Origin of the sequence: Undibacterium sp. Xuan67W (assembly GCF_049340165.1) — a bacterium.
Classification (GTDB): domain Bacteria; phylum Pseudomonadota; class Gammaproteobacteria; order Burkholderiales; family Burkholderiaceae_D; genus Undibacterium.
The window spans coordinates 287,243-340,482 of the sequence record NZ_JBMPPN010000002.1 but is presented as its reverse complement, the minus strand read 5'-3'; the positions used below and the strand labels follow the sequence as shown (position 1 = coordinate 340,482).

Annotated in this window: 29 protein-coding genes (1 of these 29 cut by a window edge); 15 read left to right on the top strand and 14 right to left on the bottom strand. The window is 49.8% G+C overall.

All coding sequences use genetic code 11. The annotated features are described in order from the left end of the window. Positions 1–141: 141 nt before the first annotated feature. The 3 genes from ACO0LE_RS03190 to ACO0LE_RS03180 all read right to left on the bottom strand — a co-directional run bounded on the left by ACO0LE_RS03190 (position 142) and on the right by ACO0LE_RS03180 (position 7,268). Positions 142–1,605, bottom strand: coding sequence for a glutamate synthase subunit beta (locus tag ACO0LE_RS03190; RefSeq protein ID WP_422958958.1), 1,464 nt, complete (start codon positions 1,603–1,605; stop codon positions 142–144). 105 nt (positions 1,606–1,710) lie between these two features. After that, positions 1,711–6,399, bottom strand: a complete 4,689-nt coding sequence (locus ACO0LE_RS03185; RefSeq protein ID WP_422958972.1) for a glutamate synthase-related protein — start codon at positions 6,397–6,399, stop codon at positions 1,711–1,713. Between the two features lie 167 nt (positions 6,400–6,566). Continuing rightward, positions 6,567–7,268, bottom strand: a complete 702-nt coding sequence (locus ACO0LE_RS03180; protein WP_422958957.1) for a transposase — start codon at positions 7,266–7,268, stop codon at positions 6,567–6,569. A 273-nt stretch (positions 7,269–7,541) separates the two neighbouring features. Here ACO0LE_RS03180 and ACO0LE_RS03175 point away from each other — a divergent pair, with 273 nt between their 5' ends. Then, complete coding sequence (locus tag ACO0LE_RS03175) at positions 7,542–9,698, top strand: carboxy terminal-processing peptidase (protein WP_422958956.1); 2,157 nt, start codon at positions 7,542–7,544, stop codon at positions 9,696–9,698. 541 nt (positions 9,699–10,239) lie between these two features. Beyond that, positions 10,240–11,043, top strand: a complete 804-nt coding sequence (locus ACO0LE_RS03170; RefSeq protein WP_422958955.1) for a hypothetical protein — start codon at positions 10,240–10,242, stop codon at positions 11,041–11,043. Positions 11,044–11,147: 104 nt separating this feature from the next. On the opposite strand, the gene ACO0LE_RS03165 is transcribed toward ACO0LE_RS03170, so the two are convergent. Further along, positions 11,148–12,590 carry a GAF domain-containing sensor histidine kinase gene (locus ACO0LE_RS03165; RefSeq protein ID WP_422958954.1) on the bottom strand — a complete coding sequence of 481 codons (1,443 nt, stop codon included), beginning with the start codon at positions 12,588–12,590 and terminating at the stop codon, positions 11,148–11,150. Positions 12,591–13,182: 592 nt separating this feature from the next. Here ACO0LE_RS03165 and ACO0LE_RS03160 point away from each other — a divergent pair. The 6 genes from ACO0LE_RS03160 (at position 13,183) to ACO0LE_RS03135 (ending at position 20,306) form a co-directional block, all read left to right on the top strand. Continuing rightward, complete coding sequence (locus ACO0LE_RS03160) at positions 13,183–14,493, top strand: ABC transporter substrate-binding protein (protein WP_422958953.1); 1,311 nt, start codon at positions 13,183–13,185, stop codon at positions 14,491–14,493. Positions 14,494–14,564: 71 nt separating this feature from the next. Then, positions 14,565–15,491 (top strand): carbohydrate ABC transporter permease, encoded by a 927-nt coding sequence (locus ACO0LE_RS03155; RefSeq protein ID WP_422958952.1) that lies wholly within the window; start codon positions 14,565–14,567, stop codon positions 15,489–15,491. Positions 15,492–15,506: 15 nt separating this feature from the next. Next, positions 15,507–16,331: a carbohydrate ABC transporter permease gene (locus ACO0LE_RS03150; protein WP_422958951.1), complete on the top strand. Its 825-nt coding sequence runs from the start codon at positions 15,507–15,509 to the stop codon at positions 16,329–16,331. Positions 16,332–16,457: 126 nt separating this feature from the next. Next, complete coding sequence (locus ACO0LE_RS03145; RefSeq protein WP_422958950.1) at positions 16,458–17,813, top strand: GH1 family beta-glucosidase; 1,356 nt, start codon at positions 16,458–16,460, stop codon at positions 17,811–17,813. Between the two features lie 43 nt (positions 17,814–17,856). After that, on the top strand, positions 17,857–18,936 hold the full coding sequence (locus ACO0LE_RS03140) for an ABC transporter ATP-binding protein (protein WP_422958949.1): 1,080 nt from the start codon (positions 17,857–17,859) through the stop codon (positions 18,934–18,936). After that, positions 18,933–20,306, top strand: a complete 1,374-nt coding sequence (locus ACO0LE_RS03135; RefSeq protein ID WP_422958948.1) for a glycoside hydrolase family 30 protein — start codon at positions 18,933–18,935, stop codon at positions 20,304–20,306. The genes ACO0LE_RS03140 and ACO0LE_RS03135 overlap by 4 nt, the downstream gene beginning before the upstream one ends. 241 nt (positions 20,307–20,547) lie before the next feature. Here the strand turns inward: ACO0LE_RS03135 and ACO0LE_RS03130 are convergent, their stop codons facing one another. The 7 genes from ACO0LE_RS03130 to ACO0LE_RS03100 all read right to left on the bottom strand — a co-directional run bounded on the left by ACO0LE_RS03130 (position 20,548) and on the right by ACO0LE_RS03100 (position 40,097). After that, a complete protein-coding gene (locus ACO0LE_RS03130; RefSeq protein WP_422958947.1) occupies positions 20,548–21,438 on the bottom strand; it encodes a glycoside hydrolase family 16 protein in 891 nt (296 codons plus the stop codon). Positions 21,439–21,465: 27 nt separating this feature from the next. Next, the gene (locus tag ACO0LE_RS03125) at positions 21,466–22,977 is read right to left on the bottom strand and encodes a tryptophan halogenase family protein (RefSeq protein ID WP_422958971.1); all 1,512 of its coding nucleotides are present in this window, start codon (positions 22,975–22,977) and stop codon (positions 21,466–21,468) included. A gap of 274 nt (positions 22,978–23,251) precedes the next feature. After that, positions 23,252–26,170 carry a TonB-dependent receptor gene (locus ACO0LE_RS03120; protein ID WP_422958946.1) on the bottom strand — a complete coding sequence of 973 codons (2,919 nt, stop codon included), beginning with the start codon at positions 26,168–26,170 and terminating at the stop codon, positions 23,252–23,254. A gap of 383 nt (positions 26,171–26,553) precedes the next feature. Beyond that, the gene (locus ACO0LE_RS03115; RefSeq protein ID WP_422958945.1) at positions 26,554–27,648 is read right to left on the bottom strand and encodes a LacI family DNA-binding transcriptional regulator; all 1,095 of its coding nucleotides are present in this window, start codon (positions 27,646–27,648) and stop codon (positions 26,554–26,556) included. 303 nt (positions 27,649–27,951) lie between these two features. Beyond that, positions 27,952–29,013 (bottom strand): OmpA family protein, encoded by a 1,062-nt coding sequence (locus ACO0LE_RS03110; protein ID WP_422958944.1) that lies wholly within the window; start codon positions 29,011–29,013, stop codon positions 27,952–27,954. Between the two features lie 25 nt (positions 29,014–29,038). After that, entirely contained in the window at positions 29,039–32,485 is a 3,447-nt protein-coding gene (locus tag ACO0LE_RS03105; protein WP_422958943.1) for a hypothetical protein, read from the bottom strand. Continuing rightward, complete coding sequence (locus ACO0LE_RS03100) at positions 32,475–40,097, bottom strand: hypothetical protein (protein ID WP_422958942.1); 7,623 nt, start codon at positions 40,095–40,097, stop codon at positions 32,475–32,477. Before ACO0LE_RS03100 ends, ACO0LE_RS03105 begins: the two co-directional genes overlap by 11 nt. 766 nt (positions 40,098–40,863) lie before the next feature. Here ACO0LE_RS03100 and ACO0LE_RS03095 point away from each other — a divergent pair. The 5 genes from ACO0LE_RS03095 to ACO0LE_RS03075 all read left to right on the top strand — a co-directional run bounded on the left by ACO0LE_RS03095 (position 40,864) and on the right by ACO0LE_RS03075 (position 46,757). Then, the gene (locus ACO0LE_RS03095) at positions 40,864–41,631 is read left to right on the top strand and encodes a prolipoprotein diacylglyceryl transferase family protein (RefSeq protein ID WP_422958941.1); all 768 of its coding nucleotides are present in this window, start codon (positions 40,864–40,866) and stop codon (positions 41,629–41,631) included. Further along, positions 41,612–42,451, top strand: coding sequence for a tetratricopeptide repeat protein (locus ACO0LE_RS03090; RefSeq protein WP_422958940.1), 840 nt, complete (start codon positions 41,612–41,614; stop codon positions 42,449–42,451). The genes ACO0LE_RS03095 and ACO0LE_RS03090 overlap by 20 nt, the downstream gene beginning before the upstream one ends. Further along, positions 42,448–43,905, top strand: coding sequence for a radical SAM protein (locus tag ACO0LE_RS03085; RefSeq protein ID WP_422958939.1), 1,458 nt, complete (start codon positions 42,448–42,450; stop codon positions 43,903–43,905). The genes ACO0LE_RS03090 and ACO0LE_RS03085 overlap by 4 nt, the downstream gene beginning before the upstream one ends. 488 nt (positions 43,906–44,393) lie before the next feature. Next, entirely contained in the window at positions 44,394–45,971 is a 1,578-nt protein-coding gene (locus ACO0LE_RS03080) for a methyl-accepting chemotaxis protein (RefSeq protein ID WP_422958938.1), read from the top strand. A 15-nt stretch (positions 45,972–45,986) separates the two neighbouring features. Beyond that, entirely contained in the window at positions 45,987–46,757 is a 771-nt protein-coding gene (locus ACO0LE_RS03075; RefSeq protein WP_422958937.1) for a substrate-binding periplasmic protein, read from the top strand. Positions 46,758–46,822: 65 nt separating this feature from the next. Here ACO0LE_RS03075 and ACO0LE_RS03070 read toward each other — a convergent pair whose 3' ends face one another. The 3 genes from ACO0LE_RS03070 to ACO0LE_RS03060 all read right to left on the bottom strand — a co-directional run bounded on the left by ACO0LE_RS03070 (position 46,823) and on the right by ACO0LE_RS03060 (position 49,186). Next, the gene (locus ACO0LE_RS03070) at positions 46,823–47,281 is read right to left on the bottom strand and encodes a hypothetical protein (RefSeq protein WP_422958936.1); all 459 of its coding nucleotides are present in this window, start codon (positions 47,279–47,281) and stop codon (positions 46,823–46,825) included. Between the two features lie 163 nt (positions 47,282–47,444). Beyond that, a complete protein-coding gene (gene ssb / locus ACO0LE_RS03065) occupies positions 47,445–47,933 on the bottom strand; it encodes a single-stranded DNA-binding protein (RefSeq protein WP_422958935.1) in 489 nt (162 codons plus the stop codon). Between the two features lie 50 nt (positions 47,934–47,983). Next, positions 47,984–49,186, bottom strand: a complete 1,203-nt coding sequence (locus ACO0LE_RS03060; RefSeq protein ID WP_422958970.1) for an MFS transporter — start codon at positions 49,184–49,186, stop codon at positions 47,984–47,986. Between the two features lie 190 nt (positions 49,187–49,376). Between ACO0LE_RS03060 and uvrA the strand changes: the two genes are divergently transcribed. Both uvrA and pth read left to right on the top strand, forming a co-directional pair. After that, positions 49,377–52,328, top strand: a complete 2,952-nt coding sequence (gene uvrA / locus ACO0LE_RS03055; RefSeq protein WP_422958934.1) for an excinuclease ABC subunit UvrA — start codon at positions 49,377–49,379, stop codon at positions 52,326–52,328. 350 nt (positions 52,329–52,678) lie between these two features. After that, positions 52,679–53,240 carry the 5' portion of an aminoacyl-tRNA hydrolase gene (gene pth, locus ACO0LE_RS03050; protein WP_422958969.1) on the top strand. It continues 14 nt past the right edge of the window, so only the first 562 of its 576 coding nucleotides appear in the window; it begins with the start codon at positions 52,679–52,681; the stop codon falls past the right edge of the window.

The window sequence follows — 53,240 nt, the reverse complement described above, 5'->3', positions numbered from 1 at the left end:
AGCCAGCCTCGGCCTGCTTGAGGATGGCGATGATCTGACTGTCGGTGTAACGGGAAGGCTTCATGCAGAACTTTCAAAAATCATATTTAGAAAATTCTACTCATTTCAACGCTTGTTTGCAGGGGGGATTACCACTTCAGCTTAGCGCGGCAATACAGACTCCCCCATTAACGCCATATCCACCTCACGGGCACATTGGCGCCCCTCTCTAATCGCCCATACTACCAAGGACTGGCCACGGCGCATATCGCCTGCTGCGTAGACTTTATCTACATTGGTTTTGTAACAATCGATGCCGTCAGTCGTTGCTCTGGCGTTGCCGCGGATATCCTTTTCTACGCCAAACGCATCCAGTACTTGCTGGACTGGCGAGACGAAACCCATAGCCAGCAAAACAAGATCTGCCTTCATTTCGAATTCTGAACCAGGCACTTCCTGCATTTTGCCGTCTTTCCATTCCACACGAACGGCGATCAGTTTCTCGACTTTGCCGTTCTTACCTTCCAGGCGCTTTGTTGCCACAGCCCAGTCACGCTCACAGCCTTCTTCATGCGAGGATGACGTGCGCATCTTGATTGGCCAGTATGGCCATACCATCGACTTGTTTTCTTGCTCAGGTGGTTGCGGCATCAGTTCAAATTGGGTTACAGATTTAGCGCCATGGCGGTTAGATGTACCAACACAATCCGAACCCGTGTCACCACCGCCAATCACCACAACATGCTTAGCAGTGGCCATGATCTGGTCCTTGACCTTATCCCCGGCATTAACCTTGTTTTGTAATGGCAGGAAATCCATTGCAAAATGCACGCCTTTCAATTCACGGCCTGGCACTGGCAAATCACGCGGTGTTTCGGCACCGCCAGCGATAATGACAGCATCAAAATCCTTTTGCAGTTGCTCTGGTGTGACGGTTTCTTTCGACCAGTTCGTGACCGTCGAAGGAAAATCTTTGCCGACCAGCGTACTGGTACGGAAAACAACTCCCTCTGCTTGCATCTGCTCCACGCGGCGATCGATATGAGACTTTTCCATTTTAAAATCAGGAATACCATAGCGTAGCAAACCACCAGCGCGATCATTTTTTTCAAACACAGTCACGCTGTGTCCGACGCGTGCTAGCTGCTGCGCAGCAGCCAAACCTGCGGGACCAGAACCAACAATCGCGACCTTTTTACCAGTTTTGATCGCAGCAGGTTGCGGTACCACCCATCCGTTTTCCCAGCCTTTATCAATGATGAAATGTTCGATCGACTTGATACCGACTGCATCGCTGTTAATACCCAAAGTGCATGCAGATTCGCAAGGTGCAGGACAGATACGGCCAGTAAATTCAGGAAAATTGTTGGTGGAATGCAGTGTATCTAATGCAAGCTTGTAATTGCCGTGATAAACCAGATCGTTCCAGTCGGGGATAATATTATTGACAGGACAGCCGTTATTACAGAAAGGGATACCGCAGTCCATACATCGTGCACCTTGAATTTTTGCCTGGCCATCATTGAGATGTAGCGAAAATTCTTTGTAATGTTTTTTACGTAATTGTGGTTCTTCGCTTGCCTCTTGCAAACGCTGGTATTCCATAAAACCGGTTACTTTACCCATGTCTATTCCTTCGATTCTGGTGCGGGCCTTGCCCGACTATTCAACAGATTTGCAGGCGCGGGCTTGCGCCCGCGACACTCAACAAATCAACAAACATCTACACGATTAGGCGGCAACTTTCTGCTTGGAGTTCTGTGCTTGTCTGGCAGCGAACATCTCAGCAAGCGCTCGTTTGTATTCTGTCGGAAATACTTTGACGAATTTAGAACGTCCGCGAGCCCAATCGTCCAGTAAATTACGGGCACGTGTGCTACCGGTATGTTTGAAATGCCGCTCAATCAGACCACGTAAAATAGCTTCATCTGTCTCGCCTTCACCACCTCGTACGCGACTGTGCCAGATCGACGGATCAACCGTGGCGACTTGTACATCGCCCGCCATCACCGGCTCCAGTGTGACCATGGACATATTGCATTTGGCTTCAAATTCACCATCAGGATCGTAGACGTAAGCGATACCGCCAGACATGCCCGCAGCAAAGTTACGGCCCGTGTCACCCAATACAATCACGGTACCGCCTGTCATGTATTCACAACCATGATCGCCGGTACCCTCAACGACTGCCAGGGCGCCAGAGTTACGTACCGCAAAGCGCTCACCAGCGACGCCGTTAATGTAGGCTTCACCTGAAATCGCGCCGTACAGTACGGTGTTACCGCAAATAATATTGTCCACTGCCCAGCCGCGGAATTCCGTGTTGGGACGAATGATGATGCGTCCACCGGATAAACCTTTGCCGACATAATCGTTACCCTCACCGACCAGATCCAGAGTGACGCCATGCGCCAGGAAAGCACCGGCAGATTGGCCTGCAGTGCCTTGCAACTGAATATGAATCGTGTCGTCTGGCAAACCCGCATGCCCATAGCGCTTGGCAACCTCACCGGACAACATGGTGCCAACAGTACGGTTCAAGTTCTTGATCGGTGAAATGAACGAAACTTTTTCACCGGTTTCCAACGCTGTTTTTGCCTGTGCAATCAGCTTGTTGTCCAAAGCATTTTCTAAACCGTGATCCTGACCGTCGACGTGTTTAATTGGTGTGCCTGCAGCGACTTCCGGCTGATAAAAAATCCGAGTGAAATCTAAACCTTTCGCTTTCCAATGTGAGATTGCTTTCGATTTATCGAGTAAATCCACACGACCAATCAATTCTTCATAAGTGCGGATACCCAGTTGAGCCATGATCTGACGCACTTCTTCTGCGACAAAGAAGAAATAATTCACGACATATTCTGGCTTGCCGGAGAATTTCGCACGCAGTACCGGATCTTGCGTCGCTACACCAACCGGGCAGGTATTCAAATGACACTTGCGCATCATGATGCAACCTTCGACAACCAGCGGTGCTGTCGCAAAACCAATTTCATCTGCGCCCAGCATTGCTGCAATAGCGACGTCACGGCCTGTTTTCATCTGACCATCAGCCTGCACCCGGACGCGACCGCGCAATCCATTCAGTACCAGAGTCTGCTGTGTCTCAGACAAGCCTAATTCCCACGGCGTGCCAGCATGTTTGACCGATGATAAAGGTGATGCGCCTGTGCCACCGTCATGCCCAGCAATCACCAGATGATCAGCTTTTGCTTTGGACACGCCGGCCGCAACAGTACCGACACCAACTTCGGACACCAGCTTGACGGAGATGGAGGCTTTTGGATTGGCATTTTTTAAATCATGAATCAACTGCGCCAAATCTTCGATCGAGTAAATATCATGATGTGGGGGTGGTGAGATCAAACCTACGCCCGGCACTGAGAAACGCAATTTCGCAATGTATTCTGATACCTTATGACCAGGCAACTGACCGCCCTCACCTGGCTTGGCACCTTGTGCCATCTTGATTTGAATTTGATCGGCAGAGATCAGATACTCTGTCGTCACACCAAAACGACCGGACGCAACCTGCTTAATACGAGAACGCAGGGAGTCGCCATCTTGCAAGGGAATATCGACTTCAATCTGATCTTTACCGATCACCGAGGCGAGAGTTTGTCCCTGTTTAATCGGTATGCCTTTTAGCTCTTGCTGATAACGTGCCGGATCTTCACCACCTTCACCGGTGTTTGACTTACCGCCAATACGGTTCATCGCAATCGCCAGCGTTGCATGAGCTTCGGTACTGATTGAGCCCAAGGACATTGCGCCAGTGGCAAAACGCTTGACGATGTCTTTTGCCGGTTCGACCTGATCAAGTGGAATAGCTTTCACCGGATCAATCTTAAATTCAAACAGACCACGCAAAGTCATATGACGCTTGGACTGGTCGTTGATGATCTGAGCGTATTCTTTATAAGAATTGAAGTTGTTAGCACGCGTCGAATGCTGTAATTTAGCAATCGCATCCGGTGTCCACATGTGGTCTTCACCGCGAATACGGAACGCATATTCTCCGCCTGCATCCAGCGCATTTGCCAGTACTGGGTCACTACCGAATGCCAGCGCGTGCAAACGCAAAGCTTCTTCTGCGACTTCAAACACACCAATGCCTTCAACATTCGATGCGGTACCTTTGAAATATTTGTCCACCAACGATTTATTCAAACCAATGACTTCAAAAATCTGCGCGCCGCAATAGGACATGTAGGTCGAAATACCCATTTTCGACATGACCTTCATGAGGCCTTTGCCAATGGCTTTGGTATAGTTGTAAATCGCCTTCTCTGCAGACAAATCACCTGATAAATCTTTCGCCATATCTGCCAGCGTCTGCATTGCTAGGTAGGGATGAACAGCTTCCGCGCCATAGCCTGCCAGCAAGGCGAAATGATGGGTTTCACGCGCAGAACCTGTTTCGACTACCAGACCTGTCGTGGTGCGCAAGCCTTTAGAAACTAAATGTTGATGAACGGTAGAGGTCGCCAGCAAAGCAGGAATTGCCACATTGCTTTCATCCATCTTACGGTCTGTGATGATCATGATGTTGTGGCCGGATTTGACCGCATCCACGACTTCTGCGCAGATCGATGCTAAGCGAGCTTCAATACCATCTTTACCCCAGACGACCGGGTAGCAAATATCGAGTTCGTAGGATTTAAACTTGCCACCGGTATTCGCACTAATGTTCCGTAATTTGGCTATATCAGAAAAATCTAATACCGGCTGCGATACTTCCAGACGCATCGGCGGATTGATATTGTTCGTATCTAGCAAATTTGGTTTTGGTCCGATGAACGACACCAGCGACATAACCATCGCTTCACGAATGGGATCGATAGGCGGATTCGTTACCTGTGCAAACAACTGCTTAAAGTAGTTGTACAGTGGCTTGAGTTTATTCGACATGACCGCCAGGGACGAGTCATTACCCATGGAACCAATCGCCTCTTCAGCACTAGTCGCCATAGGTGCCATCAGGAATTTTAAATCTTCTTGCGTATAACCAAATGCCTGCTGCTGATCTAGTAAAGTCGCGCTCGATGGCTCTACCGCCTGCTCGGCTTTTAGTGCATTGAGCTTGATACGTACTGATTGTATCCACTGCTTGTATGGCTTGGCATTGGAGTAGGTATCTTTGATTTCTTTATCGTCGATGATGCGGCCGGCATCCAGATCAATCAGGAACATCTTGCCTGGTTGCAGACGCCATTTCTTGATAATTTTTGATTCAGGAATTGGCAAAACACCGGATTCCGACGCCATCACCACCAGATCATCATCAGTCACGATGTAGCGCGCCGGACGCAGACCATTACGATCAAGCGTACCGCCGATCTGACGACCATCGGTAAATGCCATCGCTGCCGGGCCATCCCATGGTTCCATCATCGCCGCGTGGTATTCGTAGAATGCACGACGGTTGTCGTCCATCATAGTGTGATTTTCCCAGGCTTCCGGGATCATCATCATCATTGCTTGAGCAATCGGATAACCCGCCATGACCAAGAGTTCTAGCGCATTATCAAAACTCGCCGTATCAGACTGACCTTCAAAAATTAGCGGATACAGCTTTTGCAGATCATCGCCGAGCACTGCGGACTTCATCACGCCTTCACGCGCACGCATCCAGTTGAAGTTACCTTTGACGGTATTGATCTCACCGTTGTGCGCAATCATGCGGTAAGGGTGAGCCAGCGGCCACTCAGGGAAAGTATTCGTAGAGAAGCGCTGATGCACCAGGGCCAGGGCGGAAACGCAACGCGGATCTTGCAAGTCTTTGTAGTAGACGCCGACCTGATCGGCCAGCAACAAGCCCTTATAGACGATGGTACGCGCAGACATCGACGGCACGAAGTATTCTTTGCCGTGGATCAGCTTCAATGCCTCAATCGCGTGCACAGCCGATTTACGGATGACGTAGAGTTTGCGCTCCAGCGCATCCGTCACCATGATGTCGGCACCGCGACCGATAAATATTTGACGGATGACCGGTTCTTTTTCGCGTACCAGAGGCGACATTGGCATATCGCTATCGACAGGTACATCGCGCCAGCCCAGTACAACCTGGCCTTCGGCACGCACTGCACGTTCAATCTCTTGTTCGCAGGCCAGACGAGAAGCGTGTTCTTTCGGCAGAAAAATCATGCCGACGCCGTACTCACCGGGGGGTGGCAACTCTATGCCCTGCTTGCTCATTTCCTCGCGATAGTATTGATCCGGAATCTGAATCAGCACACCAGCGCCATCGCCCATCAATTTATCAGCACCAACCGCGCCGCGATGATCGAGATTTTTTAAGATCAACAGACCTTGTTCAACAATCGCGTGAGATTTTTTACCTTTGATATGTGCCACAAAGCCCACACCGCAGGCGTCGTGTTCGTTAGCTGGGTCGTACAGGCCTTGCGCATGCATCATGATTCTCCACATTGAAAATAGGGTTGAATCGTAGAATAGTGCAGCGCAATAGAAATCACAACAAGAACATTTAGGGTCAGAGTAGAATTAAATTAACATAAATTTCTAAAAAATTAAAATAGGGACATAGTAAATACAGGCAAATATAAATGCACTTAACGACTTTATACCGCCTTCTCCAGCACCTTTCTTGGCCTGCCACGTTTCATTGGCGCTACCCGACGTTCGGTCAAGCGAACCATTTCTGCCTTGAATGTATCGGAACCAATCAGCCACCCTTTCAACGCCGCATCCATCATGGTGGCAATGTCCGCAACAGCTAATGGTTTTTGCATCATCTCCTTATACGCCGCCTCACGTTGAAATGGCGTATTGCCTAATTGCCAATACAAAGCATGATCCGTCACCAGCGGATCTATTTTTAAGCCGATATGGTGCTGATAACTCGACCATGGATATTCCTGTGCATCAGCGACGACTTTTGTTCTGACCGGATTACTTTCTATCGACAGGCTGCATTTCAAAAAGTAGGTTTCGGCCTCCAGCACGGTCGCTCGATAACGCCCCTGCCATAAGCTACCAGACCGCTGATATTTACGATTAAAATAAGGGACATAGTGACGACCCACCCATTGCATCATCTTCGCAATCCCTGCTTCATCCGATGGTGTAGCAAGCAGATGCAGGTGATCCGGCATCAAAATATACGTATGTATCGCTACCTGAAATGCTTTTGCAGCATCACGTAACCATTGTAAAAAGATGACGTAATCCTCCGTATCCTGAAAGATTCCCTGAGGATGATTGCCTCGCTGGATAATATGATGAAGCTGTTGCGGAATCACGAGACGGCTGAGTCTGGCCATAATAAAAAATCACTTTATTCACAATCGTGAAGGCATTGTAAAACAGTGAAAATAAATCTGGAAACAAAGTGATACAAATACAAAGGAAGACAATGTGATTTCCACTTTATGCTCTGGAACTCAACAAAACTCTGGCTTATCTGAAATAATGCAATCGAACCTTTCTGTATCCTCACAGTCATACAGGAATCAAGGCATATCAATAATGTATAAAATCATTTTGATCATTAACACGGCATGTGACTTTAGTAATATGGAATTGGAGAACGGTAAATGAAGAAAAACCTATTGGGACTGCTGTTTGTCTTTGCAGTCTCCACACATGCGGACACATTAGAGCCCACGTCACCGCAATTGCTATTACCTCAGCAATCACAATCACAGGCTGCAGCGCTGAGCGCACGGTTCCTGACGCGTTTCCACTACAAAGCAACCCCTCTTGACGACGCGATGTCAGAAAAGATTTTTGACCGTTATCTGAAATCGCTGGATCCGGAAAGACTGTTCTTTACTCAAGCTGATATCAATCAATTTTCCAGTGCCCGCACCAAACTTGATGATGCGATTTATCAGGAAGACCTGAATATCCCTTTCGCCATTTTCAATCTCTATGAAAAACGTCTGGTCGATCGTCTCACCTATGCGCGGGATATTTTGAAAAAAGGATTCGACTTTACTAAGCAAGAAAGTTATTCCTACGCTCGGGAAAAAGAACCGTGGCCGCAGTCAGAAGACGAGGTCAAGGATCTCTGGCGTAAGCGGGTCAAGAATGACTGGCTGCGTCTGAAGCTGGCTGGCAAAGACGAGGCCGCGATCAAAGATACGCTGGATAAGCGCTACACCACATCGATCAACCGGGTGCGCAAGTACAAGAGTGACGATGCCTTCCAGGTCTTCATGAATGCCTATGCAACGTCGATTGAACCGCATACCAATTATCTCGGCCCGCGGGCATCCGAAGATTTTGATATCGCGATGAAATTGTCCCTAATCGGCATCGGCGCGGTACTACAAGAACGCGATGATTACACCACCATCCGCGAACTGGTCGCAGGCGGCCCGGCCTCTTTGTCCGGTCAGCTAAAAGTGGGAGATCGTATCGTTGGCGTCGCTCAGGGTAAAAATAGCTCGTTCACTGAAGTCATTGGCTGGCGTATTGATGACGTCGTGAACTTGATACGCGGTACCAAGGATACCGTCGTCACATTAGATATTTTGCCTGCGGATGCCAGCCTTGATGGCAAGCATCAGACAGTGAGCCTGGTCAGAGACAAGATCAAGCTGGAACAACAAGCCGCAAAAAAATCGATTATTCCGGTCAAGAGCGGCACGATCACGCGTCAGATCGGCGTCATTTCATTGCCAACTTTTTACCAGGATTTTGACGCCAAGCGTAAAGGTGAAAAAGACTTCCGCAGCGCCACACGCGACATTTCTCGTTTGCTCGACGAACTTAAAAAAGAAAAAGTCGATAGCGTCCTAATCGACTTGCGTAACAACGGTGGCGGCTCGCTGGCCGAGGCAATCGAATTAACCGGTTTGTTTATCGACAAAGGCCCTGTCGTGCAGCAACGCAATTCCCAGGGGAAAATCAGCGTCGAGAGCGATACCGACGCCGGCGTCGCATGGAATGGTCCTCTCGGCGTCCTGATCAACCGTGGCTCCGCATCCGCCTCCGAGATTTTCGCCGCAGCGATTCAGGATTACGGTCGCGGTGTCATCATCGGCGAACCTAGTTTCGGCAAAGGTACGGTGCAAACTCTGGTCAACCTCGATCAGATGGCGCAAAACAGCAAGCCGAAATATGGCGAACTGAAAATGACCATCGCACAGTTCTTCCGTATCAACGGCGGCACTACGCAATTGCGCGGCGTCACGCCGGATATCAGCTTCCCTAGTCTGACTGATCCTGAGAGCTTTGGGGAATCGAGCTATGACAATGCCCTGCCCTGGACACAGATCAAGGCTGCCGATTACAAACCAACCGGCGACCTGACCGATCTGCTGCCACTGCTGCAAGTACGCTATGAATCACGTACGGCAAAGGATAGAGATTTCCAATATCTGCAAGAGGATATTGCCGAAGTTCAGACACTGCGTAAAAAGAAACTCATTTCTTTAAACGAAGCAGAACGACGCAAAGAAAAAGAAACACAAGAAGCCAAAATCAAACAACGTGAAGCAAGCGAAAATGGCGGAAAGGCACCGACAAAAACCAAGTCTAAATCAGACGATGGTCTACAAGCGAATGAACGCAATTTAGCCGCAGATATCGCCGCAGAGAAGGAGCAAAAAGACGCAAAGGATGTTCTGCTGAATGAAGCTGTTCATATTTTGAGCGACGAAGTGGATTTGCTAAAGACGAATGCCAAATTGGCAGCACGAGTCTTACCTGGCAACGCACTAAACGCGACGCAGAAGCACGACTAATCTGAACTGCCCACCAAGACGTTTTACCAGCCTAACTAAAAGCCTGCGGATCAATATCTGCAGGCTTTTTTTATTGGCATTGCAAACTACAAATCTTGTATGCATGTTCAGAACCACAGAATATTTCTGCTACGATGTTCCTGATATTTTTTGAGACGCCCAAAAAGGGACTTATAAGAATTATTTAATCCATACGTCATTGCGCCACATAGTCCTGCCTGTGTCTTTGTGTCTTTGTGTCTTTGTGTCTTTGTGTCTTTGTGTTGAGAGGCTTTGGTTTTCGCGTAAGTCCTGCAGATGTGTTTTTTTAATTTGGAGGTTTTTAGAAGCTCCCAAAAGAGCGTCCGCAATATTGGTGCGGCTTCTGGCATGAAATGCCTTTGGAGGCCGCATGCAGACTGCGGGTTCAATATTTCAATTCCATTTCAATTGCCCTTAAGTTACCGCTAAGTTAGCGCTGAATTACAATTCAACTACAACTAAATGACCGCTGAATGCGGTGTCAGATTTTAATCGGCACGACCTCTAATCGATATCAATCATGACGACGTTTTTCACATCCGCGACATCAGCAACATCCACCGCTCAGGCAGCCAGATTATTATCTGAACGGCGCCGCACCGGCACTCAGGGCGAGCGGCTGCCAGAATCATGCCGGCCCGGCGATCTGGCGGCTGCGCTGGCGATTCAGGCATTCGTAACAGCCGAACTTGGTGCTACTGTCCGCGCCTGGAAATGCGGCACCCCCTCTGAAGACAAACTAGTAATCGCACCAATTTATACAATCGCCCGGGCAGAGCAAGGTCACTGTCAAGTATGGAACAGGGCGGGTCAAGTACGCATAGAGCCGGAGCTTGCGTTTGTCCTGGCGCAGGACCTGCCAGTGCAGACAGAACCGTACAGCAATGAGGAGATTGACGCCGCTATCGGCTCGGTCCATCTGGCTTTGGAATTAATCGATAGCCGCTACACCTCGCCGGAATCCGTCAGCTTCGCAGAAAATCTGGCTGATGGTTTATTGAATCAAGGTCTGTTCATTGGTCCGCAAATAAGCGCGATGGAATTGAGCGCAATACACGCCGGTACGCGAGAACATTTATGTATTGATGTTCATACAGGAGCTCAGGCAACAAAGCAATTCAAGGGCCGTCATCCCGATGCTGACCCACGGATTCCCTTGTACTGGCTAGTCAATTATTTGCGTAGTCAGGGCCAGGCTTTACTGGCAGGGCAAGCGGTCATTACCGGGTCGTATGCAGGTAGCTTTGAAGTACCGATAGATGCGGAGATCACGATAGGTTTTGGTGAACTTGGAGTGCTTCAAGTGCGGTTTTCTACACGCTAAATTCATGGTTTAACGCCAATCACATCAATCACATTGAAATACTTACGAAATACCTATGAAATTTGAATTAAAAATCAGATGCGGCTGCAAGCAAATCAAATCAATTATGCCGAGATTGGCAAACTGATCGTAAAACAGGTTCCCATCCTAGCTGCGCTCTCTGCATCAATTTTTCCACCCAACAAAGAGGTGACAATATTGTGGGTAATGTGTAAGCCCAGGCCTGAACTTCCAGCCCCCAGCTTGGTCGTGAAGAAAGGATCATAAATATGTTTCAGATCCCCCTCAGGAATACCGACGCCATTATCTTTGATCGATAGCTTTATCCATTTTGGATGCACACTGGCGGTGATCTCAATCACTCGATGATCGCATCCCTCAAACGCATGAATCAGGCAATTGTTGATCAGGTTGATCAGTACTTGTGCCAGAGGGCTGGGATAGCTCTCAATCGTCAATTCTGGCGACAGATTTTGCACCAGCTGCACCGCATTTTTTTCTAGCAATGGCGTCATTGTGCTGACAATGTCTGCGACAAAATCAGCTAATACAAAAGTTGATCGCATGTAATTCGATTCGTCTATCGATACCTGCTTAAAGCTGCTGACCAAATCAGCAGCCCGTTGCAAATTACGCTGCAAAATATCACTGGCCTGTATCGCTTCAGCGAGGTAATGCTCAAGGGAAGATCGCTTCATACCCTGCTCATAGGCATGCGCAAATTCACGGGTTAATTCTGACAATGTACTGGCGACCATCAGACCGTTACCGATAGGTGTATTGAGCTCGTGTGCGACACCAGCCACTAATGCAGCTAGCGCAGCGAGCTTATCCCGTCTGACCAATTCTTCCTGTGTAATGCTCAGATTATGCAGGGCGCTGGCAAGCTCATGATTCGCCTTGCTCAACGCCATATTGCTGACCTCTGCACGCTCTTTTGCTATCGACAGTTCAGCAGTACGCTCGGTCACTAATTCGGTCAGATGGTGACGATGGATTTCTAGCTCTTGCTCACGGCGGGTGCGCTCGATCGCAATCCCGGCAAGATGTGTCGCAACGGCAATCAACGTCATATCGGCAGGACCCGGGCTGCGCACCTCGCGGTAATACATCGCAAAAGTGCCTAGTACCTTATCTTTGTTCAGATAAATCGGTGACGACCAGCAAGCCCGCAAACCGTGTTCAGTAACCAGTTGTTTATAAGGCACCCATAAAGGATCGGTCATGATGTCGCTGACGATGACCATCTCTTTCTGATACATCGCTGTGCCACAAGAACCGACGCCAGGGCCTATCTCAAAGCCGTCGAGGACAGTCATATAGGATTCAGGCAAACTCGGACCGGCACCTTTGCGGATGTGAACACCATCGTTATCCAGCAACAAGACAGAACACAGCACACCATCAGACTGGGCCTCGATCAGCAACATCAACCGTGTCAATGTCTCTCTTAAAGGAGCGCCCTTCGCGATCATCTCCAGCAATTCGTTCTGACCGTTACGTAAATCCTCGGCCAGCTGTATCGCTTTATCCTGTTCGAGAGTCATCATCCGCACCCGTCTACGTTTGCAATGATTTAGTGTAGGCGAAAACTTATCACTTGTACATGTATTCAATCATCGGGACGATGTCATAATCAGTGCAAACATGCGCAGCAAATCTCATATGGCGATCACAAGAACACACGCCATAAGCCAATAAACCAACAAATAAGCAAAAAAATAGAACTGCATATCAGGTGCCACATTGAATCCGCAGGCGGGATGCGGCTTTTAAAGGCAATTGGTAAATTCGTGCCAGCAGGCGCGCCCGGATTGCGGATCAATTTTAAAATTGATCCGGTATCACATCACTTCGTCTTAATTTGCTCTGTTCTTCTATCGCTATATGGTGAAGCGATTTTGATTTTTGCCTGAATCTTTATCAGTGATGCATTCGTAGAGAACACAGGTATTTTTGATTTACGTGTGGGTATCCTTGACATACATAATTGACGGTGATACCTTTATGAAAGCGCTTTCATGACATTGCGTTAAAATAAATAATCCGGGCAATATCACCTGGACATGACGGCATAATCGTCACGGAGACAAGCAGATGCAGTTGATCATCACAAGAATAATGCGAACCACAAAACCCATGACAGCAAAGGTAGCGCCTACCTGGTCCGGCATGGGAAACTGGCTACTGCTCGGCTTGCTGTGCGGGCTATGCGTACAGCCGCATGCACGAGCACAACAGGACGCACTAGCAGATGCCGCAGCACCCAGAGTGCTGACTGTCGCCGCGTATCCTGCGGTGGACGCCATCGTCAGAGCGGCGATTCCTGCCTGGAAAAAACTCCATCCGGATGTCGAAGTCAGGGTCGTCAGCCGTGAGATCATTGACCATCACACTGCGATGACTACCGCTTTATCCACTGCGGGAAACTTGCCTGACGTGATGGCGCTGGAAGTCACTTATGTAGGACGTTTCTCACAAGGTGGCGGTCTCGATGATTTGTCACGCCCGCCATTTGACATCAAACAATACCAATCACAATTCGTTCCGTATGCATGGCAGCAAGCGACCAACCGTCGCGGTCAGGTCATCGCAGTACCGACCGATATTGGTCCGGGCACGCTGTTATACCGCACCGATCTGCTAAGCAAAGCAGGGATCAGCGAAGCAGATCTGACCAAGTCATGGGACGACTATGTCGCAGCCGGTGTCAAAATCAAAGCGGCAACCGGTGCCTATCTGCTGACACATGCACGCGACATGAAAGACATCCTGATACGCACTGGCATACAGCCGGGCGAAGGTCTGTACTTCGACAGCCAGTCGAATGTACTGGTCAGCTCACCGCGTTTTGTCAGAGCCTTTGAACTGGCTCGCGCAGTGCGCCAGCAAAAACTTGATGCCAGAGTGAATGCCTGGTCTATTGATTGGGCCGAGGGGTTTAAACGTGGCAGCATTGCTACGCAGATGTCGGGCGCCTGGCTAGCAGGTCATTTGAATAACTGGCTAGCCCCCGGCACACGCGGCTTGTGGCATGCAGCACAATTGCCAGAAGGTGCATTCGCGGCTTATGGCGGTACTTTTTACGCAATCCCACGGGCAGCAAAAACAGAGAACAAAGCCTTGTCCTGGGACCTGATCAGGTTACTGACGATGAACCGCGCTATGCAATTAAGCGCCTTCAAATCAGCAGATGCGTTTCCCGCTTTAACAGAAACCTTCGATGATCCCTTTTTTGCTCAGCCTATCGAGTTTCTCGGTGGTCAGGCAGCTCGCTTAGGCTGGCTGGCAGCCACCAAAAAAATCAATGCTGTCAGCGTGCACAAACAAGATGCTTTTGCAGATGAGGTCATTAATACAGAATTAGACAAAGTGCTGGAGCGCGGCAAAGACATCAAAACGGCGCTGGCCGATGCGCAACGATTGCTACAGCAACGTGCGCATCGCTGAACCGGCATGGACTCCGCTCTCACTTTGCCCGACTCCGCGACCATATCGCTAACCGACAACGCCCACTGCCTATGAAATTGCCTACCCTGCGCCTGTCGCCCGCTCACATGCCGTATGTATTGCTGAGTCCATTTGTCGTGCTCTTCGTGGTGTTCGGCGTATTTCCACTCGCGTTCTCGCTGTATCTGGCATTTCAGTCATGGGAGCCAACCAGCGGTCTTGGTGCGATGACATTCGTCGGCTGGAGTAATTTCAGTTTTTCGCTGCAAGATGAATGGTTTTGGAAATCCATGAGAAATACCCTGTGGCTGGCGCTGGCCTCAGGCATTCCGCAGCATCTGATTGCGATTCCGCTGGCCTACTTTATCCACTCGTCATTCAAGCGCTTACGTAATGCTGTCACCGGTGCGTATTTCATGCCATATATCACCTCATCAGTTGCTATCGCGATTTTGTTCAGCTCCTTATTTTCGACGGATTACGGCTTGATCAATCTTGGCATCCAGGTGCTGCGAGAGCTGCCTCTGATTGGCTCAATCATGCCGGCGCAGACAGTCGACTGGCTCAATGATCCGGACAACATCAAACCGGCAATCGCCATCATTGTGTTCTGGCGTTATGTGGGCTTTAACCTGGTGCTGTATCTGGCAGCACTACAGACAATTCCGCCGGATTTATATGAAGCAGCGCGCATGGACGGTGCTGGCCGGTGGCAGCAATTCTGGTATATCACGCTGCCCAGCCTGCGGCCTATGATTTTTTTCGGTGTGACTCTGAGCGTTATCGGTGGCCTGCAATTATTCGAAGAGCCGTTCATTCTGACCGGTGGCCGCGGTGGCTCAGATCAGGCGGGTATGACAGAGGCGGTCTACCTCTACCGTATGGCGTTTGACTTCAATGATTTTGGTGCGGCCAGCGCGATGTCGTGGTTGCTGTTTATCGTAGTGGCCTTGCTGACCTGGCTCACCAACCGTGCCTTCCGTCAGCGCAGCGCTTAATTCTCAGAAAACTCTATGAAAACTGAACGCCTCGCCCCTTTTGCTGCGTATTGTATTGTCGGTATCGGGATGCTGATCATGTTAGCGCCCTTCTACTTCATGTTTGTGTTTGCCACACATTCGCGTACGGAGATTTTCAGCCTGCCGCCTCCCATGTTTTTTGGAAACGATTTTTTGAATAATCTGGCGATTCTGACGAAACGCATTCCGTTCTGGCGCAACCTTGGGTGGAGCGTTTATGTCGGACTGGCATCAACTCTGCTAACCCTGCTGTTCTGCTCCATGGGCGGGTATGCGTTTGCGATGTTTGAGTTCCGTTATAAAAAAGCGGTTTTTGGCATTGTGATGGGGACGATGTTGCTCCCTTCTTTCATGAGCATGATCCCGACATTCATGATCATGGATATGCTGGGCTGGATCGATCAGCCTCGGGCACTCTATATCCCCGGTGCTGCCAGCGCATTCGGCATATTTTTAATGCGGCAATTTATCAGCACATCGATCCCGCGTGAACTGATCGAAGCGGCACGCATGGATGGCTGCAGCGAGTCAGGCATCTACTGGCGCATCGTCCTGCCCTTACTCAAACCTGCGCTTGGCACACTGGGGCTGATTAGTTTTATCGCCTCATGGAATAACTTCATCGGCCCGCTGATCGTAATGCGCTCACCCGACATGTACACCCTGCCTTTGGCATTGCGCAGCATTCAGAGTCCGGTAGATACCGAGTGGGGAGCCTTGATGGCTGGTTCGGCAATCGCGACACTGCCTCTGCTTATTTTATTCGTGATGTCCTCGCGTCAGCTGATCTCTGGACTGACCGTCGGTGCGGTCAAGTAACGACAAGCTCTGCCGGAAAATTTTCGCTCGCTATTTAATATACAGACCGTCAGGCGCGTTATTTCACACCACAAAACATACTGCAGCACTACACACCATCACATAACTTTTAACTAGCACCACATTATGAATAACATTGAAACCGCTGACCTGCATGCTACTTTCCCTGACGACTTTGTGTGGGGCGTTGCCACCAGTGCTTATCAGATCGAAGGCGCAGCCGATCAGGATGGCAAAGGTCTCTCGATCTGGGATACCTTTTGTCGCCAGCCGGGCGTGATTGCCGACAACAGCAATGGCGATATCGCCTGTGATCACTATCATCGCTGGGAAGAAGATCTGAATATGATAGCCGGGCTCGGCGTTGACGCGTATCGTTTCTCTGTGTCCTGGCCCCGCGTGCGTCCCGGTGGCTCGGGCGAGTGGAACGAGGCAGGTCTGGCGTTTTATGAACGTCTGGTCGACGGTTTGCTAGCGCGCGGCATCAAGCCTTATCTGACCTTAAATCACTGGGATTTGCCTGACGAATTACAAGCTGGCGGCGGCTGGGCAAATCGCGCTACGGTCGATCGCTTTGTGGAGTATGCACTCGGGATCGCTTACCGTCTGGGTGATAAAGTCGTCTCGATCGCAACACACAACGAACCTTGGGTCGTTGCAGTACTGGGCCACGAAAGCGGCGTATTTGCCCCCGGCATCAAGAATCGCCAGACGGCGATTCAGGTGTCACATCACCTGCTGCTGAGCCACGGTCTTACCTTGCAGGCGCTACGTGAATCCGGTTGTAAAGCCAGCCTCGGTATCGTCCTCAATCTCTCCCCCATGCATGCGGCCAGTGACGCGCCTGCCGATCTGGCGAAAACCCGGCTCGAAGATGGTCGTCTGTTGCGCTGGTATATGGATCCGCTGTTCAAGGGACGTTATCCGCAGGATATTCTCGACGATCTCGGTGATGACGCACCTGTCGTTCACGCTGGTGACATGCGCGCAATTGCGACTGCGATGGATTTTTTAGGGGTCAATTATTATTCCCGCTCCGTGGTCAGTGCAGACAAACCCTGGGATGTGCACAGTAGTGGTCGTGATGTAACCGATATGGGATGGGAAGTCTATCCGGAGGGGCTCACAGAATTGCTGGTACGCCTGCATCGCGATTATCCGGTACCGCCTTTGTATGTCACAGAAAACGGCGGCGCCTTCAAAGACCAGCTACGCGATGGTCGCATCCATGATACGGGACGTACCGACTATATCCAGCGTCATATTGCAGCAATGGCCGACGCCGTGCGGGAAGGTGTCAGGATGGGTGGTTATATGGTCTGGAGTCTGATGGATAATTTCGAGTGGGCATCGGGATACCAAAAACGTTTCGGCATCGTGCATGTTGATTACGACACCCAGATCCGTACGCTCAAGGACAGTGCGCGCTGGTACCGTGATTTTCTGGGACGACAAAAAATCAAGCGTAGTTCAGGTCAATAAAATCAGACGGCGACTCGTATAAAAATAATCAGGAGACAGCAAGATGGGACAAGTTTCACTCAGAGGCATACGCAAAAGTTACGCTCAGACCGAGGTCATCAAAGGTATCGATCTCGATGTAAGAGAAGGTGAATTTCTGGTATTTGTCGGGCCGTCTGGCTGTGGCAAATCGACCACCTTGCGTATGATCGCCGGGCTGGAAAGTATCTCTGAAGGGGAACTTCTGATCGACGGAATACGTGCCAACGATCTGCGTCCCGCCGATCGCGGCGCGGCCATGGTGTTCCAGAGTTATGCACTTTATCCGCATATGACAGTGGCTGACAATATGGGCTTTGCGCTGAAAATGGCTGGCGTCTCCCGCAAAGAGCGCGAACAGCAAGTAGAGCGCACCGCAGAGATTTTACGCATCACAGACCTGCTGGGACGCTTTCCTAAAGATCTGTCGGGAGGGCAGCGTCAGCGTGTCGCCATCGGGCGCGCGATTGTACGCAAACCCAAGGTTTTTTTATTCGATGAGCCGCTGTCGAATCTTGATGCATCGCTGCGTGTGAATATGCGTATTGAGCTATCACGACTGCATAAGGAACTTGGCACCACCATGATCTATGTCACTCATGATCAGGTCGAGGCGATGACTATGGGAGACAGGATTGCCGTTTTCAGTCAGGGCAAGATCGAACAATCAGGGCGGCCGATGGAGTTATATAACAGTCCGGCGAATGAATTTGTCGCGGGCTTTATCGGCTCACCCCGCATCAATTTTATCGAGCGTCCGCGGTCAGGCGTAGCGACCATGCCAACGACAACAGTATCCGCGCATCACATGCTGTGGCACCAGTTGACCAGTCGTATTACCGATAATGCACAGCGGGTCGGCATTCGCCCTGAGCATCTGAGCCTGGCTCCCGCTGGTCAGGGGATTGCGGCGCAGGTCGAGCTGGCAGAACAGTTAGGTGACTCATCGATCATTCATCTGCGCATTGATGGCATGGAGCAGCTGCTGGTTGCCAAAATAGGAAGCGATCATGCTACGCTGGAAGCCGGTCAGATGGTTGGCCTGATCCCTGACCTGACGCGCCGGATGCTGGCGTTTGGCAACGATACTGGTCTGCTGCCATGAGTACTGTCCAACATCGTATTACCGGTACCATGCGCCACTTTCTGACGCGCTATAACCAACGCCCTGGTTTAATCGAACAGGCTGCTCTGACGCTGTCGGCCACAGCCTTACCGGAGGTAGGCGAACTACCGCAATTGCTGGTCAATCGGCAGCGTCGCTTTCAGACGCTAGAAGGATTTGGTGCAGCCTTTACCGAATCTGCTGCGGTAACCTGGCTGGGCTTACCGCCAGCGCAGGCTGAGCAGGTATTGCACGATTACTTTGATCGCCAGCATGGTCATGCCTACCGGCTGTGCCGGGTACATATGAATAGCTGCGATTTTTCACTCGGCAATTATGCGCATGCCGAGGTCGCCGACGATATGGTGCTTGAGCATTTTTCGATTGATCGCGATCGCCAGGCGCTCCTGCCTTTCATCAAAGAAGCTCTGCGTGTTGCAGGAGAGCCGATCAAACTGCTGGTATCGCCATGGAGTCCGCCGGCCTGGATGAAAAGCAATCATGAGATGAATCATGGCGGTAAGTTGTTGCCGCAATATGCGTCAGTATGGGCGCGTTGCTATGTGCGTTTTATACAAGCTTATCAGGCTGAAGGCGTACCCGTATGGGCCGTATCGGTGCAGAACGAACCTCTCGCGACCCAGAGCTGGGATTCATGTATTTATACCGCCGAAGAAGAACGCGATTTTGTGCGCGATCACCTTGGGCCCGAGCTGCAAAAGGCCGGTCTTGGACACATCAAAATAGTGATATGGGATCACAATCGTGACCTGATGGTAGAGCGTGCGAGCGTGATTTATTCCGATCCGGCTGCGGCACAGTATGTATGGGGTTGCGGTTTTCACTGGTACGGTGAAGATCACTTCGACCATGTGCAACTTGTGCATGATGCCTGGCCAGATAAGGCACTATTATTCACCGAAGGTTGTCAGGAGGGCGGGCCACATCATGACTCATGGGCATTAGGCGAACGCTATGCACGCTCCATGATCAATGACCTGAATCGCTGGACCGCAGGCTGGATAGACTGGAATCTGTTACTCGACGACAGCGGCGGCCCCAACCATGTCGGCAATCTGTGCAGTGCACCGATCTTGGCAGACCGCACAACCGGCAATCTGCATCACCAGAGTTCGTACTATTACCTCGGGCATTTTGCCCGCTTTGTACGCGCTGGTGCGCAGCGGGTCTTATGTGCATCGAGCAAACAGGATCTGGAAACCACGGCCTTCGTCAATCCCGATGGCAGTACGGCGATCATTGTGCTGAACCGCACGGATACTGCGATCCGCTTTTGTTTACGCATTGATGAAGGCCGTTGTGTGAGCGAGTTACCGGCGCGTTCCATGGCAACCTATTTGCTGGATTAAGCCTCGTACAGGGGGGAGCCTGTACTAAATAATAGTTATACTCCCCCTGCATTACTATCAATATAGCCTCATACCGCACTGTTTATGTAGGCATTAAAATAATACTAGGAAGTAGTATAGTAATTCTGTAGAGATATCAAGAACTGGAAAATGATCAACGGGCGATACAGGATAGGCTATCCTGTACTGCGCTATGCAGGTCACTGGCTGCGACACTCAGATCCACGATCTGTGCCGCATATTATTTCGACTTCTGATACACACGCACATAATCAATCTCCATCTGTATCGGAAAGACGCTATCGTCAACCGCGCCCCCAAGATCGCCACCGATGGCAATATTGAGTATCAAAAACTGAGGCGCATCGAAAGGCCAGCGCGCCAGACCGGTGTGCGGATTGGCATAGATCAGATGGATTTTGCCATCGACGCCAAAACTAATCTGCTCCCCCGTCCACAACATCTGATACTTGTGAAATGCCGTGCAGGCATCGGGAATCTGTGTATTCGCGCCAGTCCCGTTGGCACCACTACCGGCAGTGGTATGGATGGTGCTGAAGACGTTCGCCGGCTCTTTGCCGATTTGCTCCATGATGTCGAGCTCTCCCATGGCGGGCCAGTCTCCTTTGCTACCCAGCATCCAGATCGCTGGCCAGCTGCCTTTACCACAAGGCAGTTTGGCGCGGATTTCAAAATAACCGTAGGTCCAGTCCTGTTTGTCCTGCGTAGTCAGGCGCGCCGACGTGTAATTCTGACCGCCCCAGTCGGCCTCTCCATTCAACGCCTCTTTGCGTGCGGTGATGAAAAGTTTGCCATCCCGTATCTGCGAATTGTCTGCGCGTGCGCGGCTATAGTATTGCAACTCATGGTTATGCCAGCCTTGTTTGTTCATACCGGTGTCATACGTCCATTTCGTCGTATCCGGCAAACCATTTACTGCAAACTCATCAGACCACACCAGAGTGTACCCGTCAGGCACGGTCAGCGATGTAGTCGCTGTCACCGCTGGCGCCGCCTGGCTATGCGCTTCGCCACCACAACCCGCCAGCAGCATCGTAAATATTACCGGCATGACGGACATGGTGGATAGAGCGGACATACTGCGACGGCGGGCTGTGTGTAGTTGTTTCATTCAAGTCTCCGTGTATGTTTATCGTAATCAAATCCTGCCAGCGGCACAGTGCGCAGCAATAAATTCTGCCTGTACCGGCATCGCCTTGACACATTGCGCGATGACGTTCTCGACATTACGCAGATACGCCACCACGTCCTGCTCCGGTGGCAGATCGGCGAAAGGGTGGTAGCTGCGCGGCACAATCCCCTGCCCGATCATCACCTGCAGCCAGCTCATTTCAGTGAACAGCTCACCTTGCTCAGGATAGATGCGACCATTGCTACTGAATAAATCGATCTTACGCTTCAGCGTATCGGGAACCGACATCGTGCGGCAATAATTCCAGAACGCAGAATCAGTCCGTGCGGTGATTTTGTAATGCAGAATCAGAAAATCACGAATCTGCTCATACTCGACATACGTCTGGCGATTGTATTCAGCAATGTCCTCGTCATCGAATCCGGTGTTCGGAAAAAATTTGACGATGCGTGAAATCGCGGTCTGGATCAGATGAATGCTGGTTGACTCCAGCGGCTCCAGAAATCCGCTGGCAAGCCCGACAGCGACGCAGTTACGGTTCCAGAATTGTTTACGCCGTCCGGTCTGAAAACGCAAATGACGCGGCTCGGCGAGCGCCTTGCCATCAAGATGCTGCATCAGGATCGATGTCGCCTGATCCTGCTCCATAAAACCACTGCTATAGACATGTCCGTTACCGATGCGGTGCTGCAAAGGAATACGCCACTGCCAGCCTGCCGCATGTGCGATGGAGCGTGTCATCGGAATCAGCGGATCAGCCGATGCACACGGCACCGCGATCGCACGGTCACAGGGTAGCCAGTGTGACCAGTCCTCGTACCCTGTATGCAAAGTCTGCTCGATCAGCACGCCGCGCTGACCGGAGCAATCAATGAAAAAATCTCCCGCGATCTTCTCACCGTTTTCCATCACAACGGCGTCGATATAGCCATCCGTCTCATGCTGCAATACCTGCATGATTTTCCCCTCGGTGCGCACCGCACCCAGCTTCTCGGAAAATTGTCGTAGATAACGGGCGTATAAACTGGCATCGAAATGAAACGCATGTACCAGATCATGCAGAGGAGAACCCGCCATATCTGGTCGTGAGCGCATGAATTTGGCTTGACGCGGTGCGGCGGTATTGATCGAATAAGCTTCTAGCGGACTGGCAAGTCCTGATTGCGCCAGGCGTAACCAGAAATGATGAAAAGGCAGCGCATCCGTAGCCTGACCGACGCGGCCAAATCCATGAATATACCGCTGACCCAGCCCGCCCCAGTTGACAAACTCGATACCCAGTTTAAAAGTACCTTGCGTTGCGCGCAAAAATTCATCTTCATCAATCCCCAGCGCACGATTGAATTCATTGATATGCGGAATGGTCGCTTCGCCAACGCCGATAATACCGATTTCGTCTGATTCGACGACGCGGATATGATGCGTAGATCCCAATAATTTGGATAGGGCTGCAGCTGTCATCCAGCCAGCAGTACCGCCACCAACGATGACTATGGTGCGGACAGGTTTGAGGGGCATAGACGATGTGCCTCTATAGGTGAATGGATCAGACTGCACGGACATCGCATCTGACATATTGATGATCAAAGAATCCGCCGTACTGAGTACCTGCGGCCGAAACTGCTCTCGGCTGGCACTCATGGCAGAGTGAAGCAGTCTGTCATAGTGTGACAGACTGCTTCAATTTTACCGCTGTTTTTTAGCTGTTTGTTTCAGCCAATTTATGCCACTAAAACGGCGCTAAGGCAGCACTAAGGTCGTACCGAAACTGGACGAACACTACCCGTATCGCTTAGAACTTATAGTTCAGGCCGACCAGAGTCTGTCTGCCGAAATAGTAGGTATAGTTCGGCAACAGCATTGACTTGTCCGGTGCATTTTCACCCGCCGACACAGTATTCTGGGTTGGTTTATCCATGACATTATTTACCTGGAATAAGATCGATAATCCTTTGTACGGACCATTCTCGAATTCATATCCAAACTGCAAATCAACCACTGCATCTGCCTTCTGTGTACGGGTCGTTGAGTTCAAGAAAATATCGCGGGTCGTCGCCGTAAATGCCGAGCGATAACGCTCACTGATACGCGCTGAGAAGCCTTGTTTCTCATAGTAGACCGTCATGCTGCCGGAGGTGCCGGACAGACCATTGAGCTTAACTTCCTGGCCTTGTTTGTCAAAAATAGAACTGCTCAGATAAGAACCGCTGGCGACGACACCAAAACCGTCCAGCCAAGAATGTATCAAGCCACCTTCCAGAGCACCCGATAATTCAAAACCACGCACAGTACCGCCTTGTCCGTTGGTTGGACGCATGACCGGACCGAATTGTTGAATGATGACATTCGCAGGCACATCTGGCGGTCTTGGCAAAGCGGAGTTATCACGTGCCGTCAATTCGTTGTACACATAGTTCAGCAGATTCTTGCGGAAAGCGGCAACCGAGATATAGCTTCGCTTGGCAAAATATTTTTCCAACGAAAGATCAATCGAATTGGCGCGCCACGGTTCGAGCTCAGGATTGCCGGAGTAAGCCGTTGTCCATTTACCCTGATCAGGTCCTGGCTCCTTAATGACAGTCGGTGTGCTGGTGCCAGCGCGCATATCAACGATATTAGGACGAGCCAGTGTTTTTGCTAGACCAAAACGGGCGATCCAGTTATTACGTAGATCAGCGACCAGATTCAGGCTAGGCAGATAATCGGTGTAACTGGCACTACCGGAGCGGGCAAATAATTGCGTAATATCTGGTGTCGCATTATTACCGCGATATTCCCAGCCGGTCGAATTTTGCTTGGTGTCGATAATTTGCAAACCAAGGTTGCCGCGTAGTGGAACTGTCGCGAGTTCGGTATCGATATCGAGCTTGCCAAATAGCGTGGTGATTTTTTCGTGCACGCCAGAATCGTTGTCTACTTTTTGTGCGAACAAAGGTTGCAGCGCTACCGTCCCTTGGCTCACCAGAGCCGGTACATCGATGCGTATCAGGCTGGGAATGCCAGCCCATCCCATATCCATCGGCGTACCTAAAGCAGCAGCTGGAATATCGCGGATGTAATTGCCATTGCTGTCTTTTTTCATCAGAAGACGCGATTCATTTTTGCTGACTTCTTTATCACGCTGAGTATAGTTTGCACCGATGATCAGGTTACTAAAAATCCCTTCCATTGAGCGCTTGGCAGACAAGCGCAACGATCTGATCTGATCTTTAATTTGTGGATTACGTACTGCACCAGTGTAAGCATCTTGATCGCTGACAAAATCAAAACCAGCCTGGTCGCCGAGCTTAACAATCGACGGCGTAGCAAGATAGTTACTCTGTAATGGCGACCATGTCTGTGCGCCGCCATTCACTGGCACATTCCATTTGAATGCACCGTAAATCCATTTTTGCGACGCATTGTCATACGGTGCTGCATAAACTTCGCTGTAGGTTTCATCACGGACATCACGTGAATAACTAACATCGGCAACCGCGGTCCATTTGTCGTTGAGTTTAAGTTCCGTGTTCCAGCCAACCGCAGCAATAGTGTCTTTGCGCTTGGTATCAAAGTTGCCGGTAGTGACTGGCATCTGATCAACCGTCGCACTGCTGGTGAAAGTATTCTGGCCAACCTGGGTCGTGCCGATATTCGATAAATTCGGACTGACGCCACCGCCCCAGGTCGCGAACATACTCGATAAGAATTTACCGCCAACTTCATGCGTATCAAATTTTGAATAGTACAAATCGAGTGTGCTGTGCAGGTCTTTGTTCGGCTTATATTCCAGCACGGCCATCAGACCATCGCGGGTGTTTTTCTTGGAAGATGAGGTCGCGGTCCAGAACATCGGCAACATCGAATTACCAATACTGCCGCCCGCATAGGGATAGACGGACTTTGCATTGCCGTTGACAGGCAATCCATACGGCGAGAAATCACCATAGGTGACTAATTCTGTTTGCTTGACTTGCGACCCAACACTCAGCCGTGCATAACCGAGTGCGACGCCTATGGTGTTATCGGCGAACTGGTCAACATACGATAGGCTCACACGCGATCCAGTAGGACTGACGACATCGGGAACCAAAATGCCGTTAGAGTTGCGTTCGCCACGCACATTGACTGCCACTTCGCGGCCACGCGTATCAAGTGGACGACGAGCGCGCAAATCAACGGTGCCTGAGAGTCCCTGACCGATCAGAGTGCCGTCCGGCGTTTTATATACAACAGCAGAACCAATCAGCTCCGACGGGAATTGATCGTACTCGACAGTACGTGCATCATTTGAACTGACGACCTCGCGACCATTCAGCAAGGAGCCTGAAAATTCTGGCGACAACCCACGGATTGAGATCACATTAACACGGCCATCAGGGCCACGTTGTCCGACGACACCCGGCAGACGCGATAAGGCTTCGGCAATACTGACATCCGGCAATTTGCCTAACTCTTCGGCAGAGACAACCTCGACGATAGAGTCTGAATTACGCTTCGTTGATAAAGAATCTTCAATACTGCGACGTATTCCCGTCACCACGACGGTAGCAGTTTGTGTCTCCGCTGTTTGTGCAGTTTTGGCTTCAGTCGGCTTTTGTTTGTCATCCGCCGTCTGCGCTTTGGCGGCGCTGGTCGCCATCATCAACAATGCGCAAGCAGCCGCCATCGGCCGGACTAAAAATGGAGGGCGAGTGAGGCCCTGACGGTAAGGTATCTGTGACGATGTCATCGTAAGTCTCCGTTATAGGTTATCGCGTACAGCCATTTTGACTATCGCGATTTTTTTTATTACGCTTGTTATGAAAGCGATTTCATAACAAAACATGATTTCTGCATTTGTCAATTTAAGCAATAAGAAAAACTGTGCGAACGCAGCAAAAATGGTCTCTGTCATAGAGGCCAAACTTCAAACACTGCACGGGAATGTTTTTAGAACAGAGGCAGAAAAGAGACAGTCGTACAAACTGGCGTTTGCCGAGCGTATCTACTCACGGTCACAAATTGAATGCCTTGTATGAAGCAGGCGATGCGTGCTGAATAGCAGGAGAACCGCAGACGAATAATGCGTAAGAACGACAGACACCATACGGTTCAGACTGCAAACTGATTCGCCTAAGCCTCAGGCGTGGCTTGCAAAATCCGGGTAGAAGCCCGGACAATCAGGCGCGGCTCAGGCAAGCTCTCTGCCGGTGCCTGACCTGCAAGTAATTGCAATAAAGAAGAGGCCACCAGACGCCCCAGCTCGTGCGCCGCCTGATGTATCGTCGTCAGCGGCGGTAGTGAATGTGCAGCACCCGCCAGATCATCGAAGCCGACCAGCGAAATATCATCCGGCACACGCAGCCCACGCCGATGCAAGGCGAGTACAGCACCAAATGCCATCTGATCATTGGCTGCAAAAATTGCAGTGAAAGATTCGCGACTATCGATCAACTGCTCGACTGCCATCAAACCACTTTCTTCATGATATTTACCGGGCAGCACCAGGGCCTGATTAAAGCGTACACCCGCCGCTTTCAAAGCAGCCCGGTAACCACGCAAACGGTCCATCGCATCAGGATGCAAAGGATCGCCGGCAATAAAAGCAATGCGACGATGGCCGAGTGCCAGCAGATGATGGGTCGCGAGACGCGCACCTTCAAAGTTATTAAAGTCGATGGAAAAAAGATTCGGCGCCTGCAGGTTACGCCCGGTCACGACGACGGGCATCGATGCCGATAAATGATGCAAGGCATCATCACTCAGGCGACCGGACAAAATAATCATGCCATCAACCCGGCGCGAGCGCAGTATCTCGATACAACGAGCTTCTTCTGCGGCATCCCATTTTCCGCTGACAAATAAAGGACTATAACCGGCAGGCGTTAGCACCTCTTCGATACCGCGCAAGGCGACACCGTAGAACGGACTATCAATCGCCTGCGTCACAACACCGACACTCAGCGTGCGCCCACCTGCCAGGCCGCGTGCAATCGGATTTGGAATAAACCCCAGCTCCGCAATAGCACGGTCAATCGCCTCACGTTTCTCCTTACTGACAACGGCCGTGCCATTCAAAATACGTGATACGGTACTCGGCGACACGCCACTCGCTTCAGCGACCATGCCAAGGGTGACCTTTGAGCCTGTTGCAATTGCTAATGCCTTAGTTTTGCCAGCTTGTTTTGTTGCCTTCATATTTTGATCGATGTAATGACTTTGCTGCATTGTGACACAGTGAGCGAGGATTTCGCCAAACAGGAATTGCTTGTTCTTGTAAAGAAGCGCCGGAGTCGTTGCATCAAGTTATCTCAAATGCCTTGCTCTCCGCGATCAGATAAAGCTGGTACCCCCGAGATCAAGGCAGTACAGTAGAGCGCAAATGAGGGAATCCGCCACCTATCGCAACGTCACAAACGGCAATGGAGTCCGGCAAGGACTCCATTGTCTTGGATCACGGTTGCAACAAAATACTAAGGCGACATTAAACTAGTTGCATCCGTCTTGTTTTACATATCCGCTACATTGCTCTTATTTTTGAACGATGACTTCAACCCGACGATTCGGTTGCAGGCATGCACGTAAGGTTTCGCTATTTTTGATTTCACTACATGATGTAATTTGCTCTGCCATACCGTGACCTTCTACCAAAATAGGCATATTGACACCCTGTTGTTGCAAATAGGTTTTGACCGTATTCGCGCGCGCCAGGCTTAATCGTAAGTTATATGCGGCATTGCCAAGGCGATCGGTGTAACCGATTACCTTTAAGCTTGTGACACCGGTTTTTCCGGTATTAATTTTTTGCGCCAGCTCATTAAGCTCGGCTCGTCCCTTAGACAACAAATCCTTATCACTCGATTTATCAAAATAAAATAAGGCATCTGCAGAAAGAGTAATTTTTTCAGGCAAAGTCGGTACCGGCACAGTTGCTGGCGGCAAGGTCACAACGGATGGTGCTACCGGAACAGGTTGACAACTGGCAGCAGCCTGCTCTGCGGCACCAGTTAAATCTTCCGCTATCTGTACATAGGGTTTGGCATGGCGCCAGCCAGCTTCGCGGATTTCATTACCAGCATGAACCAACTCAACTTCGGCACAGGCGGTTTGCTGTGTGGCACAACGGTAACCTGCATGCTGCTTCAGTGCATCGTAGCGCGCCCACAAATCTGGACGTAATTTTTCAGCTTGATTGACCAGAGGTGTATCTTGCCCCGGATTCTGATTCATTTCCAATGCATTCAGAATACGCTGACTCTCGCCCAGGGCAGCTGGTGGAAAATGACCTCTGTCATTACGCGTATATTCATGAAAAGAGACATCTAGCCAGCATTGTGCTTTAGATAGCTGATAATCGGCAACGCGCAATCCGCCGTCATTGAGCTTCTTGATTCTTTGCTGCGTCTCACGATAGACGCCGTTATCGCGATAAATAGCGCCGTCGCTGATACGCTCTTGCTGCGCTAAGAGCGCCGTACTTTCCGCTGAAAGCGCGACTGGCAAAAACATACTATTAATCAGTACCAGGAATGGAATGGTGAGCAGCAGACCTTTGCCCGAGGAGTGTGCTGTCTTGTTATAAGAATGAGTCATGATGTACTTTCTAGTATGCTTGAGATTAACGTGCCAGCGATGGATTGCGCTTGGTATCGCGCCCTCCAAACAGGTCTTCATCAAATTTAAAACGAATGCGGAAATACACGCCACGATTGGTATAGTCGTTCCCGGTCAGATCGCGGTCACTATAACCACGCCAGTTATAGCCAGCTGATAACCATAAATTATTCTGGAGCTGATAACCGACTTCCGCACCCAGTGCTTTTTGTGACGCATGTCCTTGCGGGCTATACGTTACAGATGCAAGGCCGCTGACATCCCAACGTTTGGCAATATCGTAAGTAACTCGCCCGCTGACCAGATAGGCGCTGTAAAACGCATTGCCGCCATCAAAGTAATCGCGCTGCCACTTGGCCGCAGTGCGCGCACCCAGCCACCATGGGCGTGACGGATGATATTCTCCTTGCAGCGACAGGACATGCTTGTCAAAGCCCTGACTAGCGGTTGGGTCACCCGGATAATTTCCCCCCATACCGTCGCTACCGTAAGGCGGCAGATAAGTATTGGTGCCGCTTTTATCTCTCTGTACCCAATATTCATACCGTGCCAGTGCGTTGAAGCGATTGGTATCGGTGTCACGGTAAGCCAGGCCCAGCTGTACTTTATCTTCCCAACGGTTGCCGGTGTGGCCACGATTATCGGTGTACAGCAGATAATTTCGACCTAAGAAAGTCCAGTCACGATTGATTTTTCGCGCTACCGTCATCGTATTGAGCCAACTATCGTTTCCTGCCATTAGCGAAGTAACGGTGCTAGCCGGAGAAGATGCCAGATTAGTCTGAGTGATCTCGCGATCTTTCAATCGTCGCCACTCCAGACGCGCACCAAGCATCCACAACTCATCAGGACGCCACTCAATGCCACCCGTAAGCGCATAAGCATCCTGTGCTTGTCCACGATAAATACGCAATGATTCTGCCGAACTTGATAACTTGACTGTTTCACTCACGTTCCAGGCATTACGTACGCCGTTCGCCCATTGCAACTGATCACCGCTGAACGAATCGCGCATGCGATATTCAGAAAATACTTTTTGGTTCGGTAAATATTCGGTGTCCATACCGAATACAAAGGCATTGCTATCGTAAATCCCGTTACTGGCTTGGGGTGATGACAGGCCTGTGGTCCATTCATACTTGCCATACAAACGACCCGTTTCGCTGAAGCGATAGGCAGTACCCAGAGCGGCTCGGTGATACTGATCTGCCGCTACGCCATGTTCATATTCGCCGAATACATCAAGCTTCTCCGTCAGGCGATATGTTGAACGCAAGCGAATGCCTGTACTGCGATAACTGACACCGGCCAAACCATAATTACCGCCATCAAGGCCGTAACCAGTCTGGGGATTAATCAAACTGGAACCATACCCAAAACCGATTTTCGATTGCGGATCGGCGAGCAAACCCGAACCAAGACCAAGTAAAGCTCCGGCATAGTTACCTGCTTCTTCTTTCGTATGCGTGACAGCCAAATCGATGTCTAAGCTTGGCGTAACCGCATAACTTGCGCCGATAGCGAATGCGTCGCGGGAAGCATCGGCAACGCGTTGCTTGCTATGAGTACCCTCAACATAAGCTGTCCATTGATCATCAAGCTTGTCGGTAATTTTTAATGCCGCTTCTTCCCGCCCTTGTGTGAGCGATGCTGCGGCATTATTAAAATACGGATCGCTTTTACCGACATACAGACGTGCTTGCAAGGTCTCGCTTTGACGCAACGCCTCGATACGCCAGGCATTACCCTCTACTTCTTGCAAACTACCCACAGCAGGCGCGGGCTGACCGTAAGCGGGTTGCAGGCCATAGGCACTACCACTGACTGATGCACCAAAACCGCTGCCAAGTACACTCCTGGTTTTCGCATACTCAGTCACGATACTGGTGTACTGGTCCGGCTTGTAACTCGCATTGGCACTCATAAGTGTGTATGACGCGTAAGGATTTTTATCCTTGACGTAGTTACCTCCAACCTCTGTGCGATCACCAATTTTGATTTGTCCGTCAATACCATAGACCCAAAAAGTTTCGCCGCCCGAATCAACTTCATAAGTGACTCGTAAGGATTTTGGATTGCCGTTCAAGTCAACTGAAGGCAAAGACTGATTCAGTAAAATACGTCCAGAAAAAGGTTCGAAACTATAGTCGGCATAACGCTGTAATGCCGTAGCCGATAAAATTACAGCAGGCTGATAGCGATCACGGGTAATAATTTCGACTTTTTCAGAACCGGATACTGCATCATGTTTGGATACAGCAAACGGCCCGGAGATACCTTGTGCCGGAAATTCCTCCACCAGTTGCACCAGATTATCTTTGGTAACAAAACCATTGAGTAAAATCCCGTCTTGATCGTAATGAGTACGCATACCGTTCATGCTGCGACTGTAATTACCCAGATCGCGCTGACGCAGACTGGCGACTTTACCGCCACCAGCTAACTGACTAAATCCATCGGCGGTAGTAAAGTCGCCCCAAAGCAGATACGATTTTTCTTTATCGACCCTTACATATAATTTAGAGCTCGACTGGGCATCGAATCCACGTACCGATGAATCGCCATATACCGCGTAATAGTCATCGGGACGGATAGAGCGAAACAGTTTGGAGTAAGTATCCTTGTCAGAGTCATAGGCCATCGTCAGCAATGCGTCGCCCTTGATTTTTCCTTTCAGAAAAAAGGCAGCGCGTAATGCGCTCAGGCGTTTACCGTCACTGCTGCTATGCGCAAAACTGCGAATCTCCTGTTCAAATCCGTCGTCACGTCGTGCCCCGGTCAATTGCAACGGTGAGCGGGCGTCAAAGCGAATAATCCCCTCTACCAATCCGACCGCCAGCATCTCACGCAGCTCTGGCAAGAAGCTGATCACACCCTCAGCACGGACCCGTCCCGCTGTAATACGTACAGTCACATCCTGCGGCTGCGAAGGCGCGATCAATAACAAATCCGCTTTGCCATCAATGACTTTCATCTGCGTACCACGGGTAATTTTGTCCTGATCCAAACTCCCGGAACCGAATTCATCTGTGCTGGCGTCAGGTAGCTGAATGCGTCCGCCGGTACTTTCTATGGTGATATAGGTCAGTCCTTGAATCAGCTCACCTTGCTGATCACGTAGGCTGATCGCTAAGCGTACTGGTGTTTGCCCGTCGGCCGGTAAACTATTCTCTGCAACTACAACACGGATCTGTCCCACCTTGCTATTGGCGGCATAATCGACGCTGTCAATGCGCGCTGCCAGAATGCGCGGAGCGTTTGATGGCAGATTGCTGTTACTGTTATTAAGCGCCACCGCATTACCGGAAGACTGATCAAAATTACTTTGCGCTCTGGCTGGCAAGGCACTTGCGACTGCCAGCGCCAGAACGGTAAAACGCAAGACCTCAGGTGAGGTAATCAACATGGAATGCATGGCAAAGTTGGTAGTAAAATTAGGCTTAGTTCGCACGACGTGCTCCCTGATTGATATCCAATTGCGGAACAGGTGTGTCACGTTCGCTCTCTGTGTCTTGTGATACCGGCTTGTCAGCTTTGTCAGCTTTCTCAGTTTTCTCACTTAAGCCGTCGTTACGAGGCTTGACAATCCGCTGCCTTGCACTGTCCGTGCCCTGCTGTGGATAATTAGCGGCCTTACCTTCAAAGATCAACGGATTGCCGCCCTTTTTTTCAACATGAGGGCCGGTAATTTCACCTTGAGTGCGGCGTGCTTTAACTTGTTCCAGCACGGTGTTAGAACACGAGCCTTCAATAAAATCTACGCGCTGCAATTCTCCGTTTTTCAGATCGAGAAACAGGCTATTAGCATCTCCCGCATTACGATTGCTACTGCTCACTAAACGACTGCCGCGTGGCAAAGTCGTCTGATCCACTTTGAGTACATGGGTTTTTGGTGACAGGCCACAATAGCTATATTTACCCTCGCTATCGCTGATCAGAAATGTTCCGTTTTCCACATATAAGCGCACTCCCGGTATGCCAAGTTCTTCCTGATCCTTGATCTGATTACCGTTACAGTCCACATAGATTGCGCCAACAATACAAGCGTCATTGGTGAATACGCCACCGGTCACTTTAACTTTGGCACGTGCTTCATTCGCACAGTTTGGATTGCTATTGAATGGACATAGCGCATTTACACGATTAACACCGTCACCCTGCATAGCGCCGACACCGAGACGGACGCGGTAAGTAATCGTGACGCTTTTACCTGCGGCAATGCTGTCGAGTGCATAAGTCAGTTGTGCACCTGGTGCGCCTTTCAGCGCCACCAATTTGGCACCTGTCACACGAGAAGAGTTATCAATCAGACGGAAACCTGCTGGCAAATTGTCGATGATGCTGGGTTGCGGCACTGACGAATTGCCAATATTGGCAACCGTCACTGTATAAGTCACCATGTCACCCAATTCTGCTTCCGTCTTATTGACAGTTTTACTGATCGCTAACAAGGCTTTGCCCGTCAATGTCGATGTGGCACTGGCACAGCGCAGGTCAGCACAATCGATTCCAGGAAGCGGAGGATTCCCATTATCGCGGTTATCGCCACCGCCACCGACTGAGGCGTAATTGATGACAATGCCAGAACTCATCGTGGCACCTACTGTGACTGGCACGATGATGCTGACACTACCGCTTGCAGCAATCAAAGGCTGTGTTGGCATGAAGTCGAAACGTACCAGCACGCCACCGGTAACCGTACCGCTGCTGACGACATGAGAAATCACGCCGTCTTTGCTACTCATCGCACCGTTTAGGCTCAGGCCAGCCGGCAATTTTTCTATCAGATGCATCACACCGTCTGTCGTACTCTCACCCTTATTTTTGATCGTCAGTACATACTCGCCATTGCCCCCCAGACTCAAGGTCGCAGGAGCAGACTTGGTCAGTGTCAATACCGGAGGTCCTTTGATTACTGCCGTATCGCTACTGCAATGATCGACATCCGTACAAGCTGGGCCCGGTGGTATCTCAATCACAGGATCGTCGCTGACGCTAGCATAATTGGTCGCGTTACCCGCTGCGACAGAACTGATATTGACGTTCACCGTTAAGGTGACAGACTGGCCAGCTTCAATCGCAACCGCTGGTGTGAAATCAAACTTTACAAGCTGACCATTGACGGTCAGGTTATCGACCATACCGGCGGCACTGACAATAGGATTCGTATTGATCAGTGTCATACCGGCTGGCAGCATGTCCCTGAGCGTGAGCAAACCAACAGCTGGTGTAGTACCGTTATTGGTAATCGTCAAGTTGTACACACCAGATTTACCGGCAACAAGTGAACCTATGTGCGTTTTTATCAGCTTCAGAACTGGCTTGTTGACGGGTGGGAACGCGGCACTAATCGTCACGGTGTCATTGCTACAATGCGTGACATCGAGACAGTTAGGTCCTGCTGGAATTTTTACAAACGGATCGCCACCACCACTGATGGCAGAGAAGTTAACGACAGTACCCGTCACAGTAGATGCGACATCGACATGAATAGAAATAGTGATCGTCTGACCGGTAGTTATCGGGTTTGATGGGGTCAGGCTAAATGTCAGCATCTGACCATTGACGACGACACCGCTGACGATTCCAGACGAAGCTACGACGGGATTCAGCTTGCTGATACTCATGCCTGCCGGCAGTAAGTCACTAATGTTCAGCACATCGGTACTGGCACTGTCACCAACATTGCTGATATTGAGTATATATGTCGCTGACTTGTCCGCAGTCACATCGCCGCTATGGCTCTTGACGATTTTAAAAGAAGGCGGAGAAAACGGTTCCGGCCCGTTGGTGACCGCAAAATTGGTCTTGCTCACTGCCGTACCAGATACCAGAGTAATGGAACTGATCGTATTGTCATTAATACGGACGCCATGTACAAGGTTTCCGGCATCCTTGCCGGGAAAGGCACCGCCGACCTCATTGATAATCGATGGAGACGGATTCGTTTTGACAACCTGGTACACGGTCCCCGGGCGCAGATTATTAAAAGCATAGCTGCCATCTGCCATTGTGGTGGTCGTCATGTTGACGGCCTGTCCAAGGTCATCGATGCCAGTCAATGTCAGACTCACTCCCGGGAAAGGCCAGTCCCCGCCCTGTGTATAGTTGGAATTTAAAGCACCCTTTTCGGTATAGACGACACCGGCAATGCTAGCGGGAAGAATTTCACCAAAATTATTATTGATCGATACCGCCGCACTATTATTAATCACGACATCGCGTAATTGACTAGCCGTGACAGTCGCATTAATTTCATTCATGACACCTGTCGTACCGCCAACACTCACACCAGATGTGTTCACAAAACCTCGACTACCACCATCATTGGCACCTGGTGGACTAGTTACCAGACCGACTGTTCCTGCTGTCGTTTTGCCGCGCAGAGTTGTGACACCAGCTACCACGGGCTGAGCCACCTGCTGAATGACGGTATAGCGACCTGGCTCGTCCAAAGCAAATTGATAAAAGCCTGCGCCGTATGTTGAGTCAGTTCCGGTAACTACTGTCTTGCTGACAGGCTTATCGTCACCGGTACAAACGACCGGACCAGCACCGATCGGACCAGCCGTGTCCAGAACGCCGTTAGCACCTGCGCCACAACCGATCAGGTTGATTGTGACGCCATTGATACCAGTTTCTGCTACATCCTTATTTCCATCATTATTTGTATCGACATAAACAAAGCCTGACAAATATGGTTTTTGGATTTCAGGAAAATCAAACTGAACACCATTGCCGCCGCTTGCCAGCACAACTCCGGCAATAACACTGCTCGTCGATGTGTTACTAGTGCTGTAACTAGCACCACTCGGTGAGACGTTCGTACTTGTTGCGTTACGGATCGCACGAGCAGTATTTCCTTGTGCTACGCCGTTACCGTAGGCAGCAGGCTGTGTCTCTGCAATCGTATAACCGGCGGCATCAGAAGGAGAGAGATTCTCAAACAAATAGTCTCCGCGCACAGAACCAGGTCCCGCAGCGGCGCTACTGGTGGTAACTACACGAGAAACTGCATTGCCGTATTTGTCCGTACCGGTCAAAGTCAGCGTGACACCGCCTATGCCCTGATCCGTGATCAGGGTCGTACCATCCTGGTCACCGTTGTTGTTCAAATCAAGAAATACACGGCCTGCAATTTTGGCATTCTGTACCTGGACCGTAGCAGTTTTTGTATTGTTATTCGGATTACCATCGACGGCGACATCATCACCGTTACTATCTTTACCCGGAAAAATGCTGGCGCTATTGGTGCGATTCGTCAGGTAAGGCGCATTCGGTGCAGAGCCGTCATACAAATCGGGGACTGCACGTGCAAATAGTTTCAGCGTAATTGTATTGGCGGCACCTGGCGGAAAATTACCACCAATATCGCAAGTGATTTTTTGTTGCTGCGCCAATGTTGTAACGGCATTGATACCGTTAGATATGAAGCAAACATTGTCCGTTCCATTGGCGGGTACAACATTACTCACGACCAGAGCACCACTTAAGGTGGCTGCACTTCCTGCAGCGACAGAGGCAACCGGTATTTGCGCCCCTGTATTGATCCACTCAAATCCAGTTGGCAGAGTGTCTACCAGGCGCATCTTTGGCGTGGTAGCTGTACCGTTATTGCGCAAAACGATGCTGTATTCAACAGGCTGTGCAATATCTACCGGCGTTGGTGTTACCGTCGTTTTACTGACAACCTCCAGATCTGCTTTAGGAAATACAACGTTATTTACTGCAGCAAGATTATTACCCGCCAATGCAGGATCGGAAGAACACTTACCTGAACTCTCATATACGTTGGTTTCGTCAGCACACACAAATACTTTGTTGCCGAACGTGACAGGGCCAGTTGCCGTCCCTGTCATATCCATTGCAATCTCAAAGTTCACTTCCTGTCCGGCATCGAGAAAACTATTCGCTACAACGGCATCCAGTTTGCAGATGACGTTGGCGTCGGCACCGGCTTGTGTACAAACGACAGCCTTGCTGGCCAGCGCATAACCAGAACTGGCCGCAGCCTGGTTCAGTTTGTCAGGCATAGCTGCCGCCATCGAGATATAGAACCCTGCAGGCACCGTCAAAATGTCGGTCATGACCACGTCTTCTGCACGGGAGGGGCCTGCATTTCTTACGCTGAAGCGATAACGTAACTGATCACCGATCAAAAACTGCGTTTGCCCGGCAGGATATACAGCAACCTTACCTTGCTGCAAATCGATGGCAGGTACTTTAATATCGAAGCTGACCGATTTGCTATTATTCGATGATGACGCTGCGTCATTACAAGCAGCGGAAAGCAATCCATTGGTTGATGTTTCTGTTTTAAACTCGCAGTAGCTCGGGTCAAGGGAGACAAAAGCAGTATTGACAACGCCTGGATACAACACGCTGTTAGCCGCACCGCCAAGCCCCGCTGGTTTTTTTATACGTGCCTGGATGCTGATAGTTTGAGTTTCATAACGATTAATCTGCGCCGTATTAGTACAACTGATTGCACCCGTCACGATGTTACTGGCAGCACAACTGATCTTTGCGGGATTAGAGGGTGTAACGCTGATCACATCATAGGCAGGCACCGCTAAATTTGGCACACCTGTGTTTAGGGTATCGGTGATCGTAAATTGTCCTGCACCGGTGATATTAGCTAAGCCCAGATTTTGTGCAGTAATTGTGAAGGTGATAATCTGCCCCACAGATGGGGTAGCTGGCGTCACCGTTTTAGTCGTTAGTGCAACGTCTACTTGTGGCACAACTTCGACAGCCGCATTATCATTCAATTGACCGCCAGCTGATGCACTCAGAATCGCATTCGGCGAGGTCAATGTGGCCGTATTTGTCAGTGTACCGCCGCTCAGCGCACGCGACACCGGTACCTCAATCACAATCGTCGTATTCGGCGGAACATTCGTAAAATTACATGTCAGGGCAGAGCTCCCCGCCGCAATATTTGGACAACTACCAAAAGTGCTCGGTGTGGTCGTCACGGTGATCGCTGGCGTCTGAAAACTCGGTGCCGGAGAACCTGTCGTCACGACATTTACTACGCCCGGGATATTGTCGGTCAAGCGCAAAGTAGGAATAGTTTCCTGTATCGCGTTATCGGCGACGCTGGGTGTTGTCACCGTCATGCGCCAGTACAAGGTTGGCGCCGCGCCGCTCAGTGTCGGAGCATTAGCAACCAGATCAAAATAATTAACGTTATCGACAGAGGACTCTTTTTTAATACTGACTTGCGCTTTACCGGAGACTACGGGAGTCGCAATCAATCCGGTTCCAGCGTCAGCACAATCATTACCAGTACGACCGCCATCGGGAGGTTGCGGGCCATTCGTGTCAGCCAAGCCCAATGCTGCTAACGCCTGCGATCCGGTGCAAGCACGGTCAGTCAATTCTATCGGTGCAGCAACCGAGGCAATGGTTGAAGTAAAACTGACCGTATCGGCAGCACCAACTGCAAGGCTGCCTGGGCCTGCCTTTTCACAAGCAATTCGAGTCGTCTTATTGACGTCACCAACGAAAGCCGGAGGTACAATGCCCGCACTGACAGCGCAGACCCATCCAGCAGTAACACCGGATATCACACCGCTATCAACCTCCTCTGGACGCGCATAATCAACAATACGCAATGGATGAGTAGCATCATAAGAAGCGGCACTCGGACTAGCGGCGTCATTCCGTACAGTCAATGTGGTAGTCACAATAGTACCTGATGGCTGTGGTCCGCCAGGCGACTTACCTTTAGACGCACGCAAGTCGGCGAAGGGGTTCACTATTTGATAAGGCAACAAAATACTGTTATTGGCAGTATTAGCATCAGCGCGACCGGGAGGCGTCAAGACAACGACCGGAAAGCTGGATGCCTCTGGTGAAGCAGGCGCCGTCAAGGGGATGCTGAAACTTTGCTGAGAGCCTACATTGAGGGCGCCAACAGTACAGCTCACCAAAGTGCCGTTATAACTTGTCCCGCCAACAGTTAATGATTGCGCCGCAGTCTGCGTACAGCCTGATGGCAAGACGCCAATCGTGAATGTTGCCGGTATGATCGTTTCTACAATCCCACCAGATGGGCTGTTCAGCGGACCATTGTTTTTATATGTCAGTGTTAATGTCTGTGCACTACCAATAATCTGGGCAGCTGAAGGAAAACTGCCGAGGGCCTGCACATCCGTCCCAGGATCAACAACATAATTGACGTTAGAGACATTGTTGGAAGGATCCGCATCAAAATAATTATTGTTACCAGAGATAACTGACGCGGTGTTTGTAAACGAGCCATTGTTGCCAGGTATTCCGGTCACAACAATGGAACTGGCATTCAACTGTGCCAAGGTAAAAGCGCCGCTATACGTGCACGTTAGTGTGCGCGTAGAGTTAGCATTCGCCGCCGTGTTACAAACAGGCGTAAGTCCGGTAAAGCTAACAGAACTCAACGCATAATCCGTTGATGTGCCCGGTAGATTATCAGTCAACACAATCGATGCGCCCGCGGGAACATCATCACCAGAAGTAATTTTTGGTGTCAGTGTAAATACAACCGCTCCACCAGTAATACCGTTACCAGCCGGGGAAGTCTTCGCTTTGCCGACCACAATATCGCCGGTACTACGGACCGTTCCAGAAAAGGTAGCTGCGGGAGGCGATGTACCCGTCGCCGTCAAATTGAAACCGCCAAGTGCCAAACCTTTGACAGAAAAACTAATCGTGCCACCATCACCAGAAATACCATCTGGGACATTGCACACCATATTGGGTGCGTTGTAGGTGCAACCGGCCGGCGGAGTAGGCGGATTGGCAGTCAACTGCGCCGGAATAGGCATCGTGATCTTGTCACCGGTGGCTGTCGTCGTACGGGACCAGTCAATGCTGACATTGACGATCTGATCGCGGCCTAAATCTGTCACCGACGTCACGGAAGTTGCCACCACCTGAGCTTGTGCGTGTCCGGCACATAACAAAACCGATACTAAAAAAATTCTCAGGTTATCGGTAGCCTTCTCTCGCCAATTGGTCGACCCGATGCAAAAGTCAACAGCGCGAATAACGTGAGAGTAAAAAACTTTAGTATTCATGGTTTCCTGTTCACGCGCGCAAAGCGGGCGCCGATAGGTTGTACAAAGCAGGTGGTGGAAGTCTTCGAGTCGAATCCCTGATGGGATTGAGTGGTACGGCAACTCCGTATTTCGCTGAGTGTTTTTTTAAAAAAACTCAGGCGCGAGCGGAGTGTAATGTAATTTGCTAGTACTCTTTTTAACAAATTGTTAAATTAACAGGAAAACGAGTACGAAATATCGTGCTGCGGCATCATCATTGTGTGAAAGTCGAATCGGAATCTTCCGGCTAGTGCTGAGATCTAACGACGCATCCCCCCAGATGGGCGACCACGCTGATTCAGCAAACACTAAAGAACGGGATATCTCCGCGAATTGATTTACCAACTGGATTCGTATTTGATGAATGAACGAATGTAATGAGTACGCTCTTCTGCCTTACCACACTCTAGCTATTTTGATACTATGCAAACATCACTGTTGCGATGAAATACTCCGTCGCACTAACGTTTGCCGCCTATAAGCGTGACTATGGATAAACTACTGAAAATTGTTGGCATCATTGTTTGCCTGATTCCGATGATAGGTTTTGGACTATGTGGAGTGTTTGGCGTCGGGATGGGCATGAAGGGTTTAGGTCAGTCTACTGCAACTGATATCCGCGTTAGTATCCTCATTATTCTCTTAGGCTTGGCTGGCATAGGGACCAGTGCTTGTTTCATTTGGCTTATCCGGAATCTCTGGAAAAGCACAAACCCACCAAATTAAATCATAGTCGCCTCACTGAATGACATTCATCCCGCTCTCCGTTAGCAATGCCCACCTTGTTCACCTCTTCTTCGAATGGGCAGCCATTGCTACTGGCATGCAGTTATATCGACAACAGCGGCAGCAATACGGCCTTGGAAGTATGCTGCAAACCGGTTCATATGCAGTGATGATCGGCTGCATAGCGGGTGCGGCTATGGGCAATAAACTGGTGTTCTGGCTGGAGTTTCCGCATTTATGGTCACAGTATTCCATCGACATGACTGCCTGGATGTCGGGACAATCCATTGTTGGTGGTTTGCTTGGCGGACTGATAGGAATTGAACTAACAAAGAAAATGTATGGCCTCACCCAATCAACGGGTGACCAGTTTGTCTTGCCGCTGGTCGCTGGCACCATTGTCGGGCGCATCGGCTGTTTTTTCGCCGGACTGCATGACGGTACTTACGGCAATCCGACCGGACTGCCATGGGGCATCGATTTTGGAGATGGAATCAGTCGCCATCCAACGCAGCTATATGACATGCTATTTGCCGCGTTATTCGGAGGGGCTCTGCTGATGTCCCGCAAGCGATGGGTAGGCAAACCCGGTTTGCTGTTTAAATTTTATCTGTCTGGCTATCTGGCGTGGCGCTTCGCCATTGATGCAATTAAGCCTGTTCCTTACGACTATGGCTTTGGACTCAGTGGCATTCAATGTATCTGCCTGCTTGCCCTCCTGATTTACCTTCCTTTGGTTATCAAACAATCTCAAGCATTGGAACATCATGCAATTCCCCAAACCTGAACATTCGCGCATCGCTCTGTTGTTGATCGCTCTTAGCCTGATCGGCGGTACTGGATGCATTACCTCGTCATTGATTGATAGCGCAAGACAAAAAGAGGCGCAGCAAAAATATGCGGACCAGCAGAGAAAAATCATCGACAGCTATAAAGCAGATGCAGCCAAAGGTGACCTCCTGGCAATCACCAGATTGGGACTGGAATATACAGGCGGCTCCAGTGTCACTCGTCAAGATATTCCGGCCGGGCTTGCCTTGCTTGAACAGGCTGCTGAGAAAAAATATGCTGTCGCCGAATACGCTCTGGGATCACTTTTATTAACCGGCAAGGATGGCTATCGCTGGAATACGCTGTTACCCGAACAATTGCCACGACAGCCGGACCGTGGCCTTAGCCTACTCAAGCAATCCGCGACGCATGCTTGCATCGTTTCCCTAGCCTCCGGCGGCAATGCAGGCGCAGTAACCGCTTATGAACTGAGCAAACTGTACCGCGAAGGACGTGGAATAGAAAAGGACCTAAATCAGGCTGATCTCTGGTTAGCCCGCAGCATTATTCACTGCCAGCACCCAAATGCCTACGTCATCAAAAGTATTTTTCCAATCCCAAAATCGGCACCTGCTCAGGCGCAAATCGATGTGATGTCCTGGATACTCATGATGCCAGCCGATAATGCTACGGCAAAAAAAGTAACAACAGACCTGCAGCCTTTGATGAGCGCAGACGATTGGCAAAAAGCACAGCGCCAGATGGCACGTCTGCGTCAGGTCGCCATCGATTCAGAACAACAAATTCCAGCGCCACCACAAGCAAACAAACCATGACACGCAAAACCCGGCCTTACCTGTTTTACGACACCACTCAATCGGTCTGCACTACCTGCCTGCGCACTGTGGAAGCGAAAATTATCTTCAAAGACGACCAGGTCTTTATGGATAAATGGTGCCATGTCCATGGCGCTGAACGCGTCCTGATATCCAATGATGTCGACTACTACAAGCTGTGCCGTGAGATCTATGTGAAGCCGCCTGAGATGCCGGCCAACTTCTCGACCAAGATGCACTACGGTTGTCCTTATGACTGCGGCTTGTGTCCGGATCATATGCAACACTCCTGTCTGACCGTACTAGAAATTACTGACAACTGCAATCTGAATTGCCCTGTCTGTTATGCCGAATCAGGAACACACCGTACCACCCATAAATCGCTAGATACCGTCATCGCGATGCTGGACGCAGTCGTAAAGAATGAAGGTGAACCTGACGTTGTACAATTCTCCGGTGGCGAGCCGACCTTGCATCCCGATTTTTTTACTATACTCGATGAAGCAAAAAAACGTCCGATCAAACATGTCATGGTCAACACTAATGGCGTACGTATCGCGCAGGATAAAGCATTTGTCGAACAACTCGCCACCTACGCGCCGGGAATAGAGATTTATTTGCAGTTTGACTCCTTCCGACCAGACGCTTTAAAAGTTTTACGCGGCGCTGATCTCACCCGTATCCGACGGGATGCCATAGATAATCTGAATGCAGCGAATATTTCTACGACACTAGTCGTCACCCTGAAAAAAGGTTTGAACGACAATGAAATCGGCGACATCATCAAGTACGCAGTCAAGCAACCATGCGTCCGCGGTGTAACCCTGCAACCAATACAAGATGCTGGTCGCGTAGATAATTACGACGCCAGACATAATCGGCTCACCGTATCCGAGATAAGGCAAAAGATAGCAGAACAATCGGGCCTATTTTCCAAAGAAGACGTATTACCTGTCCCATGCAACCCCGACACACTAGCGATGGCCTATGCCTTAAAGCTCGATAAGGAAACAATCCCCTTAACTCGCTATCTTGATACTGAAACCATATTAGCAGGTGAAAAAAGCACCATCGTCTTTGAACGGGATGAAAATTTAAAAATGCATCTGTTCAAATTATTTTCGACCAATCACTCGCCAGAGTCGTCTGCGAATTGTCTGTCCGAATTGATGTGCTGCCTACCAAAAATCGAGACCCCTGTCGCTCTCACCTACGAGAATGTGTTCCGGATACTGATCGTCCAATTTATGGATGCGCAGTCGCTCGACATTCGAGCATTGAAAAAGTCATGCGTCCACATGGTCCAAGAGGATGGGCGCATGATTCCTTTCGAGTCATTTAATATTTTTTATCGTGATGACAAAGCGAAACTGCTGGAACAAATTAGAGAGGAAATCGACCACTCTCTCATTGGCCGGAGACGAGTCACAATTCCCCTAGTAGCCTTGCCTTAACAAACTAAACTGTCTGTCTTTCTGCCTTAAATGGATAATGTACACCTCGCGCATTTTGGAGTTTGTGTCCACGCTTTTCTCCACAATAGACAGAAAACTCATGAAGCAACGAAAGAACGTCTCTTTCACCACAAAAGCCAACGATTTCTTGCCTATTCATAGAGATTCAACTAACTTTAGGTTGTATGAGGCTAGGCTAAAAAACTGCCATTTTATTCACTTGGTTCACCCTATATGAGAATAGGGTCAACATCTTGCATTATCCGGCCCCAAGAACGTTTTACGATCAAATTTACTGAGTTGGTAGAGATTCTGAACTTTTTTCTAAATCAGATTACTAAACGTTTTTATTTTCGACGCTTTAAAACTACAACAAAAAAATAGACAAATTTAGCAAAAAAATCCAAAAAAATTCAACGCAATCCAAGAAAAAACGGATTCGTTATTGGCATATAGTTCGCACTTTGATTACTTCCATGGAGTTGTAAATGACTATTCGCAATTTACCCATTGGTACCCGTCTCAGCGTTGGATTTGGATTAGTTTTAGTACTGGCCACTCTGTCATCCGGCATCGGTCTATGGCGTTTAAATGAAGTTGCGGCGAATACTCGAGAAATGATGCAAGAGCCCTTGAAAAAAGAGCGGCTTACCGAAGAATGGTATCGCATTACTGTTTCGGGCCTGAAACGTACGCTAGCGATTGTCAAAAGCACCGATCCCAGTCTCGCCGAATTTTTTGAAGCAGATATAAAAAGTTCTTCAGCCCGGAATAACGAGATCCAGAAATATATGGAGGACAATATCAGCTCATCAGCTGAAAAGGATCTGCTGCAAAAAATTATTGTGATCCGAAAACAATATATCACCACCCGCGATCTGATCAGCACCGCAAAAAAGGCAGAACAGGCGGATGAGGTAGCGAAACTGTTTGAACAATTTAAGCCGATGTCCGATGCATATCAAAAAAGTGAGCTTGATTATCTCGAATTCCAAAGAGAGTCAGTAGATAAACTCAGCAAAAATGTGGATGATATTGCCTCTAGTAGCAAAATATTGGTCGTTTCTCTGATTTTTGTTTTCGTTATTTTCGGTGTGATTTGCGCATGGTACTTAACGCTGGGCATCACCAGACCCCTGAACAATGCGGTCAATCTGGCAAAAAGCGTAGCGGACGGCGATCTGACCAGCAAAATAGAAATCCATTCGTCAGATGAAACTGGGCAACTGATGCAAGCACTTAAACACATGAATGACGGCTTATTGAAAATCGTCAATGAAGTGCGCACTGGCACCGACACCATCGTTAGCGCTTCTACCGATATTGCGAATGGAAATCTGGATCTGTCATCCCGTACCGAATTGCAAGCAAGCTCGCTGGAAGAAACCGCCTCATCCATGGAAGAACTTACCAGCACCATGAAACAAAATTCTGACAATGCACGGCAAGCCAATCAGCTGGCTCATGCGGCATCGGAAGTTGCGATTAAAGGCGGCGCGGTAGTAGAGCAAGTTGTCAACACCATGGGCTCCATCAATGAGTCATCAAAAAAGATCGTCGACATCATTGCCGTGATTGATGGTATCGCGTTTCAGACCAATATCCTTGCCTTAAACGCGGCAGTCGAAGCCGCCCGTGCTGGAGAACAGGGTCGCGGCTTTGCTGTTGTTGCATCCGAAGTGCGCAATCTGGCGCAACGATCAGCCAGCGCAGCAAAAGAAATCAAAGCCCTGATTGCCGACTCTGTTGGCAAGGTCGAAGAAGGTTCTCAGCTGGTGGATCAGGCGGGCGCCACGATGAATGAGATCGTCCAGCGTGTCAAACACGTTACCGACATCATGGGTGAAATCAACAATGCCAGCAACGAACAATCATCCGGTATCGACCAGATCAATCAGGCAGTCATACAAATGGATGATGTGACACAAAAAAATGCAGCACTGGTGGAAGAAGCCGCCGCCGCGGCAAAAAGTATGCAGGATCAGGCAAACAACCTGCTCAACGTCGTTAGCGTATTCAAACTAACGTCAACAGCCACCTACAGAGCGCCTTATCTGGCGAGATGAATCAAATCGGTTTTCATGAAATTATGGATTTTTTTATTACTGGCGACTCTCTCGTCCGGGAAGTCACATGCAATCGAGATGACGCTGTTTCGTGTTGCGGCACAAGAGTCTTCTGAACCAAAATTTATCGTTTCAACACACAATGGCAAATCCACGATCACGGGTTTTTGTGTCGATATTTTTCGTGCCATAGAAAAAATAGATCCCACTATTCAATTTAGTGGCGATCAGGCGTGGCAACCACGCGCACGTATTGACAACAACCTCAAATCGGGAGCACTCGATGTCATTTGCGGTGTACAACATATCGAGCGCTTTGAGACCATCTATGAGTTTATTGATACGCCGCTATTTACCGTCAATTATTTACTCGCAGCACGCACAGATGACAGCGTTGAGGTTAATAGCTGGGACGATATCCGCAAGCTAGGTAAAGACGGTATCATTCTCACCATGCATGGCTTTGGTATCGTTGACATTCTTGAGGATATAGGCGGACTGACAATCGACTCGGGCGGAACAACTCCCTTGTCTAACTTAAAAAAATTACTGGCTGGCCGCGGGCGTTTTTATTGCCATCGTTCACCCGGTATCAAAACTGATATTCTCAAAGCTGGCATGGGAAACAAGGTCAGACTTATTGACAAATTACAGTTCTCAGAAAAACTGTATATGGCGACGTCGAAGTATGTGCCAAACAGGGATCGCTTGAGAATTCGTACAGCGCTCAACGTACTGCAAGCGAACGGAGAATTAAAAAGGCTGATGGATAAATATCAGGAGTGAGGTTTCTTGCGATCGAGATGGTGATCTGAGGTAAAGGCCGCCTGACCCACTAAGTTCAAATGGGGCTAATTAAGCACACCATAAGTAGTTAATAATTTAGCCCATTCTTTTACTGACTCTTGTGCCAATTTAATTGCTTCCATACTGGAATCTTCCCAGCTAACCACAAAGTCATAATGCCAACTTCCTTCCCCGGGAAAGCCTGCTGTCGCACAGTCAATTGTTAGATCTTTGCTAGATGTTTTTGCATCTTTACGTGGTTTTTTTGTTAATTTTAAATGTTTACTTCTATTAGCGAGATCAGCACAAAGCTTCAATTCCAAATTTCTTTCAATGTAAGCCTCGACTGTTTTTGACGATATGAGATTAGTATCGTCGTGAATTATCCAATCTTTCAAGTGATAACAATTCTGGAAGAAAAACCAAACGTCGTCCTCGTATTCTTCCTCTTGCCGATTTTTATTATTTTCAATTCGAATTAACGCTCTTTGAACTCTTGCCCACTGCTTTAAGCTATCGCTCATATTTTCTCCTCAAAAAAAGTGAAAATTTGTTCAGGCTTGAACCTAACCTATAAAATTATCGAGAACTACAATTCAATTTAGTATTTTCAAATAGATACAAATAAAAACCCGACTAAATTCAATATTTAATCGGGTTCGGCAGGATTACAAACATCAACTTAATTCAAAACGGAATGTCATCATCCATATCCGAAAAATTCGGTGCAGGGCGTGATGCTGGTGCCTGACGTGGTGCAGATGATGGTGCTGGTGCGCTTTGACGTGGTGCAGACGGTGCGCCGCCGTATTCGTCCATCGGTGCGCCGCCGCCCATGCCTGGACGTCCGCCCAGCATTTGCATGGTGTCGGCTTTGATGTCGGTCGAATATTTTTCTACGCCGTCTTTGTCGGTGTATTTACGGGTGCGCAGGCTACCTTCTACGTAGACTTGGGAACCTTTTTTCAGGTACTGACCAGCGATCTCGGCGAGTTTGCCGAAGAAGGTGATACGGTGCCATTCAGTCTGTTCTTTTTTCTCGCCAGTGGCTTTGTCTTTCCAGTTTTCTGTTGTTGCAACAGTGATACTGGTCATGGCGTCGCCGCTAGGCATATAGCGCGTTTCTGGGTCGCGTCCAAGATTGCCGATGATCTGGACTTTATTAAGGGATGCCATGTGTTTCTCCTGTGATTCAGTAAATTTCTGTCATTTAAGTGTTTAATTCTTTAGGCTGGAAGCTGCTGCGAGGCTTTGGCGCGAGGTGGCAGTTCTGGCATATTGTTTGCGATTATAAGCCAGAGCAGGGTCAGAAAGGCACTTACAATAAATACGGAAGATGCGCCTGCATGCTGTTTTACCCAGCCACCAAGCAAGCCGCCGCAGGCCAGACCTAATGCCTGCAAGGTGTTATACACGCCCAGAGCAGCGCCTTTGGCGGCTGGCGGCGCGATTCTCGATACCAGGGACGGCTGGCTGGCTTCGAGAATATTAAAAGCCAGAAAAAACGCAAATAGTAAACCCATCAAGATCGCGGGATTCGTCAAAAATTGCCAGAATCCGATCTGCACCGCGAGCAGTAATGCAATTGCGGCGATAAATACCTGTTTCATCTTGCCTTGCTTCTCGCCCACAATAATCGCTGGCAGCATCGCAAAAAATGATCCGAGCACGGCAGGCAGATAGACTTTCCAATGCGATACCAGCGGCATGTCTGCATATTGAATCAGCGCCGACGGCACAACGACAAACATCGCCACTTGCGTCAGATGCAGGACGAAGACGCCGTAGTTCAGCCGCATCAATTCAGGATTTTTAAGCACTGCACTGAAGGCGACTTTTTCTTGTGCTGTCCCATGCGCGGTGGGTACAGCCGACGCAGCGGGGGTGATCCAGATGACGACGCCAATCGCAGCAACTGACAACAAAGCCGTCATGATGAAGATACCGTTCATGCCAATGCCTTGATACAGCGCGGGAGCAGCAACCAGAGATAGCGCAAAAGTGATGCCGATCGAGCCGCCGACCATTGCCATCGCCTTGGTACGGTGCTCTTCACGAGTAACGTCAGCGATCAGCGCCGTAATTGCCGCAGAGATGGCACCTGCACCTTGGACAGCGCGGCCTATGAGGATGCCCATGACAGTGTGTGAAAAAGCAGCGATCAATGCACCGCAGGCGAACAACGTCAGGCCAATGACGATAATGCGTTTGCGGCCAAATTTGTCCGATGCAATCCCGAAAGGAATTTGCAGGCACGCCTGAGTCAGGCCGTAGATACCCATCGCCAAGCCAACCAGGGTCGTGTTGTCACCATCAGGCAAGGATTTTGCATGGATCGCAAAGACTGGCAAGATCAGGAACAGGCCCAGCATGCGTAAAGCGAAGATAGATGCCAGAGAGCTGCTGGCCAGGATTTCCGCGCGACTCATGCCTTCTGGCAGAGGATTCGGGCTGGCTTGTGTTGCAAGAGTCATCATACAAACGAATCACAAAAACGGTGCAGAAACAAAGCGGATACGTCACCCGCGTTAAATTTCAAAAACCCGTTATAGTATCAGGTTGCTTGTTCCCGAATCAAAATCCCGGGACGCCACATCATCCTTTTGGAAAGCAGTTGATATGACACAAAATACGGCCAAAGTTCGCTCAAAATCGGCTAAAGCCAGCAAACCAGCAGAAATTGACTTTGACCATGCTGGTCTCGTTGCGCCTAAGAAAGAAGAAATCCGGATCCGTGGCGCCCGCACCCACAATTTAAAGAACATCAATCTCGATCTGCCCCGCAATAAGCTGGTGGTGATCACAGGTTTATCGGGTTCCGGCAAATCTTCACTGGCTTTCGATACGCTGTATGCGGAGGGGCAGCGCCGTTATGTAGAATCGCTGTCGGCATATGCGCGCCAGTTTTTGCAATTGATGGAAAAGCCAGATGTCGATCTGATTGAAGGTCTGTCTCCTGCGATTTCGATTGAACAAAAAGCGACGTCGCACAATCCGCGCTCGACCGTCGGTACGGTGACCGAGATTCATGATTATCTGCGTTTGCTGTACGCCCGCGTCGGCACACCGTATTGCCCTGATCATCCGGAAAATCCTTTAGCAGCGCAGTCGGTATCGCAAATGGTCGATACCGTCCTGGCCATGCCAGAAGATACCAAGCTGATGATACTTGCACCGGTCGTCGCCAACCGCAAGGGTGAGCACCTTGATCTGTTTGAGCAAATGCAGGCACAAGGCTTTGTGCGCTTCCGCGTGCAGAGTGGCACGCATGAAGCAAAGATCGTTGAGGTCGATGACCTGCCAAAATTAAAGAAGACCGAAAAACACACGATCGATGTCGTCATTGATCGCGTCAAAGTCAAGGCCGAGATCAAACAGCGTCTGGCAGAATCCTTTGAGACCTCATTACGTATTGCCAATGGCCGCGCTCTGATCGTGAATATGGACACCGGCCATGAACAATTATTTTCGAATAAATTTGCGTGTCCGACCTGCGGTTATTCTTTGCAAGAATTAGAGCCGCGCCTGTTCTCCTTCAATAATCCTATGGGTGCCTGCCCGGAATGTGACGGACTAGGTCATATCGAATTCTTTGATCCAAAACGCATCGTTGCCTTCCCGAATCTGTCGTTGGCAAGCGGCGCGGTCAAAGGCTGGGATCGACGCAATCAATTCTATTTCCAGATGTTGTCGAATCTCGCTGCGTTCTACGAGTTTGATATCGACACGCCGTTTGAACAATTGCCGGAATCTGCGCAGCAAGTGATTTTGTATGGATCGGGCAAACAGAATATTCCGTTCACCTATATAAATGAACGTGGGCGCACGGTGATCAAAGAACACACCTTTGAAGGTGTGATCCATAATCTGCAACGCCGTTATCGCGAAACTGATTCAATGGCGGTCAAAGAAGAACTCGCTAAATTCATCAATGAAAAGCAATGCCCAAGCTGTAACGGCGCACGCCTGCGCATTGAAGCACGCTATGTCAAAGTCGGTAACGGCGCGCAGGAAAAAGCTATTTATGAAATTAGCGCCCTGCCCTTACGCGCCACGCTGAGCTTCTTTGAGTCGCTGGTATTGACGGGAGCAAAGAAAGAAATCGCCGACCGCATCATCAAAGAAATCGGCTCACGCCTGACCTTCCTGAATAATGTCGGGCTCGATTATCTGTCGCTGGACCGCAGCGCCGACACGCTGTCTGGTGGTGAAGCGCAGCGTATTCGCCTCGCATCACAAATTGGCTCCGGCCTCACGGGTGTGATGTACGTACTCGATGAGCCATCAATCGGCTTGCATCAGCGCGACAATGACCGTCTGATCGACACCCTGAAGCATTTACGCGATATCGGTAATTCTGTGCTGGTGGTCGAGCATGATGAGGACGCGATCCGCTGTGCTGACTTTGTCGTCGACATGGGGATCGGTGCCGGGGTACATGGTGGCGAGGTAATTGCGCAAGGTACCTTGGAAGACATCATGAAGAGCGAGCGCTCATTGACCGCGCAATATCTGAGCGGTGCAATGGGAATTAAAGTACCGAAAAAACGTACTCAATTCAGTCCCGATAAACAATTCGTGATTGAAGGTGCGCGCGGTAATAATCTGAAAAACGTGACCCTGAAATTACCCGTCGGCCTGCTGACCTGCGTCACAGGCGTCTCCGGCTCAGGCAAATCTACGCTGGTCAATGACACACTCTACCCTGCTGCTGCCCGCCACTTGTATGGATCACAAACGGAGCCGGCCGCTTTCGACAGCATCAGCGGTCTGGAACATTTTGATAAAGTCATCTCAGTAGATCAGGCGCCCATCGGACGCACACCACGCTCAAACCCGGCGACCTATACCGGCCTGTTCACCCCGATACGCGACCTGTTCTCGACAGTACCGGTAGCCAAAGAACGTGGCTACAGTGCCGGACGTTTCTCATTCAACGTCAAAGGCGGTCGCTGTGAAGCCTGTCAGGGCGATGGCGTGATCAAGGTAGAAATGCACTTTTTACCAGACGTCTATGTTCCCTGCGATGTCTGCCACGGCAAGCGGTATAACCGCGAAACGCTGGAAGTCCAGTACAAGGGCAAGAACATCAATGAAGTGCTGAGCATGACGGTAGAAGACGCGTATGAATTCTTCAAACCTGTCCCGGTGATTGCCCGCAAACTGCACACCCTGCTGGACGTTGGTCTGGGCTATATCCGTTTGGGACAAAGCGCCACTACGCTCTCTGGCGGTGAAGCGCAGCGCGTCAAGTTGTCACTAGAATTATCAAAGCGCGATACCGGCCGGACCTTGTACATCCTCGACGAACCGACGACCGGTCTGCATTTCCATGACATCGACTTACTACTCAAGGTAATTCACCGTCTGCGCGATCAGGGCAATACCGTCGTCATCATTGAGCACAATCTCGACGTAATTAAAACGGCAGACTGGATCGTTGATCTGGGACCGGAAGGCGGTGCAGGTGGCGGCGTGATCATCGCCAGCGGCACGCCGGAACAAGTTGCCGTGAATGCGGACAGTGTGACAGGCAAGTATTTATTGCCACTGCTAAAGAAGACTAAATAAATTGATCAGATAGTCGTTTCAGATCAATTGAAGATGGGTTTCAGAGTCGGTAACGTAAGTCCGAGATGTCATCAAAAAAACAGGCAAGTTGCTTTTGGGTGTGAGAGATAACAGGAATTTTGAGATGATTTTAGACACTATCCAGAAATGAACCCGCAATCCAGATGCGGCTTCCAGAGGCATTTCGTGCCGGAAGGCGCATAGATATTGCGGATTCACTTTTTAATTCTTGTTTTCCGACCAGTAGCGGGTGCTTGTTTATAATGAGCGCCCGTTCTGCCAACAAAGACATTTTACTTAGCAACACCAGAACATCACTACAAAAACCTACCCGTGCAATAACAATACCGATGACAATACGATTGATAGTCGGGTTGGGAAATCCCGGCCCCGAATATGAGCAAACCCGCCACAACGCTGGCTTCTGGCTGGTTGATCAACTCGCGACAAATGGTTTGCAACGCGATAAAAATTTTAACGCTCTGGTAGCCAAAACACGGATAGCCGGTGAAGATGTCTGGTTGCTGGAGCCACAGACGTTTATGAATCGCTCTGGTCAGTCGGTCGGTGCGATTTGCCGCTTTTATAAAATCACACCCGATCAGATCTTGGTTGCCCACGATGAACTCGATATCTTACCGGGCATCGCCAAACTAAAACTCGGCGGCTCTTCCGGTGGTCACAACGGCTTAAAAGATATTACAGCGGCGCTTGGCACGCAGGATTACTGGCGCTTGCGTATCGGCATCGGTCATCCGCGTAGTCTGAATTTGCAACAAGGCGTGGCTGACTTCGTGCTACATCGCCCGCGTAAAGAAGAACAGCCGCTGATCGATGAATCGATTGCCCGAAGTCTGGAAGTTATCCCGATGCTGGTGGAAGGAAAATTTTCTGCGGCGACGATGCAATTGC

Excerpts from the sequence above, each read along its gene's own strand:
- ACO0LE_RS03070 (WP_422958936.1), bottom strand. The coding sequence starts at position 47,281 with ATGAGCGATAGCTTAAAGCAGTGGGCAAGAGTTCAAAGAGCGTTAATT.
- ACO0LE_RS03095 (WP_422958941.1), top strand. The coding sequence starts at position 40,864 with ATGACATTCATCCCGCTCTCCGTTAGCAATGCCCACCTTGTTCACCTC.
- ssb (WP_422958935.1), bottom strand. The coding sequence starts at position 47,933 with ATGGCATCCCTTAATAAAGTCCAGATCATCGGCAATCTTGGACGCGAC.
- ACO0LE_RS03155 (WP_422958952.1), top strand. The coding sequence starts at position 14,565 with ATGAAATTGCCTACCCTGCGCCTGTCGCCCGCTCACATGCCGTATGTA.
- ACO0LE_RS03150 (WP_422958951.1), top strand. The coding sequence starts at position 15,507 with ATGAAAACTGAACGCCTCGCCCCTTTTGCTGCGTATTGTATTGTCGGT.
- ACO0LE_RS03175 (WP_422958956.1), top strand. The coding sequence starts at position 7,542 with ATGAAGAAAAACCTATTGGGACTGCTGTTTGTCTTTGCAGTCTCCACA.
- ACO0LE_RS03115 (WP_422958945.1), bottom strand. The coding sequence starts at position 27,648 with ATGCAGCAAAGTCATTACATCGATCAAAATATGAAGGCAACAAAACAA.
- ACO0LE_RS03090 (WP_422958940.1), top strand. The coding sequence starts at position 41,612 with ATGCAATTCCCCAAACCTGAACATTCGCGCATCGCTCTGTTGTTGATC.
- ACO0LE_RS03165 (WP_422958954.1), bottom strand. The coding sequence starts at position 12,590 with ATGACTCTCGAACAGGATAAAGCGATACAGCTGGCCGAGGATTTACGT.
- ACO0LE_RS03140 (WP_422958949.1), top strand. The coding sequence starts at position 17,857 with ATGGGACAAGTTTCACTCAGAGGCATACGCAAAAGTTACGCTCAGACC.
- ACO0LE_RS03130 (WP_422958947.1), bottom strand. The coding sequence starts at position 21,438 with ATGAAACAACTACACACAGCCCGCCGTCGCAGTATGTCCGCTCTATCC.
- ACO0LE_RS03135 (WP_422958948.1), top strand. The coding sequence starts at position 18,933 with ATGAGTACTGTCCAACATCGTATTACCGGTACCATGCGCCACTTTCTG.
- ACO0LE_RS03075 (WP_422958937.1), top strand. The coding sequence starts at position 45,987 with ATGAAATTATGGATTTTTTTATTACTGGCGACTCTCTCGTCCGGGAAG.
- ACO0LE_RS03100 (WP_422958942.1), bottom strand. The coding sequence starts at position 40,097 with ATGAATACTAAAGTTTTTTACTCTCACGTTATTCGCGCTGTTGACTTT.
- ACO0LE_RS03110 (WP_422958944.1), bottom strand. The coding sequence starts at position 29,013 with ATGACTCATTCTTATAACAAGACAGCACACTCCTCGGGCAAAGGTCTG.
- ACO0LE_RS03160 (WP_422958953.1), top strand. The coding sequence starts at position 13,183 with ATGACAGCAAAGGTAGCGCCTACCTGGTCCGGCATGGGAAACTGGCTA.
- ACO0LE_RS03185 (WP_422958972.1), bottom strand. The coding sequence starts at position 6,399 with ATGCATGCGCAAGGCCTGTACGACCCAGCTAACGAACACGACGCCTGC.
- ACO0LE_RS03080 (WP_422958938.1), top strand. The coding sequence starts at position 44,394 with ATGACTATTCGCAATTTACCCATTGGTACCCGTCTCAGCGTTGGATTT.
- ACO0LE_RS03170 (WP_422958955.1), top strand. The coding sequence starts at position 10,240 with ATGACGACGTTTTTCACATCCGCGACATCAGCAACATCCACCGCTCAG.
- ACO0LE_RS03145 (WP_422958950.1), top strand. The coding sequence starts at position 16,458 with ATGAATAACATTGAAACCGCTGACCTGCATGCTACTTTCCCTGACGAC.
- ACO0LE_RS03180 (WP_422958957.1), bottom strand. The coding sequence starts at position 7,268 with ATGGCCAGACTCAGCCGTCTCGTGATTCCGCAACAGCTTCATCATATT.
- uvrA (WP_422958934.1), top strand. The coding sequence starts at position 49,377 with ATGACACAAAATACGGCCAAAGTTCGCTCAAAATCGGCTAAAGCCAGC.
- ACO0LE_RS03060 (WP_422958970.1), bottom strand. The coding sequence starts at position 49,186 with ATGAGTCGCGCGGAAATCCTGGCCAGCAGCTCTCTGGCATCTATCTTC.
- ACO0LE_RS03125 (WP_422958971.1), bottom strand. The coding sequence starts at position 22,977 with ATGCCCCTCAAACCTGTCCGCACCATAGTCATCGTTGGTGGCGGTACT.
- ACO0LE_RS03190 (WP_422958958.1), bottom strand. The coding sequence starts at position 1,605 with ATGGGTAAAGTAACCGGTTTTATGGAATACCAGCGTTTGCAAGAGGCA.
- ACO0LE_RS03120 (WP_422958946.1), bottom strand. The coding sequence starts at position 26,170 with ATGACATCGTCACAGATACCTTACCGTCAGGGCCTCACTCGCCCTCCA.
- ACO0LE_RS03085 (WP_422958939.1), top strand. The coding sequence starts at position 42,448 with ATGACACGCAAAACCCGGCCTTACCTGTTTTACGACACCACTCAATCG.